We start from the raw sequence: 57,671 nt of genomic DNA, 5'->3' as shown, positions 1-57,671 counted from the left end.
GAATAACCTCGATAATTTCAGCAAGCTCCTCTCTGCCTGTTAGCCGTATATCCCAAAGATAAGACAGGGCTGTAGGACTACTGATTTTTTCTAACACCTCAGCAGCACCTTTACAGACAAAGCTATCTTGAGTTTCTAAGCAATTGAGTAATTTTTGAATTGTTTCTTCATTGTCTAACTTGCTTAAGGCTTCAACAACTTTCTTCCGAAAATCAGGATCGTGATGATCCAAGGCTTCAAGCAATTCTGAATTTCCTTCTTTCCTACCGAGTTGTCCTAGAGCAATAGCAGCAGCCCAACGAGTATGGTATCTTGAATACTGTAACGCCCCAAGTAATCCTTCAATTGCTTCTTTAGTGCTTATCTTCCCTAATGCTTCCGCAACCCTTATGTAGATATTAAGGTTGTCGAGTTCACAGAGCCATAATTCAATTGCATCTTCACTGCCTAATGTCTCTAATTCTTCATTACTTATCCCCGGAAAAATCACTGTTTGACCATTCAGATTTCTCACTGCTTGAACATCCGCAAAATTATCAGAAGGATAATAATGCCTTAATGCTTTGAGTAGCTCTGGAATTGCCTCCTTTCTTCCAAGGTGTCCTAAAGCAATAGCAGCACTTCTACGGACACAGTAGTATTGATCCTCTAATGTCTGAAGTAATTCTGGAATATGTTTCTGACTACATACTTGTTCCAACATTAAAGCAGCTGTTCTACGAACACCAAATATTTCGTTTTTCAATTCCTTAAGTAACTTTGGCAACGCTTCTTCTTTACCTAATTGTCCCAAAACTATGGTAGTCACCCAGCTAATATTCTCGTCTGGATGGTTCAAGAGTTCAAGCAAGTTTGGGTATGTTACTGGACTGTTTAGTTTTATCAGTATCTTAGCAGCTTGTTCACGGATATAATTGTCTGGCTCTACTAATTTTTTTAGTAATATTGGAATCGCAACTTTGCTGTCCAAGTTTACTAGCGCCTCCGTAGCACTGAGACGAACCATAGCATCTAGATCTTGCGATGATATCTTGAGCAACCCTGGAATGGCTGTTTTTTCGCCCATTTGTCCCAAGATGATAGCAGCATTTTTCCGGATATGCGATTTTGGATCTTCTAAAGCTTTCAGCAATTGTGGAAGCACTCCTTCACCGTCAAGTTGCCCTAAAAGTCTGGCTGCCCCAAGCATAACGAACATATTGAAAGGCTCATCTAAGACCAAAACCTTTTCATGTAATTCTGAAATAGCTTCTTGCCTAGAGAGTTTGCCTAGTGCCCGGACAATGCTCATCCAAAGCAAAACATCTTTATCTGAACAAGAATTACTTATAGATGAGTTTAGGTCTGCTAATTTTTTGCGTAATCCTGGAATGGCTGCCTGACAGTCAAGATATGCCAGCCATTCAGCTGCCCTCCGATACACATTGACATTCGGATTTTCTAATGCCTTGAGTAGTTCTGAAATAGCTGCTTCACTACCAATCTGACCTAATGCAAAAGTAGCACTGCTACTAACATCTGAATCTTTATCATTCCATGCTTTCCTTAAAGCATCAATTGCAACCTCAGAACGTGTAATACCTAATAGTCTATTCTTAAGTAATTGAGGGACGTTTAGCTCGATAATTAAAGTTACCGTTTTAACCTGAAAATTTTGCTTTACTGAGCCTGCCAGCCTTGCCCCCAACTGTAAATCCACATCTAGTGCTAACTTTACTATTCTTAACGCTTGCTTCTCATTGTCTACTAACGCCAACATCAACGCTAGTGGTTCTGTCCACTTTAAGTAATTGAGGTAATGCTGTTTCAGCAGGTTGTCATCATTTAAAGAAGGTAGCAGTTGCCATAGGTATTCTGCCGCATAATATTCTTGTAACATTTGGTGGCGAAACTCTATTTTTTTATTGCTGGTAACTTGGATTAAATGATGCTTGAGTAAATCCTCTAGCCATTCTTTCGCTCGACTAGAAGGATAATCAACTTTACATTCAAGAAACTTTGTCAAAATTTCTTCTGCTTCTTGCCTATCAATGACGACTCGCAATTCTTTTGGCGTTTCTCCCTGCATCATGGTGAAAGCTAAATGCTTCAATAACTCCTCCCACCACCGACGCGACTCCCCAGAAACTGGGACATCATCTTTGACGTTGCCGACATAACTTTGAGTAAAGCAGCGAAATACTAAACCTAAATTCGGCGGTAGATTGCCGCTTTGTTTAAATAAGTCACACAGCATCCACAGCAGCAACGGCGTTTGCCCAAACTCCCGCAACCTTCCACCTAACCGCCGCAGCATTTCCTCACCTTTTTCGGGCAAATAAGCGCGGATAAACTGCTGCATCTGTTCTTCTTTCAAGGGTTGCATTTCCAGCTTTTTCTCAATTCCCAAATCGCCACCAAAGCCCAAATCTCGTGTGGTGAAAATCATTGGTGTTTTGGGGTTATTCTGCCGAAAAGTTTTTAACTCTCGCCGTGCCTCTTCATTGGGTAACTCGTTCAGCCCATCCACAAGCAGCAAAAATTGACCCTTACGCAGCAACGTTTTAATTTCTACATCTAGATATAATTCATGCCTTCCCAAAAAATCTTCAATCAACTCCAGCATTGAAGTTTTGTATTGTCGCAACTCTACCAGCACAGGTATGCACCCCGAACCCCCTAGGGATTTTGTTTTCTCTGCCTCTTCCAGCAACAGCCTCGCTAACGCTGTAGATTTGCCTGAACCTGGTTTTCCTACAAGTAACACATGATTTTCAGCATATTTGCGTAACCCTTCTTGCACAGGCAAGCGTTCGGTTTCCTCCTGCGTGTCACCTCTGTTCTGCTGCTTTGGCGACACCGTTTCCACCATCAAGCCAAAATCAAACGGCGATGGTAAGTTTTGCCGCTGTGCTGTTTTACGCCCTTCAACATCTGTAATGATGTACAGATCCCACCAACGTTGGTAAGCATTACACACAGATTGTAGGTATTTTTGAAAATCAGGGATCATGCAGAAAGTTGACTGATTAAGGGCTGAAATTGTTTCTCATGCCCCTCGCTAATTAGTATAATCTCTTTACGTGTTTACACGCCAAACAAGGATTTAATCACAGTTATTCTTCCGTACTCAGCAGCGCTGACAACTCTGCCAATAAAGATTTCAACCTCTCCTGTTTGTCAGGATTCTCCCACACCTTAGACTTTTTGACCTTTTTGTAAGTACTTTCCAAAAGCTTTTGAATTTCCCCGCTTTCAGCAGGGGGCTGTAAAGCTTTGACCTTCTCGCGAATTTCATTCAATGAGAGAGAATAATCTACCGCAGTATCCAAAATTTCCTGACGGTCAGAATCTGAGGAAACCTTAGCGATCGCAAGCGCTTTAGTGTACTCAATGCGTCCAGTTCGCAAAGCTTCTAAAATGTTATCTGGCAATTTCAATAGTGGAAGTCGGGTGCGGACAAAAGATTGCCAATTCATGCGCCCCAACTCCGTAAAGACTTGTTCTACCGTTGACGCCGATTCATTACCCGAAACGTTTCGGGTAATTTTCCCTTTCGCTTCATTTTCCATTCTGTATAGTAAAGGCGGAACTTCTGAATAATTACATCCCAATCGCAGCGCCAAAAGTTGCAATATGCTTTCCGTTTCCTCCAACGGATTCAAATCCTCTCTTTGCAAGTTTTCAACCAAAGCATACTGTACTGCCTGAGATTCAGACATCTCCCGGATAGTTGCAGGCACTTCAGTCAAGCCGACTTCTTGTGCTGCTTTATATCGCCTCTCGCCTGCTACCAACTCATACTTATTACCCACAGGTCTTACCAAGAGGGGCATTAAGATGCCATCGCGCTTGACAGACTCAAAGAGCGCTTGCATAGCAGAAGGGTCAAAATAACGCCGGGGCTGACTGCTAGCCATGACAATCTTGCCCAAAGGAACCATCTTTGCAGCAGCCAAAGAATCTTCTTTCTTATCCAATGGCACTGTCGTAGTAGTCGCCAAATTGGTCGAATCTTCTTCCTTCTTTTGAGCAGCATTTTTTGCAGAGCCAACATTTCTAGGCTTTCTTGTTGTTGCTCTCGATCGTTGGGTAGTTTGTCTGGGACTCACGTTCAATCTCCGTAATTTGTGCTATAGAGAAGATTCTTAACAAATAATACTAAGGGACTTCCATAGCTACCGCTGCTGCCACCTGAAGTTTTAGCTAAATAAATGACACAAGTGCTCGCATAAAGGTGGATAAGACATGAACTACTCTGAGCGATAGACTTTATCCCCCCACTACCTAATATATATAGTATCGCTTATAGTAAAAGATTATCGCGTCAAGTACAACCTGCTATTTTCATCCAAAAAGGCAACAGTTCTGAGGACTGCGAGCGTAGAACTACAACTGATTACTGAAGAAAACCTTGCTAAAGTTGCAGATGGACAATCACCGCCATCAGAATCGCTTTTGTCAACAGTAGAAAAAATGCCACCTGCAATTGCAGATGGCGTAATTGTACCATTTCGTTCGCAACTTCAGACACCGAAAGGAAAGGTAAAGTTGTACTCCTCCAACCATTAGATACACCTTGTCGTGTTATTGCAAAAAAGGCGGTTTACTTCTGCTCTTTGGTTTCTAGAAAATCCAACTGAAGTCTCTTGCCCACCTTCAGGTCTAAAGTTTTACTACTACCTGCAGCTAGTTCAATAACCTGATTGACAGGGTAAACTGAATCGTACTTAGGACAGGTTTGGGTTTTGCAAGGGGGAACTGCCTCTACGATTGATTTAATAACTCCATCTTGGAGGAATATCATATCTAAGGGAACATAGGTATCCTTCATCCAAAGTTTAACTTTCTCAGGTTTGTTGAGTACAAATAACATCCCGCGATTCTTGGGAATCGAGTCACGAAATTTGAGTCCGGGGGCATATTCTTCTCTATCGTCTGCTAGTTCAAGTTGAACTATTTGATTGTTACTGGTGAAGGTTGCACCAATAGGTAGATACCGGGGCTGGCGAGTCCAAAAGTAGAGTGGTAGGGGTGAGAGAGCAGCAGTAAAACCGGCGATTGGTCCAACAACATTGAGAAGTTTGAAGAATAAACTTTTTTCTGGAGTTTTTGCTTGTTGAGTTTGAATGCCCTTTTGAGTGTTTTGTCTTGTAACTTCCATAATTTTAGATAAATAAAGTAGTAAAGTGGTCAAAAATGGAAAACTTTATGAACTGTTGGAATGTTTGCTGCTACCTAAACAAGTGGTCAGAATTCAGCAGTCAGAATTCAGGAGAAAGCTTGCGTAAGGCTTAAGAACTTTGTACGAATGACTCCTGGTGGTCTAAAGCCTCATTAGAATCTTTAATAGAAACAAAAAAGTTTTCAATCATTAGCGCGAAACTCCTGCCTTTATCGGTGGAGTTCTTCTGACTCCTGAATTCTGTATTCTGACTCCTTTCATTAGCTGAAAATATCAATGTTTCCAACAGCAAACTTGCTTTCATCAAGGGGGCTGCTAGGCAAAGCTTGTTGGTCGGCTTTATTCCGCATTGACTCAACGCGATCGGCTTCCCGAATTGCAAGCGGGTTAATCTGACGGCGTTCTTCAAGCAGTGCTTCGATAGTAAGTTCTAAAGGTGGGAGTTCTGACTCAGTGTATGTGTCTTCTGCTGTCATCGTGCAAAAAATACTAGCAGCAGCACGCTCGACAATCGTCTGAATTTCTGCCCCCACACAGCGGTTCGTTGCTTTCAGAATACGCCGCCACTCGTCCTCGCTCCAGGGGTCGTTACCATTGCGGAACCGCTTGTCAAATCGGGCAGCATGAAGCTTAAATATCGTGTATCTTTCCCCGTTGTTGGGCAGGTCTACCTTAAATATGTAGTCAAACCGTCCGGCGCGGGTCAGTTCGGGTGGTAACCATTCCATCCGGTTTACTGACGCGATGACTACTACGTCAGACGTGCGCTCCTGCATCCACGTCAATAGCTGACCTGCAAGCCGTTTGGCAAGGTCATCATCTCCGGCGAAACCTTTATCAAAGTCATCAAAATACAAAATGACTTGGTTGAGCCGATCTGCCAGTCTCAGTAGGCGTTTGAGTTTAATTTCTGCAAGAGAGCCAAAACTTCTAAAGTTACCCCAATCCACCATGATGAGGGGAATGCCCATATTCTGGGAGCACGCTTTCGCCGAGTGAGATTTTCCCGTTCCTGGTGGTCCTACAAGCATAATCCCCTTGGGTACTCGCAAGTTGTATTGTTTGGCACGGGGATTCAGCAATCGCTTAAACTTTTTGAACGACTGCTGCATGAGTTCCAACCCCCCAAGTTGGATTTTTGGAGGCGGTAAGAACTCGATATCGTACAACCGATTGAGCAGCGAGATTTTTCTTGATAGTAGCAGTTTGGCTGTGTCGCTGGAATTATCTAAAGTGTGTTTTTTGCTAATATCTTTTAAGCAAAAAATAATATCAGAAATATATAAACCAGTCCCACTATATGCAACTGATAACCAGTCTTGGTCTATATACGTTTCAGGAAGAATCTTGCTATTGATTAAATTGTCGATAATTTCTTGTATGTCTGGCAGTTCTTGCGTCCACAGAGGAATAAGAGCCGCCATCTCGCTTGTTATTTCTGCGAGCGCTCCCAACAGCATAGCGGTTTTACCACTACCTTGGTTATGAAGCTTGAGGTTAATGAGTGACGATTTAATCCACTCCGCTACCAAGAAGAAATCAGTCTCTTTCGGAGTAATTTCCTTTAACCAGGGATAAATATTCTCAACAATCAGTATTCCTTCTCCTGAGTAATCTTTCCAGAAATTGAGTACCTGAAAATAATCAACATAATTTTGTTTTACCTTGGGTTTGTACTCCTCAAATTCTCCCAAAACGAGATTGTTTTCCGAATCGATACTGAGTTCCTTAATACTGGACTCATTCAAATTCCAAACGTAAGCTTTTTTACCTGAATCTTGGCAGTATCTAGCAATATGTGTCAGGAGGCGTTTTCGTTCCTGGAAGGGAGATTCGCAGGCGATAACGGGGTGGTTGTTGCTTAGAAGGTCTTCTAGATCGCTGAAACTAGATTTCATGTATGCTCTTGGAATGCAACTGTCTCAAATGCATCCTATCCAACGCTTATATGATTTGACAGCTGATAATTTTCCGATTTTCTTGCTCAAAAACTGGAAAAAAGTTGATTGACTTTTAGTATTTTGTTGATTGTCTTTCAGTGTAGCGAAAGCAGATAATTGTGGAGAGTTCTTGTTTTCCAAACTCGGTATGAGGAAGTAGTGCAAGTATGGTAAAGACACCAGAATATCCGATTGTTTGTATTCCAGAGTTAGTGAAAGAGAAAAAACAATTTACTCCTTTGGTCTTTCCGAATGGACAAGGAGATGCACCAATTGGGGTAAGTGAGGGGTTGTTTGAAAATGTTCTCAAGCATTATTTCGGTGACATTGTTTTTCCCCAGCAGGTGATGCTTCCTCCAGGACATCGATTACCATTTACGGCTGATTTTCTGATTGTTGAACCCAATACTGGCTTACATATAGATTTGGAGGTTGATGAGCCTATCTCATTTGCAACTGGGAAACCAACTCACTGCATCGGAGAAGATGACTACCGCAATAAGTGTTTTGTTGACGCCAACTGGCTAGTTATCCGGTTTGCAGAAGAACAAGTCTCGTCTCAACCAGAACGCTGCGCTCGGTTTATTGCGGGTGCGATCGCACAACTGACGGGTAACAATACTTATCGTCATCAGCTACTTCATGTTGAGAAAGTTACTCCTATGAAACAGTGGTCTGCACGTCTAGCTTCCAAATTAAAGAAGAGTGATTACCGCCAAGGCTATCTTGTCCAGAGGAAGAACTAAGGATGTGAAAAAATATTCGATAGCTGGCATCTTGCACCAAGAAAAATTGATGCTTTAGGTCGCGCAATTGTTCCATTTTTTCAGATAACCTCTATCTCTGCTTCTTGTCAAGGGGTTAAGCAATTACAAAATCTTGATAGAAAACTCGCCAGTTATCTTGAGCGTGTAGCTGTTCCCACACTTGTTCTAAATGCTTACCTTGCCATTCCAGAACAGGATTCTCTGGGTCGGGATTCAGCCAAGGTAAATTTAAAGCTTTATCGATTACAATCCCGACATATTCTTCTTTCCCAACGGCATCAAACTGGATATCGTCGCACATGGCATCCTGTAGAGGTATCAAGGTGCTTTTCTCTACTAGTTGATAGCTAGGAGCAAAAGCTTGAGAAGGTGTAACTAAGTATTTAGTTGTATTGCCTTGGGCATCTAACCCCCGATTGAACAACAGTAGATAACTTCCTAGACTATCGAGATTTATTTTCAAGCTCAACGGAGTATTAATAGGAATAATCTCTTTAGGCAAGGCTTGGGGAATTTTCATTCCTTTAGAAGAATATTCAAGAGAGCGATCGCAAAACTGTATCCACTCTACATTAGTTTGCGCTCTTTGTTTCCAATTGTCCCAAATATAGTCTTGTAGCCAACGATAATATTTTATCTGCCACAACCATTCATAAGCAATCTGCCAAGGACTTTTTGTGTCGGATGTCTTTCTACCTGGATCTTGATTCCCTAACCCAAGTTGTTGTTCGGTAATACCATCTTGAGCTAGTTCATCTCGAAATCTGCGATATATTTTTTTTATTACTTCTTTAATATGCTGATTAATTCCTGATACATAATCTTTACCTTGCATTTGGGTTAATCCTTCAGCTATTTCAATACTTCTGATAGAGTAATTATTAGGATTAAAACGTTCGATAAAAGTCCAATACTGGAGATCGGGACGTACATTGCCAGGAAAAATTTGTTCGCTTATGTACTCTAAGTATTCTCTTTCTAAGAATGGCATTTTTAGAACCCAAAAGCATTTGATTGTTATTGTAAAGTAACTCTGGAAAATATTCGGCGTTTATTTAAATTTATTTTTATTTATGTGATTTTATTTATTTTTATATTTTTTGATTAAAAAATATAAAAGTTATAGTATTTTTAGTTAGTAGTTAAGTGAAAAACTTAATTTGCTTACAAAAAATAATATTTTTACATTTTGTGAGGCGTAACTCACCTAAGTGAAAAAGGCTATAGAAATATTTTGTGTAGGTATAATTTTAACACCTGAAACTGGTTTGATTTGGGAAATCGAACCAATACCTAAAAATCTTGTCAGGAAATTTTGGTTTTTAAATATTTAACTTAAGGATTGAAGGTTATAGATGTCAGCTATAGTAAGTAATCCTAGCACACAACAGTTAGAACGAGATCGGGTTAAACTCTGGATGGTTTTAGTCGGAGTAAACCATTATCAAGATAGTCAAATTCCCGACCTGAGATACTGCGCTAATGATTGTAAAGAATTAGCAGAAGCTTTAACCATAGCTACTCAACAGTTTCAGAAAACAGAAATCATTCCTCTTTACGATGGTGGGGAGAAACCTCCTAATTTATCAGAAATCATTACCAGTATCCAACAGTTTCGTTTGGCTAAACCAGAAGATACGGTTTTATTCTACTTTTCAGGACATGGTTATCTAGACTTTAATAATCGACCAATTTTATGTGTGGCAGATACGAATTTAGAAGATTTAGCAGGAACGGGATTAAAGTTAGATATTCTGTTAAATGAACTCAGACAATCTAAAGCCCAACGTCAACTTGTTTGGTTAGATGCTTGTCAAGAAGGAGAACAACACCAAGATGACAGAATTGGACAAAATCCGACTGGTCAACTGTTAGCCGTTTTGGAACAGCAAGCAGAACAAAGTCAGGACTTTTATGCTATGCTTTCCTGCAATAAGACAGAACGTTCTTGGGAAATTCCGGAATTAAGACATGGCTTATTTACCTACTGTCTGATTGAAGGTTTAGGGGGAAAAGCAGCTAACACTGAAGGTAAGATTGATGCGGATAGATTGTTTAAGTATGTTGAACGTAGTAGTAAGAAATTTATTGAATGTAAGAAAAAACTTGTAGACAGAGACGATATTTTTAAGGGGATGGGGGGAACTTTAAGAGAATCATCTACTAAATTAAAAGTTAATCGATTTCCTTTAAATGCTTCTCAAACTCCCCAACGAATTGCTAGAGGTAGTGGGGAATTAATTATTGGCTTGGCTACTACTTTTACTCAGAGAAAAGCTTTGATTGTCGATAAGTTATCTTGTTCAGAAGCCGCTCTTAGGCTATGTAGAATACTACAAGCTAGAGGAAGTTTTGCAGTTGATTATTATTATTGCTCTGTTCGGGATAAGCAGAGGCGAAATCTTCAGCAGGTTATTACTAGTTATTTACAGGAAGAAAGTAAGACAACTCTTCTGTTGTATTTAGCAGGAACAATTGAATCTACTAATCCAGAAACATACGATTTGGTTTGCAATCAGGACATCAGAATCAATCTTAATTGGCTCGGTCAACAGTTACAAAATTCCCCTGTTAAGGAAATTATTATTATTGCTGATATTTTAGACATAAGCGCAACTACTAAAAGTTTAGTTGACATCTTGCAGCCCAGTCAGGATAAATCTCTGTGTTTGATTACCGCAACTACTTCTATACCTAATAGTAAAAAATTCCTCCATCAATTAGTAACTGTATTAGAAACCGCAGCAGAATCCGAAAGAGAATTTTGGGTTTCGGAATTAATTCCCCAATTACAAAAATGGCGCGACTCCCAACCCGATATTAATTTAAAACTGTGGTTATCGGGTTCTACTGAAGTGATGGAAATTTTATCAGTAGAAGTACAACGTTCCTACAATGAGATATTTGAAATCGAAGTTTGTCCTTATAAGAGTTTAAAAGCTTTTACCCAAGATGATGCTTACTTTTTTCACGGTCGAGAAGAATTAATTGCAGAAATTATCGAGAAATTACAATCTACCTCTTTCTTAGCCGTAGTAGGGGCTTCGGGTAGTGGTAAATCTTCTGTAGTTAGGGCGGGAGTTATACCCCAGTTAGTAACGGAAGGGTTGTTTGATTTTGAATTAGAAGAGTATAAATCTTGTCAATCTTGGGTCATGCTTCCTGGGGATAATCCTTTATCTGCTTTATCAAAGAGTTTAGCACCAGATAACGCAGATTTTTTAAAAGGGGTATTACATTTAGGAGTTGATTCTTTAGTGGAATGGTTGCGCCAACAACCCAAAGAAATATCGGTGTTAGTAATTGATCAGTTTGAAGAGTTATTTACCCTGACAGCAGAAACAGACCGTATGAATTTTCTCAGTTTGATTTTAGGTGCAATCAAAAAAGCTGGTAACTATTTTAAAGTAATTATCACTCTCAGAAGTGATTTTCTCGATGAATGCTTGGGGATGAGTGAATTAGCCCCTTTAATTACAAAATATCAAGTATTAGTCCCATCTTGTCGTCTCGAAGACGAACAATATCGGCAAATTATTGCCAAACCCGCACAAAAAGTTGGTTTAGAAGTAGAAGATGGTTTAATTGCACTGTTGCTGGAAGAATTAAAAGAGGGAAGTTTACCTTTATTACAGTATGCCTTAGAAGAATTATGGCACAAACGCAGCCGAGGAAAATTAACTGTTAAGGATTATCAGCAATATATTGGTAAATTGGGTAAATTTCTCAGCAATAAAGCCCAGCAAACCTATGATAACCTGAGTGAGGCTCAACAGGAATGCGCCCAGTCAATTTTTCTCTTGTGGGTTCATGCGCTTATACGTACTGAGTAATTTCCATTATTTAATGTATCTAACGTATCAGTATACTTGCACTTTGATACGTTATGTAGTATTTATGTAGTATTGCTATGGAAGCTATGTAAACTACATAATGAAAGTCGAAATGGTTGTCAATTCATCAACTGGCTCTAAGAGTTGGATGGTGCTGGATAATAACTATTTACCTATCAGCGCCACCCTTGAGCTTTATTCGATATATGGAGACTCTTGAGCGCTCCCCTAACACAATCAAAAATTATGGGCATTTTCTTTACAACAACAACAAATAACAACAACGAACACGACAAACTGCTTAACATATCTTATTCACTCGATGTGGACAAATAATAATAGAATAACAACAACAACAAACAACGATGAAAGTACAAAAAGGTAAACTACCCAGTACAGGTCAGGTAGTTTGGTTTTTATTGGATAGAGACTACAAGCCGATAAAACCCATACAAAGTTATATTTCATATCTTGCCAGCTTGAGGCGTTCATCCAAGACTCTTCGGACTTATGCTTACAATTTAAAGCTTTATTGGGAGTATTTAGATAAATACTCGATAGACTGGAAAGAGATTACTTTAGAACAGTTATCAGGATTCATTAATTGGTTACGCCGTCCTGAATACAAACCTAATGTTATCTACCTAGAAACTAAGGTAGCTAAGCGCAGAGAATCAACCATCAACAATATAATCAGTGCTGTCTGTCAATTTATTGATTATCACCAAAGGTTGAATAATATAAATGTTGATGTTAATATTACTGTTGAAAAACCTTCTGCCGCTAGAAAGTACAAAGGATTACTTCATCACATCAACAAATCCAAACCTTTTGAAGGAAGATATTTAAGATCAAAAGAACCGAAAGTTTTCCCTGGCTGTTTTTCTAAAGAACAAATAAAAAAAATTATAAGTGCTTGTAAGAATCGCCGGGATAAGCTATTAGTTTGTTTACTTTATGAAAGTGGCATAAGAGTTGGTGAAGCTTTAGGACTAAGGCATGAGGATTTTATTTGCGATGGTCAGCGTAATCAAATTAAAATTATAGCTCGTGCTGATAATCATGAAGATGCTAATATCAAGAATGAATCCGAGAGAATTGTAGATATACCAGTTAGCGTTACTAAGCTTTACTACGATTATTTTATATATGATTATCCCGAGGATGTCGATTGTGACTATGTATTTATAAATTTATATTCGTCCAATGTGGAAATAGGAACACCAATGACTTACAACGGGGTGAATAGTTTATTCCGTAGTTTAGAATCAAGAACAGAAATAGAAAAAATCACACCACATTTATTTAGACATACGCATGCCACAGAATTAATACAAGCTGGATGGGACATGGCTTATGTTCAAAAAAGATTAGTTTAAATACATTTTCGGATTTTTTACAAAAATCTTATCCACAAATAGCTAGTGTTGAAGAAATAGAGAGAGAATTAATAATAGATTATGTGAATTACTTAAACAAACTAGATTATACAAATACTACCAAAAATAATAAAATAGGTTCTCTACAAACCTTTATACAGATGGGCAATATAAATAAATGGTTTGTCACCAATAATTATTTATTTTTAGAAGACGCTCGACTCAAACAAACTGAAGTACAACCCCGTTATATTCCAGAATATGTTTTAAAACAATTTGATGAACATAAACAGAAATTACCGACTCCAGTCAAAACAATGGTATCAGTCATGCGTGAGACTGGAGTGAGATACAGCACTTTAGCTACTATACCTTTTAATTGTTTAGAACTTGATAGTAATAATAAATGGTGGCTGAAAGTTTTCCGAGTAAAAATCCCCAAAGAGTCGAGATTGCCTATTACTGAACAATTAGCATCAGAAATTCAATCACAGCAAAAGTTTTTGAAGAAATATTATCCTCAGAATAAATATTTATTTACAGCTAGAACGATGGGGTCATCGGGAAAAGATTTTGTTCCTCAACATAATAAAGTCATGTTGCTCGGAAGTTTTTTTCTTTATCTTAATAAACTCTGTAGAGAGTGTAACATCACTGATGAGAATGGAGAGCTATATATTATTACATCTCATCAATTCAGGCATAGTTTCGGAACTGAAGCAATTAATAATGGTGTTCCTCAGCATATAGTACAAAAATTACTTGGACATGAATCGCCTGTAATGACTTCACGTTACGCACATATTCATGATGAAACTTTAAGAAAAGAACTTGAAAAGTTTCATCAACATAGAACTATTGATATTACAGGGCAAATAGTTGAGCTGGAATTGGAAATTGATTTACAAGATATAGAATGGTTTACAAAAGAAATATCTGCAATAGCTTTACCAAATGGATATTGTGGTAGACCAAAAATTTTGGGTGATTGCGACATTGCTGGAGATATCGGATGTTATATTTGTCCTCATTTTCGGACTAATAAAACTTTTCTCGCTATCCATAAAGACCAATTGACGAGGCTCAATAAAATCTTAGATAAAGCGCAGAAATATAATTGGCAGTTACCAATCAAAAAGAATGAGCCTATTAAACAAAATCTCATACTTATTATTTCTAAGTTGGAGGCAAATAATCATGAGTAAACAGAATAAAGAACAAAGAATAGCTAGATTGTCTGCTGCCACCGAACAAAAAAAACAAGAGGCCTTAGTAGCTACAGAAAAAGCGATTAACAAATTACAAAAAGAAGGGAAAGTAATTTCTTTTAAAGCTGTTGCCCGTGAAGCACAAGTATCTACCAGCTACCTTTATAAATATCCGGAATTAAAAGCAAAAATTCTCCAGCTTAGAGAAGAGCAAAGATACAGTGGCAAGAGAGTAATACCTGTTGCTTCCGAACGCTCTAAAAACCGGATTATCAGTTATTTAAAAAACCGAATTAAAGATTTAGAAGAAGAAGTAGCTCAACTAAGATATGCTAACGAATCCCTTGCAGGTAAAGCCTTTGAATTATCAGAATATGAAAACACTGTCGTCAGATTCAGGCAACATAATGAAAAACTTAACGCCGAGTTAGAAAGATTAGCTGAAGAAAATACCGAATTAAAAAATAAATTGGCTTGTTACAATTTAACTCCTCAAAGCAAAGTGACATCAATTCATAGTAAGAATAGACAGAGAACACCTTACATTCCGGTTCCCGATTCGGTAAAAGATGAGTTAAAAAATTTGAAAATAAAAATTAATAGCACTCTCAGAACTTTAATTCGTCAGAATCCAGAAGAGGTAGTGTTAGAAGCTATCGAAGCCTTAAAATACGCCCTGAATAATCAGGAGGTTTCCAATCCTAGTGGTTGGTTAAATAAAGCTATTAAAAACAGATGGAAAAAACCAGAAGATGTCTTACAACCTATTCAAAATAATGTCCAAGATGAATCCCTTGAATTAGTATTTCCCGAAGGATTTGAAGAATGGTATATTCAGGCAATAGATTCAGGTTTCATTGTTAACGAGTCTCCAATCGAGTTGCCTAAAAATATTAAAGGAGAACTACTGGTTAAAGTAAATCGACCCAATGCTTCAGGGCTACCTCATAGTCTAATGTCTTGGATTGAAGCGAAAAAAATGATGGATGCCGAGTCAAAATAATACTAAATTAATTTCTCTTGTTGTGAATATATCAACATCAATAAAATCCTTGTGAATCAAGCGTTGTAGACGTTAAGCACGAGAAAATGCCCATCACCTAAAGCTATATTGGGAGTTTCTAGGTGATAGAGGTCTGGAGTGGGCTGAGGTAAAATTTGGAGATTTGCAACGATTTGTAGCATGGTTAAGAAGACCCGCAGGTGCAGTTGAATTTATTGTGCCTGAACAACCAAAACGTTCTTGTAGAACAGTTAATACCATTTTGTCAGCAGTCTATGTTTTTTATGAATATCAGATGTGCCTAGGAAAGGTAGCAGAACTACCGATTTATAAATATGTAAAAGATCGTCGTACTTATAAACCATTTCTCTATGGGATTGGTAAGAGTAAAAAAATTAGAAAAGCTAGATTAAAACTAAAAGAAGGAAAAGAAAATATTAAAACCCTGACTTCAGAACAAGTCAAGCAAGTAACTAATGCTTGCAATTGCTACAGAGATAAATTATTAATTCAGCTTTTATATCAAACTGGTATCCGGATAGGAGGAGCATTGGGATTGAGACATAGCGATATTAATACTATCTTTAAGAAGCTGGAAATAGTTCCTAGAGAGGACAATGTAAATGATGCTAGAGCGAAGTTTGATGAACCTCATTGTATTACAGGTCTTTCTCAAGGATTAATAGGACTTTATATAGAATATGTCAGTCAAGAACTGATAGGAATTGATAGTGATTATGTTTTTGTTAACCTGTATAATGGCGCGATTGGCGAACCGATGACTTACAACTGTGTGCTATCCCTGTTCAAGCGACTGAGTCATCAAGTTGGTTTTTATATTAGACCTCATATGTTGAGACATACACATGTCACAGAATTACTTAAAGATGGATTGTCCATGGATTGGGTACAGGTGAGACTTAAACATAAAAGTGTGCAGACCACAATTGATATATATGGGCATCTAACAACTGAAGATCTGACTGAAAAAATAGACGCTTTTAACAAAAAATATGAAAGGTAAACCCGAAAAAGTTTCATCTTTAAAATTAGCTAATCCGATTATTCATCAAGCTGTAGAACAAATTATAGATAAAGATGAATGGTCTCGAGATATTATTAATTTTCGCTTCGGTGGGACTAAAACCACCAACTTCTGCAAGAAAGCTCAACTTTACAGCGATATCTCAAACCTGGTTGAAAACAGCGATTAAGAGTCACTGTAAACTAGCATTGAATACAGAACAAATTAAACCATCAACAGCTTGCAATCGCGTGAAAGCCGTCAAATATTTTTCGGAATATTTAGCATTAAACTATCCGGAAATCATTGAAGCTCAAATCGACCGCTCAGTTATCATCAACTACTTGCAATATCTGAAACAAAAAATTCCCAATCCAGCAACCAGAAATAATTTTATTTCTCAATTAGAACAATTTTTTTTAGCGAATGAGCTAAGTGCAGAATTTAATAGTTCAAGGTGGCTAGATATTCCCGTCAGACTCATTTATCCAAGTGATTATCCCAAATATACTAGAGAATCGCCTCCAGATTCAGTCATTTCAGATTTTGTTATGCAGCAATTATTAGAGCATATAAATGAATTGCCACCATATCAGAGACGGATGCTAATTGTATTAGCTAATCGAGGGCTACGAGCAGGTGAGCTAGTTGAACTTCCGTTTGATTGTTTAATCCAGAATGGCTCTGGAGGCTGGCTGTTAAGGTATCGTCAGGAAAAAGTAGATGAATTTATAATTAAACCCTTTGCTGCTATTTTCCATAAAGTTGAGGAGGTAATAGAAGCCATACATTCTCAACAGCAATGGGTCAGAGAACAGTGGGGAGAAGACTGTCCATATTTGTTTCCTTCTCCACGAAGTCGTAATGGAGAATTTAAGCCAGTAGTTCCTCATGGAATTAAGCAGAATCTTAAGAAGTTAGTTTGCCGCCATAATATTCGAGATGAACAAGGAAAGATTCCTAATATTCATCTTCATAAATACCGCCATACTGTCATCAGTAAATTAGCTAATTCAGATGAAGTTGGGTTATTTGGTGCCCAAGCTTTCATTGGCCATAAATCAATTCAAATGACACTTCGTTATTGGAAACAAGATGCATTCAAGCTGCAAAAGAAAATTGAAGAGTTTAATGCTAATAATCAAGTGATTACCAGTTTCGGTGAAGTCATCGATTTAATCAAGGATAGTAGATTCCAAATCTACTGGCAATACATAGTGGAAGGAAATTTGCTGGAAGCCCAATTGACAGATAGTGGAGGAATCTGTACTTTACCGCGAACTTTATCCCCTTGCGTCAAGAACCATATGTGTCTTGATTGCTATCACCACATTCTTATTCCTGAATTTCTACCAATTCACATAGACCATTACAAAACAGCTTTGATACGTCGCAAGTTTGCTGAAGGTAAAGCTAGTTCACGAGTTCTGGAGCAATACGACTATGAGGTGAGGAAATACGAAACTATTATTACTAAATTGGGTGGAGATATTGCAAAGATTCAATCGGAAATTGATACATCTTCTCAAGGAGTAGCTTTTCTTCTTGTTCAAATTAAACAGCTAATGCTGAAAATAGGTATCCCTACTTTTGATGACTTTAAGAAGATTATTAATGCTCTACAGGATGTACCCGATGCCGCCGAAGTGGAAACGTAATATAAATGGTTTAGTGAAGAGTGCCAAGCGCAAGCGTGAGGATTGTTTTCAACGTACTGAACAAGCCATTAAGCTGTTGATTAAAGAAAACAAGGAAATCAACTTTAATATAGTCTCTCAAACTGCCAAAGTAACTTTAGGATGGCTTTATAAACAACCGGAATTAGTAGAACGTATTCGGTCTTTGATGAAGCAACAAGAAAAGGCTGTAGAATTACCACAATTGCAACGCCCTAGTAGTGCCTCTCAGAGTCAGCTACTCGACAATTTAAAACAGCGAATTAGAGAGCAAGATTCAGAAATTAAACAACTAAAAAAACAACTAGCAGTTTGGGGTGGATTGATCCGCCAGCAAGCAGAAACGATTGAACAATTGAACGGTAGGCTAGGTGAGAAAACATGAAAAATTTGATTCGGAATGTTTCAGGATTAACAGATACTGCTAAGTTAAAGCACTTAAATGCTTTCGCCAAAGTGGAGAATGGCATCAAAAAATTACTACGTCAAAAGACTCCTATTACTTTTGAAGCTGTTGCCAAAGCATCAGGAGTATCAAGAGCATTTTTGTACAAATACCCTCAGTTAAGAGAGCGAATTAATAGCTTAAAAACTCGCAATCAACCGAAAAATTCTCCACCAATTAACCAAAAAGCTTCTGAGGCTTCACGAATAGCAATTATTGATGCACTCCGCTATCAAATCCAGCAACAACAAAAAGAAATTAATATTCTTGCCAATTTAGTAGGAGGTAGTAGTTTGACACCTCAGCAGATAGAAAAGTATGACTTTATAGCAGAGAATAAACGGCTAAATGAGGCATTAGAGATGAGTCAAAATCAACTGAATGAATCGATTATGATTAATCAAAATCTGACTGAATCACTTAAAAACTTAAAATATCAAAATCAGGAATTAAAGAAAAAATCTGCTAATTACCAAGACTTGCAATCCGAACAATCAGAATTTCATCAACAGAATAGTAATATTCACGTTTTATTACAACAAACCATATCTGAATCACGTCAATCAAATATAAAAAGGTTTGCTCAAGCTTTCAAACAAGAGGATAAATCTACAGATTTCTTAGAGACAGATACTAACTGTTGAAAACATAGTTGTTTCTTTTTATTGATAAAGTTAGGGAGTCAACGATGTCAAATTATTACGTTTTTGTTAAAGAACATTACTTCAGACCTGTCAAGGTTGAAGCAGATAGTATTGAAGATGCTGTTGATAAAGTTGCATCTGAAAAAGGAGAAAGCCTGACAATAGAACATCACTCAACTGGGCATTGGACTGAATGGTTAGTAGAAGATGAAACAGGAATTAGGCACTATCATTGTGTTGGTATTGGTTATGTGAAATTCTAACTATTTTAGAAATTTAACCTATAGCGGATTTCAGGTAAATGTGAGCCACCATTTTTTTAGACATTCTCTTAATTATCTATGGTCTTATTTCATTTACCTACAAAGCCTTGTGCCGCCCATCTTTTTATTTACACATAATTTTTTATCAAAGGTCATCGTACAGTATTTTATTTGATTATCATATTCTTATAAATTATTAATAACCAACATTCTAAGCAACATTAAATTATCCAGCGTGCTAACTTTCGGTTTCAAAATTCGGTCGGAGAGACGCGCTTTTGTCGCAAACAGTTTTTGTGGCGTTGCCCCAACGACCATCTAGTCCCAACGAAATGTTTTATTGGAGCAACGCTGGCAAAAATTGGAAGAACGTAGCAGCGACGACTAGTACATCGCGGCGGAAATAAACCAACCATTTCAAACCGACGAAAGCCTTAATTTATAATACTTTTGACTTTTGACTTTTGACGAACGCGCAGAGGTACTAGCGCGTCCTTGCTTAAAAATTAAGTTTTGTGGTGTCGTGTATTTTTTCACTATTTCATCAAAGGAGTTTATTGAATGTACGCTGAAATTTGATCCTTTTGGCAAGTTGTAATTTTAGCACAAGCTGCCAGAGTATTTACTACTATGCCCAAAACCTAACTTCATAGGGTTTCTAGTTCGTGCTTGAATTATTAAATGCTCCTAACTATTCACATTGTAGACACTGTCTACAATGTGAAATCAACTTGTGGCTGGACTTTCAGCCATTTCAACAGGTGAGAGTACATATAAGCGCATGAACCCACATGGCGTATGGAGGTTAATCTATCCAAGTAACTTATAATTAGTTTCCTGTTAGGGTAGGCATTGTTTTTTAAGCTAATAGGCATTTAAAGGTGTTCTAGTGCTGCATAACCAATTACTCTTCAGTTTGTTAGCCCAAGAGTGGAAAGAGAACTAAATGCGATCGTCAAAGCATTGGCTTAATCGTTTCCAAAGTCTCCTTTGACCCCACGACAGGAATAATCTCGAATTCACCCAGATCCTGCCACTGCAAAACCCATTGCTGCAACAGCCGCAAATCGTCACACTCCATGAGTTGAAAGCAGCGATTGAAGTTTGCTTCAACCCAACTGTCTACATACTTCAACCCTTCGGGCATCATTCGCCCCTTCTGTTGGTATCGGCGATAAATTTCTTTCGCCTTACCGTCTTTGAAGCGCTCAATCACCATAAACAGCATCTTCGTCCTTCACCTGTCTTTGAGATTTAACCAAATAACTAAATAATTGATACAATCAGTTTTGCACGGATTCCCGTCTTGGGACGCTTCCAACCATGAGCGATCTGGTCTTTACTCCCGCCTATCAGCTTGCACGAATGATTCGCGATCGCCAAGTCTCTGCTGTCGAGGTTCTCGATGCTCACCTAACTCAGATCGCCAAACACAACTCGAAGCTGAATGCCATTTGCACGTTGGATGAAGACAATGCCCGTGCTAGAGCCAAGCTTGCTGATGAAGCTTTAGCCAAGGGAGAAAACTGGGGTGCTTTACATGGTGTCCCCATCACGATTAAAGACATTTTTGAAACAGCAGGGCTACGTACCACGGCAGGCTACATCCCCCTGAAAGACTACATTCCTCAACAAGATGCAACCGTCGTTGCCAGACTCAAAGCAGCAGGAGCAGTCATTCTCGGAAAAACAAACATGGCGGAATTGGCTGGCGATTACCAGAGCACGAATTCCCTCTTCCCACGGGTGAATAATCCTTGGAATATTGACTACACTGCTGGTGGTAGTTCTGGGGGTAGTGCTGCTGCTGTCGCCGCAGGGCTATCGCCGCTGGATTTAGGCAACGATTTTGGGGGTTCAGTACGTCAGCCTGCTCACTTCTGCGGTGTATATGGTTTAAAGCCTACAGATCGCCGCATTTCTACAGCAGGGCAGATTCCTGAAGTGCCTGGAATGCCATTGTGTATTCGACAAATGATGACAGTGGGTTGTTTTGCACGCTCGCTCGAAGATATCCGGCTCTGCTTTTCGTTAATCGCAGGCACTGATCCTCGCCGCCCTGATGTTCCGCCTATTGAACTCGATACCCCCTCTGGTAAGTTTTTGCAGAATCTCAAAATTGCTATGCTCGATGAATGGGCGGAGGTTCCTGTTGCTTCCTCCATTCGAGATGCAATGGTTGCAATCGCACAAACCCTTTCTCAAGCCGGTGCTCAAATCGAACGTTGGCTTCCCAAAAATTTTGACTTATCAAAAACACTGAACCTCTACGGGCGGATGGCAGCATACCTCAACATCTACGCTCAACCCATAGATCGCTATAACGTGCGTCGCAGTTTGGAGCTAATTTTCCGCACCGCCACCCAAGGCGACAAGAAACTCCGACGATTGGGGAATTTCAGCCGCTTACTACCTGAGTTGTTAAATCCCAGCCTGAAAGGATATTTTGAGGCACTCACCCTTCGAGATCGCTTCACTACCCAAATGGATGAGGCATTAGAACCGTGGGATGTTTGGCTTTGCCCAGTTGCTGCAACTCCTGCCTTTACCCATCGTCCGCCGTGGAGTACTGTTGACATTGATGGCAGACTCTATCCCTATGGAGTAGCAAATGGGGCTTACACCATGCCATTTAATCTTAGCGGACATCCTGCTGTGGTGATTCCTATTGGGCAAACTCAGAATGGTTTACCGATTGGAATGCAAATCGTTGGCAAGCGGTGGCGTGAGATGGAGTTGTTAGCGATCGCGACTGAGTTAGATCGAGTCATTGGTGCTTTCTCTTACCCATCTGGTTACTAAGCTTGTTTGTGGTGACATCACACGGATGTAACGCCTGTCAACTTAGCGAACGCAGCTTTCACCCAAAGCCAGGTTCTAACTTTGAAGAAAAAGGATTATCGTCAGGGTTATCTGCAAGAGAGAAAGAATTAGGAGATTTGTCAAGATGAGTAAGTGTTCTACATATTACATTCAAACCCAGCAAATAGACCAACTTGTCGAGTGTTTTGGCACAACACTAGAAAAACTTACCCCAGTTGATAAGCTGGCATTGCAGGCAACATTGGCATATTGTAGAAACACAATGTAAACGGCTGGAAACCTCGAATGGGGAGAAAACATGAGGGTAGAGGGTATTTACGAACCTGAGATAATCGAAGATTTTCAACTTGCTGGTTTTTCTGCGGAGACGGTTGCCGCAGGAGAAACAGCAAAGGTTGTCCAGAAAATATTTATAACCTCACTGGAGAAGGACTTTCACCTAATTGCGACAAATCTTTTGTCTCTGATTGTACTGATCGATCCTGGTGCATCTCTAAATTCTTTGTTAGTCATTATAAAACCAGATAATAAAGGTTATGTTTACTACAAATTTCCTTTTGGTGTGCAAGCAATTGTAAAGAGAGATTTGGAAGCATATCGAGCCGTATTTAGAAAAGACATAGTAGATATCACCTCAGTTTTCTTCAAAGATATGGTTATCGATCTGAATCCTGAAGACGGAGACAGAGTTATATGGCTATTTCGTCAAAATTGGAATTTTGGATTATTTTTTGATTTAAGCGGCAAACTAAAATCAAACTCAGTTTTAGAAGAGATGGGTGTTTACTATCGCAGGCTTGCTTACTTAAGCGAGTATCTATTTTTAGAAAAAAGCAGCAACTTTACTCAAATGATACAAGATGGTTGGTTTCCTTTTGTTGCTTTGATTGGTGAGGGTATAGATGATATCCTTACTTATTATGAAGAGGGTGAAAAACATCCATCAATTATGGAGAAATTAATATCATCTTTTAATGAGCCTAGATTGACAGATATTACATCACGATGGTGGGCTAACTCTTTATTCAATGCCAAGAAAAAGATTTTGCAAGCAGGTGTTAATAGTTATTTAACCAACACTCAAGAGGGATATATTAACGCTGTCAAAAATCTTTCAACTGAACTAGAAGGCATTATTCGAGTTTCCTATCATAAAGATTACGGCAAGAATCCTGGCTCGATAAGAGAGTTGAAAGAATATATCACAAACAAAGGGAGAAATAAGTTCAGTAGTATAGGTTCATTATGTTTCCCAGATAATTTTCTAGACTACCTTAGCGGTTACATATTTAGACAGTTTGATGTGCAGGCAGGACAAATACCTGAAAGCAGACATTCTGTAGCACATGGTGTAGCTCAAGATGATGTATACAATCAAGAGTTCGCACTCAAACTTATTCTCACTTTAGATAATATATACTTTTTTCTAGGAAGCGGTTAGCACCACTCATATGTATACTCTGGAAGCATTAAAGGTAATGTTTAATCATCCACTTTTCAGCATCCTGGCTGAGACAATTAAAGGATGACTGGAAGCAGAATAGCTCACGCATTGGAATGCAAGTTGTTGGCAAGCGCTGGCGTGAGATGGATTTGCCGATCGCCAAGGTCAAGATGGCTTTCGCTATCTCTACTGGTGGCAAATCTTTGGTCTATCGCGTCCGTTTGTTGATTTACTTGAACTTGAGGAGTTTTATCGGCATCGGCTAAAAATTGCTTCGTCGCGTAATGATGATGAAGTTGCTTTGCTAACTCTTGCGTATGTTGAGGGTTGTGCATTCTTTGAACAACGCTTAAAAATTGCACTCATATGAAATGCTGCTTAAAGTCTGGGACAAGTTTCTTGAAGTTTCAAGCACTGCATCGCGTGCGATACTCGAACAATTCGTGTCGCATATTGACATCGTAGGCGAAGAATTGCTTGTCACAACGACTGCACAACCAAAGATGTATCAAAATCTGATATTGCCCAAGATTGAAGCGTCAAAGCCAAGATTGCAAAATCTTGTGTCGCAGTATGGGTACTGGGTTGATGCTGTGAGCTGCAATACTAAATTGGGTATGTTGAAATAAAGACAATTTGTACAATGTTAGATACCCCCAGTGTGGGAGCATCTAATTTTCAAACTGCAATATTTATTTGATTTGTGGAAAGTGCAGCCTCCATTTCTGTAATAGTCATGTGTCTTTTACGATTGGTTTTAGGATTAACACTTGTGTAATACCAGTCTATACCTGCCTTATCGCATAGTTTTCGCAATTGTACATTTTTGGATTTTGGTAAGGGTTTGACTGGTTGTAGGTTGCTTTCTGGTAGTAGATTTGGTTGAAATTCGGACTTGTTTTCTGACTTGATTTCTAGTTCGACTGTTGATTTTTGAGGTTGCAAATGACCCGACACATGATTGATAAATGCCACTTGCATTTCTAACACGAACGCCAGGATGAATAAACACGAAAATCCGTAGATAAGAATGTAGAGTAAAGCGTCGATAACTTTGAATGTAGTTTCCATATTTTTGTTGCTCTAGTGAAGCGAATTGAGCAATTATTTCTATGGTTTTTTTGCGTAGCTAGTGCGGTTGTTTATATAATGAACGAGATTTTTCAGATCGCAGTGTTAGCAATCTTTCTCAATGTTACTGGTTTGAAATAGGATATTTTATAAAAATTTGACTACAGTTTTTATATTATCGACTAACTGTACAATTTCATCCCAAATGGCTTTCCAGCCTAAGACTACACCCCAGAAGCCGCTTACAAATAGACCAAATACAGACTTGAGAAATATGGCTCCCCTGTAGTTTATCTCTACTTTTGATTCGACTCGCGTGTAGATAATTCCTTCTCCAAGTTGGTTTCTCAATTTTTTGAGTTCTCGTGACTCGGCTTTTTCTTTCTGATTAGCTTGTACCTTCCAACCCCAAGGAGAAAAACCTAATAAAATAGCAATTGGTAGGTAAAGGGGCCAGCTATAAACGTAGCCAAGCGAAGCGTAGATGATGAAGAAGGTTAACCCCAAAACAGTACGCCAAATTAGGCTCCAGAGAATAAACAAACTGTCGATAATTGCATGACGGATTACTAGATTTCGGTTCTGACGATATGACATTTGATATTGACTCACGATTGTTTATTGCTAAGTTTTCATCAAGGGTGAATACGTAAATGCTTTTGGCTTGAATTTTCACTACCGAAACTGTTTTTGAACGTTTATTGATTTACCATATTAATTGTATTTTCAACAAAGTACGGCTTCTGAATCGTAATTGTCTATCTCTTCATGCGGAATTAGATTAAACACACCAGCTATTGTGACGAAATTTTTACCCAGGCTGGCGGAATTAATCCTGCTTTCATTAGTATTTTGGGTTTCGTTCATGATATCCTTTGTAAGCAGGAAAATGGGTTAAGTTTTGATGAATTTAATTTGATGATTTATCTGGAAAAAAGATAAAGAGAGGATATCCCCTCTCTTTTCAATATTTACTTTTTACTCCTCTTGGTGGATTTTACCTTGAATCTAACCTGCTTCCCAACTGTGATTTCAGCAATATTGCTAACATCCTTTCCCGCCTTATAAGCCTCCAAAATCGCTTTATTATCGGCTTTGTACTGGATACTTCTAAACTCTGAAGGAAAATCTTCATCATTTACCTCAACCAGCAATCCAGCTACCTTGGGTGGATTATCCCTAATTTCGATTTCTCTCTCTTTCCCAACATTTCTTTCTGGGATTAACCCAACTTCATACTGATGAATAAGACTGCGCTTAATTTGTTCGAGTTGAGTTTTGCGTCGAGAGATTATCTTATCGTAAAGTTCAACTGTCCGTGCCTTTCTGTCCTCCCAATTTTCCAAATCGAGGTTTAATTGGTCAAACACCCATGCGATCGCATCAATTTTAGCTTCAATTCCATCTTGGATGGAGACTAGCTGCTGTAGAAGTTCTTCTACCTTACCCTCTTCCCCTGACTCTGTTGCTTCCTCAATTTGAGACCAGAGTTTAGCAGCATCGAGGGATAGTTCCCTGAGAGTGAGTTCGTTTATTTGGCTGTGAAGTGCTTGAGTCATAATTTTCCTGTAGACGAAAACCAGTAGCAGTTACCCACCACTGGTTGTTGATGTAGAAAGTTGATTTTTTTGTCCCTTGAGATTGAACTTAGTAGTTGTATCGCAAGTGGTAGTAGTTAGACATTTCCTCTGCCAACTCAGCCTCCAAGTCGTAGTACTCATCCTCAGTTAAAATTGCGGCATATTGCTCAACATTTGGCATTTCTTTTACTTGAGAAAGGTTGGCTTTTGGTAAGATGGTAGTAGCAGTTTTCATGAGAACACAACTTCAATTCGATTGGTCTTGAATTGATGCGTTAGCAAATGTTGTCATCTCAAATTTGAAGGGGAAGGTAAATGTTATATCTTCCCCTTTATGTTACTGTTGAGAAGAATCAAAAAGCTAGAATTCAGAATAATGCCTCCCTTCCGCTGCGCGAACAGGGACTTCAAAAAAGTATAAATTATTACGCTTTTTACGGTAAAATCCGGGGCTTTCAACCCTTCTCGCCATTCAGTCGCACAAAATTCTGACTCCTGAATTCTGACTCCTGAATTCTGGCTCCTGAATTCTGACTACTTTCTTGAAATATTTCAAACGAGCTTTACTCCCACAGTGACAGTTGCCCAGGCGAGACATTCCCCTTTCTTCTTGTGTGATACAGGAGATGGCAAGCACTGCAAACGGCGCGTAAATTCTCCAATCGATTGTCTTCGGGAACAAAGTTTTGGTGGTGAACTGTCAGTGTTTTCGCCATTCTTTGAGAGCGAGAAAGACCCTTTGTACTATCACGCCCGACGAATGCATTGCAAACCGCATTTGCTGCATTTCCACTCAACAGAGTGTTTCACAGCATTAGCAATATCTTTCCAATTCTCACCGATAGCGCTTATAATATCTCTTTGGCATATCCACCCCCACTGTATCCCCTTCAAAACGCTTTACAACAAAACCCCAGCACACATTTTATATCAAGTCCGGTTAAAGACTTATCATAAAGACGGCAGCTTTGCTGGGGACACCTTTGCTCTGAGAAAGAGGATTTCAAACTTTTGCACCGCCAACCTTTTTTATAACTAATTAGGCGGACATGATATTATCTGAGGTTTGAAGCAAGAGGCGAACTGCATCCATCTACTCTATCAAATAGCGATGGCGCGATGGCGCTTTCATACCCCCTGGTGCGATAACTTCGCTGCTGCCTTTAGGCGATCGCCCTGAGTGAGTCTCCCTCTGGGAGTATCGCTCCCTGGCGGGCGATGAAAGCTGCTTGGCTTCTACACCTGAAAGAATCTATATCTCAGCCGAACCTTTCTTGATACACTAGGAACTAACCCGCAGACAACCAACAGTATCAAGTATGTCGCCAAGAGATGTGGTTAAACTATGGGGTGAATCAAGACGGAGCGCTCGTTTTCATCGATGACGTGCCAAAGGGCAAGACCCAACTGCACTGTCCGTACTGCTCTGGTAGGCTCACTGCCAAAAAAGGCACTCGAAAAGAACACCACTTCGCCCACACAGAAGACACCTGCCGGGAAGTCTCGCGCTCAACTGATATCCCCACACTACCATTATTCGACAAATTTCACCTAGAACTCACAGGCAAGGAACTCGAGCAGTTAGAGAAGTTCTGGAGGAAAGGTCACTGCTCAATGGTTCGCACTTTAGAAAGCCAAAAATTGTTGCAGTGGAACGAGTATAAGGGTAGGGTTGGTAGGTACGAGTTAACCAAGCTAGGGAAGATTCCCTTGGGCCAATTGTCGCTGCAACTGTTCAATGAAATCCAAGAGCCGTTGATTGAAAAAAAACTCCGTGACTTGCAGAGGTCGGTACTTGATGCCTATGATACCGATTCCCCACTGCTCGTTGAAAAACTAACCGACCTCAAAATCTACAGGGCACAGCTTCAACGCATACTCGCCAATACCCTCTACTTTCTCTTGATACAAGCCTCGGGAGAAACCTTCTACAAAATAGGTGTGACCCGCCGTCCGGTTCAAGAGCGCTTTACAGAGATACAAAACCAGTTGTGCTCTCAATTTCAACAAGTCACTATCAAAACCTTGGGGACTTGGGAGCACAGGGGTAATGTGGAACTCTATTTCAAACACAGATACCGAGATTTCAACTATATGCACGGCACGTCAACTGAGTACTACAAGTTTGATGATGCAACGAGTGTGCTTCTAGACTTGCGGCGGATGAAACCCAAAGTCTTGACTGAAGTGGAGACGGGCATTCTTAACGGCTTCCCGGACCAAGTGGAAGTCGGAATCCAAGCCGACCAGAAAGCAACCCAACGTTCCCAGGCAATCAAGACCGGGATGAGCAGGGCGAAACTTTGGGGAACTCATGTCGGTCGCCCAACTGAGACAGATGAAGGCTTCTTGCAAAAACCCTCTTCTCAAAAAGTCATCTCTGCACTTTATGAGGGATTGTCTTTGAGGAAAGCAGCCGAGAGAGCAGGTGTAGCTGTAAATACCGTTCGCAAGGTTCAGGCGTTACTCCATAATAAAAGCACAACGTAACGTATTTTCTGGGCGTCACAGTCCCATTTCTAGACATACCACAAGCCAGAACGTCTGTGCGGGTTCTGTCATCAACTATAAATGTCGGAGTGGTTTTTTAGAAGTCAAACAAACTGACACCAACAACCAGCTTGACTCCTTACTGAAAATTTAGCTTCCCTAACAAAAACTCCAAACCAATTTCTTCATCAGATTTAGCCAAAAATTTTTCAATGGTCTGCTCTTTGAGTTGGTCAATTAAAGCCAGTATGGTAGTATTTAACTCTCGAAACTTCACCAGTTGCTGCTCCAATCTCTCAATTTCTTGTTTCTGAGCTGCAGATAATTTCTCAGATTTCCATCTTGTCAGTTGTTCTGCATAAATATGAAGAAACTCTTTTTGTTCGTTAGCAAACTTAATAACTCTCCCAACAGTATAATCGTCTAAAGCATAAGGGCGTCCCTGTGCTTGTTGTAACGTCTGGTATTGTTCTTGGGTATCTGACAATCCCCCATCAATCAGCTGTGCAATGACAGGTAGCATTGCAATGGGTTGCCAGTTAGGTGTTTGGTGAAAGCGATCTGACATTCAACGTGTCCAAAGTGCAATTGCCTGACCATACCAAAAAGCAGTGACACCGCACAATCAAGTCATAATTGTTCATAATTGTTCACAGCACTGCCTTAATCTATTGACAGATTAGATGATATAATCCATCCTTATCCTGCCAGTCGGTGCCTGCTTGTATCCCGACTTCAATACCACTTTTCTCTCCTTGGCTTCGCTCAAACTTTTTCGTAGAATCCGGAGTATCAGATACCAAAGCAGCGTGAAAATTTGAGCACACATCTTAATTGTCAAGTTATGCCCCTTGATTTTTCAGGTCAAAACTGTCGTGGGCGCTTCTTCCAAAGTAAGTTCGTCGGTAAATGCCTAATATGTTGCTTGCAAACGACTCAAAAGGTATTCTCCTGCCTTAATTGGGGGATAAATAGGCAATAATTCCCTTCGACAGCTTTCTAAACAAGCAATTTCTGTATCGTCGTTTGGATGACAGAAAAACGCGATCGAGTACCTTGACAGCTTCGTGAATCAAAAAAGCGAATTTACGAATTCTGGTTTTGGTTTCACATTTTGGGCATTTAGTAAATGCACAGTCATCATAAGGATTTAGAAAAAATCTATGTCGTTCTTGAGGACTCTTGCTCTGAAATTTAGTTGAACTCTTCTTAGGCATTTTAGTAGACCTATATTTTAGAAAACAGCCAATATTATTTTTTGTTTGGTTAATTTTTTCGCCGAGAGTCTTTCTACAGGTTAACCGGGTTCTACCGTAACGATGTGCGTACAAGAACTGAGAACTTACCACCAACCCACTCAACAGTGGAAATCGCATAGTAACAATTACTTACCTCCACAACAGAAATCCCTTGCCTTCTTTTATTGACTAATTGATGAGCGATACTGACAATTTCAAAGAAAAAGTTCATCTGTCAGCTGCTGCTTCATGGAACTCGTACCAAATTGTATCTTGAAACCGATGTGCCTCAGTCGCTCACAAAGGTGCCATCTCGTAGGACAGCAACCACTCCTTACTGACCCGTCAGAAAAAGTTAGTTTCCGTCAGTAACCGTAATAAATAGTATTTAATTTATACAAATACATTCAATAATTACGTAATCGTCTCTGGCAAGTTGAATCCTAAATCATCAGACAACAACAAAAGGGATAAAACAATGGACGCTAACATGATTCTTGAACAATGCCAACTGATTAACAGCCAATCCCAGAAGAAGCACATTACAATTTTAGGAGCAGGAATTGCAGGTTTGGTTGCTGCTTACGAACTAGAACGCTTGGGTCACACTGTTGAGATATTAGAAGGTAGCCCACGTATCGGTGGACGGGTATGGACACACCGTTTCGGGAATGAACCCGATGCACCTTATGCCGAACTCGGAGCCATGCGTATTCCTAGCGACCATGAACTGACATTGCATTATGTCCAAGAAATGGGACTCAGTGATAAGCTGTGTAAGTTTATGACCGTGTTCGAGGAAAGCAATGCCAAAATGAACATTAACGGTCAAGTGTTGAAGATGAAAGATGCACCTCGTACACTACAACAAACAGAAGGCGGTTTGTTGACTGACACTCGTTACAGCGAACAAACTCGCAATTTTGCGGCTTGGCTTAAAACTATCATTAATACTATTGCTCCTGGCAATCTTCGTTCTGATTTTGAGCGCGACTTGCAATCTCACCTGATGGATGAGTTGGAGCGCTTGGATTTAGATCCCTACTTCAGCGAAGATGGTGAAACGATAGATTTGCACTCCTTCTTAACTCAAAACCCCAGCTTCCGCGCCAAGTGTTCTCAAGGGTTAGACATTTTCCTTGGCGACATCATGACCGAAACCAGCCATGACTTGTTGCAACTTAAAGGTGGAATGGATCAAATCATATCAAGATTGGCAGCATCAATCAAAGCGGACATCAAGTGTAATGCTGAAGTAGTTGCCTTGCTCTTAGAAAAAGATTATACCCAGATCGCTTGGAAGCAAAACGGTCAAATCCACATCAAGAAATGCGACTACGTGTTATGCACAATTCCATTCTCCGTACTTCGCAAAATGGAGTTGAGTGGTTTCGACGAGCAAAAGTTAGACTCCATCCACAACACCGTTTACTGTCCCGGTACTAAAGTAGCGTTTCATACCAAGGAAGCTTTCTGGACAAAAGAAGGTATCAAAGGTGGAGCTTCCTTCAGTGGTGAAGGCGTGCGTCAAACCTACTACCCCTCAGTTAAGTTCAATCCAGAGCGTGGAAGCGTGATGTTAGCAAGCTACACTATCGGTGATGATGCCGATCGCATGGGCAAAATGTCCGAAATTGAACGCTTTGACTACGTGCAGAACACAGTCAGCAAACTTCACCCAGAATTGAACGTACCCGGTACAATTGTGGACAAAGCATCCATTGCTTGGGGTGAGTATAAGTGGAGTGCAGGCGGATGCACCATTCATTGGGATGATAGCGAATCCAATTACTTGGCAGCACAAAGACCGCAAAACACCTTGTTCTTTGCAGGCGAACACTGCTCTCGATTCCCTGCTTGGCTGCAAGGTTCTATCGAGTCCTCTCTGGAAGCTGTTCGCGACATTGTGAAGCACAAGCCAGTTACAAAGTCCACTGCTGTCAACACTATTTCTCGCACCAATCGTCAGCTGGTAACAGTTTGAACAGTGACTACCTGAGCGATTAAGAAAATTTAACAGTAAGTCGATTGTTTTATACCCTTTAATTTGTACCCGCCACGAGCGGGTTTTTTGATATGGGGTGAAAAAAGTAGCGATCGCATTAGTTGCAACCTGGGGGAACAGTTAAAGCGATCGCTGCAAGTCGGCTCCCCTCATAACCCAAACAGTCACTGGTGTTCTATGACTGTGTTATCACTTACTTTTTTTGTTAACCATTACACAAAATTCCTGCCAAAATTGGTAAACGAGCGGGTTAACCCGGATTGACCATGCCAAAATTTTACACTTATGGGGTTTCTTCCACCTCCATCATATAGTGCGACAATGACTCTTTTCGCACTACTTAGAATGTAAAATACATACAAGGGGCGCGTTCGCCTCCCAACCAAACCTGCACCCAATAGTTCCCATATGAGTTCCATTCACCCAGAAAATATCAGTGTTTTAGAAAGTTCATTTGCCCTCAGTATCGGGTCAAACTTTTCTTTAGAAAATGACCCGGATGTGGTAGAGCAGTTAATTGGGGATAAGCGAAGTCTCAACACCAAGCGCGAGTACCAAAAAGATTTACGGGACTTCTTTTTGTACATAGCGAAAACTGAACTCTGTCGGGATTTGGTTTTGGAGTTTCTGCACCTGGAGCAAAAACACGCGGTGGCTTTAGTTTTCAAGTACAAAGCACACTTGATGAAGAAGAAATTAGCAGAAGCAACAGTGAATCGTCGTCTGAGTGCAATCAAATCTATGGTAGAGATGGGGCGACGGTTGGGAGTGTGCAATTTTTCGTTAGATGATGTCAAAGGTGAGAAAGTTGAAACTTATCGCGATACCAAAGGCATTCCACCAGGTGACTATGCCCGAGTTATTGGTAGGTGCGATCGCACGACTCTAAAAGGAAAACGAGACTATGCCATACTGCGGTTACTTTGGGATAATGCTTTGCGTCGGAATGAAATAGTTAATTTAAATGTTTGTGACTTTAACCTTAAGGAAAAAACTTTATCTATCCTGGGTAAAGGTAAGGGGACTCAGAAGCAAGTTGTCTCACTGTCAGAAAAGACAGTTGATGCGATAGCGAGTTGGTTGAAAGCGAGTCAGAAGAAACGTAACGATGACCCCATGTTTACGGTACTTGCCTATCATAATTATGGAGAAAGATTAACTGGAGAAGCAATCAGGCGACTGGTGGATGGGTTATGCAAGCAAGCTGGAATTACCAAGAAGATGTCACCACACCGCGTCCGCCACAGTGCAATTACAACTGTACTGGATCAAAACAATGGTAACTACCGTGCTACTCAACGTTTTAGCCGTCACGCCCAAGTGCAGACGGTTCTCAAGTATGATGATAACCGTCAAAATTTACAAAAAGCGATGAGCGATAAGATATCGGATCTGATTTAGAAAACAGGAGTGGAGGTTGACTGCATCCAAAAAAGCAAATCTTACCGGAGAAAAAGGCAGTGAGTCTGGGTGCATCCCCTTAGAGAGGATAAGTTAACTTTGTTCAAAAAGCCCAACGTCCGGTTTTAAGTAACCCCAAAGGTTCTTGCGTTTGCATAATGGATAGCGAGTAGCAGACGAACAAAACCCTTATAAATGGGTAGAATTGGCAATTTTTGGCAAGCTGTTCTTCGGTAAATGGTTGCAATTCCATAGCACCCTCAGGTTCCCAGCCAGTGTGCGATCGCCAATAGCAGATGTCCCGCGTTGCACAAGAACGATCGCACCACGGCGGATGACATTAAGTTAGAAGTGCCCCTGGGTAGAAAAAACGGACATCACCAAGCAGATTTTTTTAATGGCAGACGGGCATTGCAAACGGCAGTTCTAAAGACTCTCATTTCACCGGATGATACAAACCGTCATCTTTGTATTGCCATGCTATACGACCGGGATCGCGTGACTTCACCCACGACTCAAATTCCAATTGAGTCATAGTTGTGCGTTGCTGTGTTAAATTGGCTACATTGGTCAGCAATCTTTTTGCCAGTTTTTCTTCAGTCAATGGCTGTAATTCCATAGGTGGTTGCTTGTAATGGGAATACGCACTTTGTTTGCGTCCCCTATAACTTCCTCCTGGGTTTTGTTGCAGTTGCACGATCGCATTTTCTATAAGAGAAAGTCGGTTAGCTAGTGCCTTCACCTCTTGCTCTATCCCTTGAGTTTCTGTACTGTTATCTGTACGATTTTCTGTATTTTTTGAGAACCGCTTTAACTCGGCTTCTATTTTCTGCAGACGATTTTCTGTACTGCTATCTGTACCGTCCCCGTCTAAAACGTGTTCCAACCCTTGGATGACCAAATCGGTGGCTGTGGTGTTCAGCTTCCTTGCTTTGGCTCTCAGTGCTGCTGTCAGTGTTTTGGGCAGTTTAAAGTTAATGGACTCGCGTTCAATTTTTGCCATATCTGTACTTGCATCTACACCATAGTACAGAGTTTATCAAGAGAGGGGGGTGACCGAAGAATTCGTAATTCTTAATGTAAAGGTTCATTTACTGCCACAGGACGTGGAGGTCTACCACCATCTCCCACAGAACCGTTGACGGGTGATTCAGTACTTGCAACTTGGGTGACACCTCCATCTGAGGTTGGGAGAATTGGAGGTGGGGATAGGACAAGTTTGGGAGAAAACAAGACTACCACTCCAAATTCCCCAACTCAAATTGTGGAAGCTCAAAGCTGGGTGATGGATGGCAATGGCGACATTGTCTTAGTTGCCCTAGCAGCTACCGCGACACCTGACAATCCCACCTACAAAAATGCATCTTGCCCAGCTTCATAGAGAAATGTCATAAAATGGGTGCCCGCAGTCAGTTGGCTTATCGCAGCTTTTACCTCTCTTGAGTAACGGGGTATCTCACTTATATGGAGATACGTTGACTTGTAAGAAAATAATAAATTAGGAGCGATAAGCGCTCTTTCAGCTTGCGCTGCGCGATCGCTTAATCACGTGCTCTAGCAAAAGCCAATCGCAAGCCTAAAGCAATCAAGACTGCACCTGCGACACGTTCTAACCAGTGAGAAATAGACTCAAGAGTGTTTTTGACTATCCGTTGTGAAATGAGCAAAGCGACAAGATTGTACCAAACCAGCGCTATAGTAACAATGGTTGCACCATAAAATGCTTGTGTAACTAAAGGTGTTGCTGGGTGGATAATTTGAGTAAACAGTGCTAGGAAAAATAAGGTAGCTTTGGGATTGAGCAAGTCTCCTAATAAACCAATCCGAAACGCCATCCAGCGACTGATATCTTTCGATCTTTGTTTGCTATCAACCGAGTAGGAATGTTTTTTAGCTCGTAGCGATTTTAACCCGATATAAATGAGGTAAGCAGCACCTACCCACTTTAGGGTATTAAATAACAGAATTGACCGCGAAATAATAGCGCCAATGCCAACTAGACAATAAGTGGCATGAACGACGTGTCCGGCAGTGACACCCATAGCAGTGTAGATACCTGTTTGCCTGGAATAAAACAAGCTGTTGCGGAGTGTCAACGCAAAATCCGGACCTGGACTTATCACTGCAGCAAGTCCAATCACAAAAACTGTCAACCAGTCATTTAGAAATGACATTAATCAACAACCTCAATATCTTTCCTATTACTTTTACCGCAACTCGGGACTCTATTAACCAGAAATTGAGCCAAGCTCACAAAGAGCGATCGCTTAGCTGTTGCGACAAAGATGCACCCCACAACTAAAACGCCCGCACCAACCGTTGCTGCAACTGAGTATAGCGCTGTTGCTTTTCAGTAGAGCGCAAAGCCAAACCTATGGCTTTTTTAGAACCAATAACAATTGCTAACTTCTTCGCCCGCGTCAATCCCGTATAAAATAGATTGCGTGTTAGCATGACATAGTGTTGCATATACAGGGGCAGAATCACCACTTACTTGATTTCCATTTTCGGAAACAACACCTAGTTTATAACGCTTTGAGGCTTAACTGAACCGTATTGTATTATATGCGATTCTTTAGTTGAAGTTCAATGTAGAACAGCGATACAGCTGTACTCCGTTAAGCCAGAGGCTTATCGCCATTTGGTTCTGAGAAATATCGCACTTCCTTTTCTCAAAGCGATAGTCAATAATAATAGCGCTACCCTAACTTGAGAGTAGCGCCATTTTTTTATTAAATTCACCGGATAATATATCAAAATTGGCTCCGGTGATGTTTACTAGAAATTGAGCGTGCTTTAATGGATTACACTGCACGACGGGTGACTAAATTCCATACAAAAATAGCGACAAGCGCACCAACAACTGCTAACGCGATACCGGGAATACTGAGGGCAGAAGCGGCCAAACTAAACTGTCCCGTGCTAAAGAATACGCCCAAGCTACCACCGACAAAAGCACCGATAATTCCTAACAAGATTGTTCCCAAAATTCCACCACCTTGGTGTCCGGGGTAAATAGCTTTAGCTATAGCACCAGCAATCAAACCTAAAACAATCCAAGCAATAATGTTCATTGTTCTGTTAGGGGATAAACTTTTTCATCTGACAATGACAGAATAACAATTCAAACTCGCCTGAACAATCTGCCATCAGAACTAATTATTCATAGGTCTTAAGTATGAGTTAATTTGGTTTATTTCTTAAGACATAGATAGCTCTTAAAACAAATTAAAAAACTCCTAGTTAGTCCCAAACTAGGAGATGGAAAAGTTATTGCTTGGTAATTGCATTCTAGGAATTTTTCCAAATTTATCTGTTCTCCCAAAGGAGTAAAACTTGAGAACGAATTTGCTTTGAGTATCCGCGTTATGCACTTCTTATCATCAAGCTGATGGATTGGCTCTCGTTCATGTAACAATTAATCCCATCCGCGTAACTTTTGGTGTACGGTAGCTAAGTGCCACATATAATCGTCAATTTGATGACTGACTGCTTGAGTCATGTATTGCCGTGCTAGTTCTAGTTGACTCTCCACTTCAAAATACAACCCAAGATAAAGATAGCTATAGAACGATTCACGCTTATCGTTTGAAGAGCCAGCAGCCAGTACAACATCATCAACAGAGCAATTACCAGCATATAGATCGTAAACCCGCCGCATGACTTGCCGAGGATCGTTTCTGACTTCTAACAAAGACTGTTGTGCTTGAGCGGGACTGTAAAGGCGAGCAATGCAAAGATAGCGCCAAACTGTTTCTTCCACATCTTGAGAGTTAATGGTTAAGTCTATTTCAAATTGTTTTGCCCCAAGAGCAAATCGCTCGGCATAGTAGTACGACAATCCTCGTTGCCATAGGTAGGGTGTTAAGCGTGGGTCTAGTTTTTCAGCTGCATCAAAGTCAGCGATGGATTCATTAATGTTAGCTAACTTGAAATGAACCATGCCCCTATGTACGTAGGCTTTAGGCTCATGAGGATGACTGAAGATAACATTGTGACAACGAATTAGCTCTTGTTCTATAGGATTGCTTGAGTTCATTTTTTCTTTTTCTTCTTACTGCTTTTCAGATGACTATTGCGAACAGATGAAGGAATTGTGCGATCGCATATCCAGGTTACGAGACCAAGGGAATTTGGAAGATGCAGCACTTCATATCTTAGAATAATTGGGGGAAATTAAGCGCCCTTACCTGACGCCATTGGAAGAAAAGCTGTTGAGTCTTTTGGAGAGGGAGTTTGGAGTTGGGTAGTGCTTTGATTCAGTACTTGTTAGTTTAGCATAACAAGTACTGAAGAACCAAAACTATAAGCAAGAATACAAAAAATCTTACAGTACCATGCTGCCCGAAGATTTGGAATCTGACGATTTAGAAGATGATTAAATAAGTAGAGTTATTTATGTAATATATAGAACCTCAAGTTTGTGAATTAATTGTTAGTCAGCACAAATATTTAAATATATTTGTTAGCCCTGAAGAATATCAGTTAATAAAAGACTTAAAGGAAGTAGCTAATCTATAAAAAAAGGTCAATCATTATGAATTTACAAGAAACTCAATTGCAAATTTACCAGCTAAAGCAACAAATGACTTTAACCCTAGATAATCCTAAATCCGTGAAATTACAGGTGAAAAATATCAACTGACTTCAAAAGCAATTGAGAGCTATTAAAAAAGAGATAAACTTAGCTATTAAAGAAATTAATCAACAAGCCACGCAAACTACTCCTGATAGTATTATCTCAGTAGGACTAGATTTATTTGGTAAACGCAAGTTAGCTGGTCAAGTGAGACAAAGCACAAGGAGAGGAATTCAATCAGATAAAATTAATGCGAGACAACCTTATATGGATATTAAAGACTACATTGACCAATTGATACTGGAGGGCGATAAACTTAAATTAAAAGCAGAACAATATTTAGCTTAATGGTTTATATCCAATTCTCGCGGCTATGCCTTCAGCAACACCATTAATTAAAAAGCAGAGTACTGTAGTGTGAAAGTGTTTATTGGGTTTTTTATCTGGGCGATCGCATAAATATCAAAACCCACTTTTGGATTCTTTCTTTATCGCCCGCCATGGTGCGCTCGGACAGTCATTGCACTGAAATATTTGCTCTTATTGCCTCATCTTGCGGCTTATCGCTCTAGAAGATACGTATTAAAGTTACTTAACAGAATGACTGTAGTCGGAATTTCCAAGCAGAATCCGGAATAATACCAGACAGCAATGTAGTTACTGAGAAATTCAACTTGTGACCCGTACAATGCAGCCTATATCTTAAGCTTTTTTTACATTAAATTGACCGGGAAAGACGTAGATTAGAGAAACGAGCGGGACATTTCTGTGATACCACTTAACCTTGACGCTATTATTAATGCGATTTCTGGCATCGCCAGTCCATTGATTAAAGATAAGTTGCAGCGCAATGAAACTGTTATCAAATTACTAAAACAATTTAACCTTGCTCCCGAACACCCGCCTGCGGATTTTAGTGGGGTTTACGCCTACGCCCTGGTAGAGTATGGTGTAGGCAAACCAAAACCCTTTCTCGAACTTTTCCGCCACGAACAAATAAAACTTGCCTTTCGCAAAGCCTTAGACCACAATAACCCCTCAATCCTCCTATCTGAAGTCGATACATTTGTAGGTGCTTATGCTTTGGGGGATGAAATCAAAACCCTGGGGCTTGATATTAGACGCGAAGTAGCAGCATTTGCCACTGTCTTTATTGAAGTTGCCAAGCGTAGCCGCACCCCAGGAGATGCACTGATGAGCCAGCAAATTGGTTCTTTGCACAAAAAAATCGCAGCTATTACCGAACAATTAGACAGGCTGCCAACTCTCGAAGGAATTCGTACCGAGATGGCAAGGTTGGCTTCCCAAAATTACCCAGCACTGCCAACTGCTAGTACTGCAGTTGAAAACAACTGTAAGGCTGTTGCACTTGCCCAACAAATGCGCGGTTGGTTTGAAACCCTGGGCTATCGTTTCGAGAAACATGAAGTTTGGGCAGAATATTTTGAGTGGATTATTAACATTCAGGGAAGGCGGGGATACGATCGCATTTTAGTACGTGGCATAGAGGGTGAAGCAGGAGTTAAGGACGTTGCAGCTTTGCGTGAAGAAATACAAAAGCAACGGACGGATGAAGGATGGCTCGTTTCAGCGCGTCGAATTTCACGCGCTGCACGGGAACAAGTTAAAAATGAGGATTACAGCAAAGTTTTTTGCTACACCTTTGACGAACTCTTAGACCAAGATGCTGATTTTAGCGGTTACCTGAACTGGTTGGAAACTGAGGTAAAACGTCGGGGCATTGATACTAAGTATGTCCCCCTTGCTTGCACCAAAGAAGAAATTGACTCTGTAACTAAACGCCAAATAGCTGTAAGTCGTTACGATGAGGAAGATGGCTGGATTGATGGCTACATCGACCTTTGGTTGGACGATCCAGCTAAAGAACATATCTCAGTTTTGGGAGAATTTGGCACGGGAAAGACTTGGTTTGCTTTTCATTACGCTTGGGTGGCATTACAACGATACCGGGATGCTCAAAAACGCGGCGTGGAACGTCCCCGCCTCCCGTTAGTCATTACCCTCCGGGATTTTGCTAAAGCACTCAATGTTGAAAACGTGCTGGCTGGTTTCTTTTTCACCCAACACAATATTCGCTTAAATAGTGACGTTTTTGACCAACTCAACCGCATGGGCAAACTGCTGTTGATTTTTGATGGCTTTGATGAGATGGCAGCTCGTGTTGACCGCCAGGAGATGATTAACAACTTCTGGGAGTTGGCGAAAGTGGTCGTTCCTGGTTCTAAGGTCATCCTCACCTGTCGCACCGAACATTTTCCAGAAGCGAAGGAAGGGAGAGCACTGCTTAATGCCGAACTTCAAGCATCAACTGCTAATTTAACAGGAGAAACACCACAGTTTGAAGTCTTGGAACTGGAGAAGTTTAACGACGACCAAATAAGACTTGTCCTATCGTTTCAAGCTTCCTCTACTACAGTAGAAAGTGTGATGGGCAATCCTCAACTGTTGGATTTAGCACGTCGCCCGGTGATGACTGAGTTAATTCTAGAAGCACTACCGGACATTGAAGCCGGGTTACCTGTGGATATATCGCGGGTTTACTTATATGCCGTGCGTCATAAGATGGAACGGGATATTAAAGCAGAGCGCACCTTTACGAATTTAGCAGACAAACTTTACTTCTTATGCGAACTATCCTGGGAGATGCTCTCAACCGACCACATGAGTTTGAACTATCGGTTGTTCCCAGACCGCATTCGTCGTCTCTTTGGTTCTGTGGTGCAAGAAGAGAAAGATTTAGACCACTGGCACTATGACATGATGGGGCAAACAATGCTGATTCGGGACGCGGATGGCGACTATACTCCTGCCCATCGTTCCTTATTAGAGTTCTTTGTTGCTTATAAGTTTGCCGCAGAATTGGGAGCATTAGCTGAAGATTTTACTGAGTTGGCAAGATCGCGATCGCGTTTGAATAACAGTGCAGCACCAATTGACTATACCTGGTCTGGTTACTTTGCTCCTCGTGATGCGGTCGCGCTTAGCGGCGGCAACAGCCTTGCGCTATTAAAAGGGTTTATACGTGAGCCATTAGAGAAGTTGAGGGAAACCGTTGGGCGATCGCAACTGACGAAAGCTGTAATGGATCTGCTCGTGCCAATGTTGGATAATAACGAGTCGCTGGTTAAAGTTATTGAGGCAACGCGAAGGAAAAGTGAATTGGAGGTAGGTTATGTTGGGGGGAATGCAGCAACGTTACTAGTGAAAATTGACAAGAAGGCACTAGACAACAAAGATCTCTCGCGTGCTGTGATTATCGGGGCTAATTTTTCCGATGCTAGTCTGCGCGGTGTTAATTTTGCAGTGGCGAATTTGGCGAATACTGTTTTTCCCAAAGCCTTTGGTGCAATTTTCGCAGTGACATTTAGTCCTGATGGTAAATTGTTTGCTACAAGTGATGCTAGCTGTAAGATTCTTATTTGGAGATGTGAGGATAGTCAACCAATTGCACTCTGTGAAGGACATAAAGATTGGATACGGTCAATTGCCTTTAGTCCGAACGGTAAAGTCGTAGCTAGTGCTAGTTATGACCGAACAATTAAATTATGGAATATCCTCACTGGAGAATGCCTAAAAACTTTACAAGGGCACGGAGGTCGGGTAAATTCTGTTACTATCTCTTCTAACAGTAAAATCCTAGCTAGTGGCAGTAGCGATCACACAATCAAAATTTGGAATATGCATACTGGAGAATGCTTTAAAACCTTGCAAGGTCATACCAGTAGAATTCATTCAGTTACAATTAGTCCTGACAGTTTAATCCTAGCTAGTAGTAGCAGAGACAAGACAATTAAAATCTGGAATATTTATACAGGAGAATGTCAAAAAACCTTGCTGAGCCATAGCGATTCTGTAAATTCAGTAACAATTAGTTCTGACGGTACAACCCTAGCTAGCTCTAGCGCTGATACAACAATAAAATTATGGAGTATACATACAGGAGAATGCCAAAAAACCTTACAGGGACACACTAATGAAGTGCGAACAATAGCTTTTAGCTCTAACAACAAAACTCTTATCAGTGGTAGTTACGATAAAACCATCAAGTTATGGGATATTGGCACTGGGGAATGTTTGAACACTTTACAAGCACACACTGATTGGGTTAGATCAGTAGCAATTAATCCTAATGCAACTACTTTAATTAGTGGAGGCAACGACCAAACAATCCGTCAATGGGATCTCCTGACTGGAGAATGTATAAAGATTTTACAGGGTTATAGTGGCGCAATACGATCAGTAGCAATCAGTCCCAGTGATGCAACTCTAGCTAGCAGTAGTGAAGAACCAACAGTGAAGCTATGGAACATACGTACTGGAGAATGCCTAAAAAATTTACTTGGACACACAAGTAGGGTAAATTCAGTAGCTTTCAGTCCTAACAGGAAAACTCTAGCAACTGGTAGTTATGACCGAACAATCAAACTATGGGATGCTTGTACTGGAGAATGCCTAAAAACTTTCAATGGTCATAGTGGTGGAGTCAATTCAGTAGTTTTTAGTCTTAGTGGTAACATTTTAATCAGTGTTGGTGGTGACAAAACAGTGAAACTATGGGACATTGAAACGGGAGAGTGTCTCAAAACCTTGCAAGGACATACCAATTGGTTATGGTCAGTAGCCGTTAGTCCTGACGGTACAACTATAGCTAGTGGTGGCGATGACAAAGTAGTGAAGTTATGGAATATTTCTACAGGAATATGTTTGAATACCTTAGAAGGGCACCAAGAATCTATATGGTCATTAGCAATGAGTTCTGACGGTAAAACCCTAGCTAGTTGTAGTGATGATAATACAGTAAAATTATGGGATATTAGCACGGGACAATGTCTTAAAACTTTACAAGGGCATATAAGCAGGATAGAGGCAGTAGCTATTAGCACTAATGGTCAAATTTTAGTGAGTGGTAGTTTTGATCGAACAATAAAACTTTGGGACATAAATACAGGAGAATGTTTGAGAACTTTGCATGGTCATACTCAACGAGTACAGTCAGTAGCTATCAGTTTCGACGGTACGCTTATATTTAGTGGTAGCTATGATGAAACAATCAAGATTTGGAATGCTAATACAGGTCAATGCCTAAATACTTTCATTAACAAGCCGTATGCAGGAATGAATATTACAGGCATTACTGGTTTGACAAAATCTGAAAAATCTACGCTCAAAGCTTTAGGAGCAGTGGAGGATGAGTAAATTCTGCTCAAAATGAGATGTGATGGGATGCGATCGCGCTTCAACTCTTTTTTATAAAGAGTATTCACAAATATGGATGTTATATTCAACTATAGTGATTATATTGCTGGCTATTATAAGAATAGCTTAAGTTTACTGACTCTTCATTGCTTTGCACAGTCGTGCTGGTAAGCGATCCAATACTTCACCTGGGCAATTGGAGTTGCCAGTTTTTTGATATATTAAATTCTACTTGTTACTAGAAAGTGTTTCCTCAAAGCTAGAACTCGTCTCCCTGGCGCTGCTCCAAATTTGGGCTATATCCCCAGTTTCAATCCTCAATCACCTTAATAAGGTGATACGATAATTGTCCTCGCTGCTGTTGATTTCTGAGTCTTAATACGAAAGGGTTACAAAAATAAAATTACTCTTTTACATGAAATTATCAGAAAAACTTTTAAACATAAAAAAGAAACATTTCTCACTCCCTTTTTCAAACTAGTCCTCCATATCCTCGGTCATGCCAGCATTTATAAGTGTAATATTGTACTCAGCATTATCGGTTTGTCCTGTAGCCCTCATGGTATCCCGGACTACGTAGTAGATAGCACGTACCTGTGGACCAAAGACAATTTCATCCTCATTCTTCAAATTACGTGCCAAGATTTTTCGTCCGTTAATCATTAAGCCGTTAGAGCTAGCTTTGCCCTTGGCATCACCATCGACAATTCGATAATAGTAAATATGTTTTTTATCATCGCATGGTAGCCTAACCAAGGTAGCATGGCGACGTGAAACAAACTGTGAAATCAAACGAATATCACACTCGCGATCTCTACCAATAGAGTAAATAGGACGATCCAAAGAAAACTCTTTACGCCCTTGGTCATCTTCTATTATCAGTAAATGGCTTTCATTCGATTCTGCTGTTACTGATGGTATTTCTTCAGCAACAACAGCAATTTCTTCTTCAACGGCAGGTGCTGCAGCTTGACCTTGTTGTTTAGCTAACAATTGTTTGCGATACAACGCTGCCATTTCCTCTGCCTTATCATAAACAAGTTGACGGTTTCTAATGATGTCACCCGGTTCGGGTTCCAATTTTTTAGTAGATAAGGAGATACGACCTCTTTGTGCATCTATGTCAATAACCATCACCACGATTTCATCGTTGACGCTAAATGCCAATGAAATTGCGTTACAACCAAATTCATAAGCAGTCTCAACGGAACACCCAGATCCCAAAGCATCATAAAAACCAACAGCAAATTCAACAGCCGCACGGTCGCCAATTTCTCTATTCATTCCAATGACAAAATTAATATGATGAGCAATAGCTTGAGCTTGGATTTCTGAGTAGCAAGCATTCAACAGTACGCACTCTACAGACTCTGAAAAAAGTTTGAACAACCCAGCAAGTGCTTCAGGAGACACTAATTGTATATTCCCCAGTTCGTTCTCAAATGCTAAACCACCATCCTCTGCTCCATGCCCAGAAAAATGAACGATATGGGGCAAAAAGTTTAAAAGTGCTCGTCGAACATCTCTCGGTCGAACTGCCCATTCAGAGTGAAGGACGAATCGGTCTCGCTCGCTTGCTTGTCGCAAACCTTCTTTAATATCGCGGGCTTCTTCATCCAAACGCAGTTTATCCGTACCTAAAGGATGTGCAGCTAGAATCAGAATTTTTCTAATTGAATTATCATCACTCATTACTGCCAACAAGCTGAATATTGCTTCAATCTTAGCTTATGCTCGTTGCACGCGATGGCAACAGGCGATCGCGTGGAGTTTTTCACTTAATATTGCTGCAATGTTGTTAGCCTAGAAACAACTGAATTGCAGACCGAAGCACTTCACTGTCGTTCAAAAACAAAAATGATTGAGACAGGTTTGTTGGTTACCGGATGATAGATTTCTCGTAAATTCAGCAATCGGTAATTGCGATCGCAAAATCCTTCAATCCACGATTCCATAGTACGATAGTACCAAGGAGCGGGATGAAATGGTTCATTGCCAATTTCTTGCCACAAAGTTTCCCGCCAACCATCTGCTGTTTCAGTTCCACCGCCAGCTGTTAATGGGTGGAGTGTTTGAACGATGATGTGACCGCGAGGCTCTAAAAGATGATGACCGACATCAGCGATATCAGTTAAGTCTCGTTGTCCGAGAATTGAGAAGTTACAAATAAAGCAAGAAAAACGTTCAATGTTACCGAATTTTTGTACTCCCAATTCGGAGTATGAACTCACAAGAAAGCGAGAATCGCCACATTCCCGTGCTGCTTCAATCAGAGCATAAGAAGCATCGACTCCCCACCCATCAATTCCCTTGGCAAAAAGTTCGCGACACAACCATCCTTCACCACATCCAACGTCTAAAAAAGTTGTTGGATTTAGCTCAGTAACAGTTTCTAGTATTGCTGAATTGGTAACTTGAACACGGCTTTTAATTTGATGGGAACGAATCACCCGCGTCCAAGACAAAGCATTCTTGTTCCAAGAATTCAGGATTCGTTCTTCATTCTCATGCATATTTTTTCTATTTCTCTGCTACTGGAAGAGCACTATTAATATACAAGCTCGATAGTATTCATATCGTCACTGTTAGAGGTTGAGCCTCTAACAGTGACGATTACATACACTGTCTTTACGTTATCTGTACCTCAACTCATACATATTTAGTAAGGTGGTTGATGTCTGTGCTATTTACTCATCAAAATCAAAGTTCTCCTCATCTTCCTCATCCGGTACAAGTTCTCCAAGCCTTCCAAGCATTGTCGCAATTCCATTTAACTTTGTGGCGAAATCATCGATTTGTAGCTCTAAGTCTTGAGCGACTTCCCAAATACACGTCCCCGTAGGTGCATTAATTGTTGAATCCCCATTGATAATTGTGTGAGCCATTGAATGGAGATTTAGCAATTCAAGTCTTATCCCATCTAGATCGCAAATGCTCGAGCAAATCTCATCAATAGTGTCCACAGCTGCTAAAATTTTAGTAGTATCAAAGTTTTGTTGCAATTCATCCAACTTTTTGCTGCTCACAGTCGGTGTAAATCGTCTTGTGGTTCTTCTTGCTCATGGCGACAAATACCTGTTGATATATCAAACTTATTTTCCATGAGTTAGAGCGTTAACGTACACGATATGAAACCGCTCGCAAACCAATGGCATATCGAGTACTGGAGACTTGCCTATCTTTGGTAGTACACGTGAAAAGAACCGCCAGTGCGCTTCTCTCCAATATGCAAGCGAACAATCTCCTTCACCTTCATCCGCAGCGAACCGTGCATCAACTTTATCATATGGGCAGATTGTGACTTCTGTTGTTTCAATAATGCATAACGGCTGATTGTGACTATCAAGTACGATGCTTTTCTGTCCAACTTTAGGAATTGGCTGACCCTCGGCTTCCCACTCCCATAATGCAGAACTTGTAGCGGTCTTTTTTCTTGACACAATTAATTTACCTAGAGAATTGGCGAGGTCAGGGTTGTCACCAAACTGTTCGGCTACGTATTGCTCGTTACGCACGGGTGAATCTGGTGGGAGTGTTGTTAAATAAGCTTGCCAGTACTGTTTAATTTGTTCCATGTTATTATTTATGCCACTTTTCACAAGCGGAGTAAAAACCGTTTTCTCCCATGCTTCAGTGTAAATCCTTTATTGGCGATCGCCACGTTAGAGCGTTAATACAAGCACGCAGTTAAAGCGAGTGGGCGTGAATATGTTTGACTGCACTTCTATTGTCGTAACGATGCGAGATTTGGGCTATATTTTACAAGCTCATTGGTAGTTAGCGCATCATGGTAGTTATTTAGATATTTCAATAGATGAATATTTTCGATGGATGGAGGAAAATGTACCATCCTCAACTGAATCATTGGCGCAAGCACACGGTGCGGAAAACTGGTTTGGAATTGATTGAAGAATCATAAACTTTTAGTAGCAAGCAGACGTGACCTGCTTTTTCATACTTGAATTGCACTATCGTTAGTGAATGCGGACAAACACATAAGTAAAATTGAAGGTTTTTAAGTCTTGTTTACCGAACTAAAATATTCGGTTAGTCCCACTTATTTACAGTTAGAAATTATTATACGGTTATTCTCAATTCCGAAGTAGTTAAAGCCGAATCACTCAAGATTATGCAAGCCATATTATAAAAACATAAAGCAAACAAACAAGAGCACACTTTCTACTTATTCATAATAGCTATGACACTCATTCGTTACAATCCTTGGAAAGAAATAAACGCAATCCAACGCCTGTTTGAAGATACAAGAGTTCCGTTTGAAAGAGATTTCGTGAAAGTTCCTGCTGCCGAACTAACCCAAACAGATGACGCGGTCCACCTCAAGCTAGAACTTCCAGGTATGGACGCTAAAGACCTGGATATTCAAGTCACAGAAAATGCTGTTTCCATTAGTGGAGAGCGTAAATCTGAAACTAAGACCGAAGAAAAAGGCACGACACGGACTGAGTTTCACTATGGTAAGTTTCAGCGCGTTATTCCATTGCCTCTTTTAGTTCAAAATACCAACGTTACTGCTGAATACAAAGATGGTATCTTGAATCTGACTTTGCCCAAAAAAGAGGAAGAAAAGAACAAAGTTGTCAAAGTGAATTTAGAACAGCCTGCTGCATAGTTGACTGTTTAAGAGATAAATTTCCTTGCACACAAATAATTATCGAGCAACCCCGGTTTCGTCAGAGTTACCGGGGTTTTTTCTCAGGAGTGCGAGCTTGCAAGGGATAACGGCTATACTACCGTATCGCAACAATCTACAGATTAGCTCTTCTTATGGATACTATTTATTTTTCTACGTCAAGCACTCTTGATGTTTTGTAACAAAATCGTTATATTTATTTACATAAGATAACAAACAAGGAAAAGACCTATGTATACTACTGTTAATGAAGACGGCGTCCTCAACAACTATCCCACCGAGCCAAAGATGCAGTTTGCTGAATACCCCGCTATTTGGGAGCAACGTCAATATGTTATCCAAGGCGTGTTTGCTACATTACTTGTCACTACTTTAGTTCTGGTTGCTTTTACAGTTGGTTAAGACGAGTAGACTTTGCTATTAAAAACTCTTATCGACATTTGAGCTTCCCATTTTCACCCTGGCTAAAGGCTAGGGTTTTTCCATTGAAAAGAATAAGACTGACATTGATATATCCGCCTCCATCAAAACATAACCGATTCCGAAAAATAGTTGAAGAAGGTGTGTAGTTTAGGGAAGTACTCTCTCAAATTCTTTTACATCCCCAATTTATTGGATAAATTGGGGAGATTTTTCTAGAACGCCAACATGCATCATGCGAGCGCTCATCTAAATTGAATAAATTATTATCCTAGTGTCAATACACCTGATGGCATATCAATAACAAGTCTTCTAGTTGTAAGCCATTGGCGACCAAGTAAAACTTCTGTTAAATAAGAGCCAACATGCACGGGAATCTGAAATTCTTGACCAACAAGCACGTACTTCACCTAAATATAAGTCAAACTCGGTTTCTCCTCTGGCTGTAAACATTGGCTGCTGTTTTATATATGTCCAGCCAAATCCATCTATGTCTTGACCGTTTATAGCCAAGTAGCCAGAAAAGCCTGTATCGAACATTGCATTAACTGGCAAATCAAAACTAGATGAGACTATCAAATCAATTTCAAAAAACAAAGCATCCTACTCACACCAAAAAAGCCGGATATCATACAGTTCCGCACACCCCAGTTTCGTTGATACGGAAAGTATACAACTTTGCACCTGGATATTTTTCATGTGCTAAGAAAGCGCCTTCCATCTCATCCTGATTAAGAAAATATTCTCCACTATCAGGTTCAATTGTGATGTACCAGTTATAATGGGTTTGCATTAATTCTGGTTTTACACGGTCAAAAATTACTTGACTGCGCGCAGCGTTATTCCTGGCGTTCAGCTTCCCATTGTGCGTGCTGTTCTGGAGTCCATTGAATTTCGCTTAATATCCGTCCCCGTCTAGCTGTAGGATTCGGTTTAGTTTCTGTCATATTTCCCACTGGCAAGTAATATCTATATTTTACTTGGTAGTTTACACGCTTGGTGATACTCGAAAGCTGTTGTCTTGTAAAAAATTCTTGTGCTGCATCAGGAGTAAGTATCATTTCTCCCGAACCGTTCGTTTCTATAAATCTGATTTTTCTATAGAATGGGCGAGCACTGGGTATTGTTATTGCTTTGACGATACTATTGAATCTAAAAAAACATTTTAAAAGGAGACTCGACAATGCCGTTTAATAAATTAAATGACAGTGCAATACGCGACGTGTTGACCAGTGCAAAAGTCATTGCTGTTGTCGGACACTCCGATAAACCAAATCGTACTAGTTACCAAATTGCCCAATTTGTACGGAAGGTTGGTTATATTGTTTACCCCGTCAACCCACAATTTCAAGAAATTGATGGTCAACCCAGTTATCCTTCTTTGAAAGAAGTGCCATCACGTATAGATATTGTTAACGTTTTTCGCCGCTCTGAGTACTTAAGTGAAATTGTAACCGAGGCAATCGCTATTAATGCCAACACAATCTGGGCGCAACTCGGTATATCAGATGAAGCCGCCGTACAAAAAGCATTGGATGCGGGAATGAACGTAGTGATGGATGCGTGTATCTTGATTGAATATTTACGCTTGGTTCGTGTCTAGTTTTATATAAGATACATTTATAACTGCCGAGCACTGTTTTTCTCCAAAATGAGATTTCAAAATGAAAGTTCAATCCGTTCAACTAAAGTATTTTAAGAAATTTCGGGATTATGTATTTGATTTTACTGAGCCAGAAACTGGGTTAGCACGAGATACGATTGTCCTGGTTGGAATGAATGGTTCTGGGAAAACAAGTTTGTTGCAAGCTATTGCAGCAACTTTAGGTACGGCGACTGGACGCTTAGAGAACATCTCCGATCTGGAATGGGTGGGATTTAACTATGAATTGCTCGCGAATAACTGGGGAGGTATGACGCCTGAGGTAGCCGTACAGGTACAATTCTCGTCTGGCGAACTCCAAGCCTTTAGAGATTTCCAGCAGAAGTTACGAGAAATGGGGCGAGATTTGCATTCTCTAAGTGAAGAGCACAATGTAACTCTTAGATGGAACTTATTATTACAACCCACTCTGATTATGTGGAGCAATTAGTACCTGATGCATATATTATTCGGTTAGAGGTGTAGGTGTGAGTGTTGTTAATTGTTGGTTGTTATCTCCTTGTATTGCCTGCACACTACCATGAACAGTACTATCGTTGATATTTTGTATAATTCCATAGTTTACTAAAGGCTGTACCTCTTTACGGTACTGACTTTTTGCTAGTTCAATTATTAATGATGGTTGTGGTGGATTCCAAGTATTACGACGAGTTAAAGCCTCAGCTTCTAATAAAAATCGCTTCAATTTATCCTTTTGCTCTGGTAATTCACGCATGATTCGCCGAATTGCCTCACAGGCTTTAGGTGTACCACGGTTTTTTAGACGTTGTGGAATGTAATTTATCCAACGTAGGATATAATCATTTGATGTCATTACATTTGCTTTTCTCCCTTGAAGTTCTTCAAATGAAGGATCGTTTTCTGTTATTGTTTTAATGAAAGGATATTGCTTGACAAGAAAAATATATAAATCTGCTATATATTCTTCTTTTAATCTTTTTTCTAAACTTCCTTCATGTGAGAGAAGAAAGGAGAACGATCCAATAACCTCTCGACAAAATTCTAAGTCTTGTTGAATTGCAGGCCAAACAACTGACCAGCCTGCATCATCCGCATAATTTATCAAGGCTTTTGCTGCGGCAATTGCTTTGACTCTTTCCTCTCCATCTTTAGGAAGTGGTAAAGGAATTAGCGATTCTGCAAAAATTTTAGCACTATTAGCTTTGTGTTTTATAAGCTCCTCAAGGAGAGTATTAAAACTTTGATGTTTTAAATTTTCATCTTGCACTTTCTCAAAAATAGCACTTGCTAATTTTTCGTTCCAACATTTTTCTAGTGTACGATGAATAAAAATACATCCATGTTTTTGATTTTCTTGGTCAATCAAAAGCATCAACGTATTAATTATTTCGTCTGGGGCATTTTGATATGTAATGCTTAAAACTTCTTGGTGAATATTTTGGCTTTTCTCATCACCTTCTTTAGGATAGTCAAGTATGAGTGATGCCCATTTTTGCCAAATATAAGCAGGGATAGTAAATATATGCTCTGGAGCTTCTTCTAGAATTAATCGTATGGCTTTGTAACCAGCTAGTGCAGACTCATAAAAAGTATTTGTTCCCAGCCATTTATGAGTTTCTGGATTTCCTTTATCTATATATACTTTTGCTGCTTCTACGATTCTTGCTTTTATTGATGACTCAGCTTCTTTCCAACCAGAAAGGGTTGTTAAATCGGATTTACGCAAAAGCACATCGTCATAGTATTGACTATCTGGCATCAGTGTCATTTCTTGACATAGAAGCCACCATGAATCGATATTCCCAGATTCAAATTGGTCTAAAAGTTGAATAATTCTTTCTTTTGGAAGTGGGTCTAAAAGCTGTTGATTATTACTTTCCTGCCATTTCAAGTTTTCTAAGTAATCTGCCTTTGCTTTTTCTGCTTGTGATGAACCCAATTCAACGGGGTCAATTAGTCCTGCAAATTGTGTTTTTAGTAAGGGACTATCTTGACAAGCTGTCAGTATTAAATTTACTTGCTCTGGGTCATATCTTTTGAACATCTGCCATATTATTTTCGCCCAAATTTCTTTAATTTTATCATTTGGAGATTCTCTAAGTTTTCTCAAAACCCATACAAAATCTTTATCTATTCCAGGAAATCCATAGCTTAAAGCCCATATATTTTCTTCTGCTTCTGATTCAGAGATAATTTTAACTATTGTTTCTAGTATTTTGCGACGTTTATCTTCATTTTGTATCAAAATATTTTCAAAGGTTGGTGCTTCAGCGTTATAGAAATGGCTCTTTATTAATTTTTCATGATTTTTTAGCTTCAAATCAACTACTTTTGCAAAAAGTTTGAGTATATTTGGATTGTCAACGTATTTCCAAGCTTGAAGTATTATGGCATCTGAAAGCTTATCAAATGGATAATCCTGATTGTACCTACTAGGTTGCTGCTCAACCCATTTTAAACCTATGGATAAATCTTCCAATTTAATATGTTGTTCAATTTCTTTGGCTATAAAATCTTGATATGTTCCGCCCCTAACATTTTTATTCGACTGCGTAATTATATTAAACAATTCTACTGTAGTTAAATGATTGGGATAAACAGCACGAAGACCATAACCCCTAAGCTCGTCTTCAGTATCATCCCCAACTTCGCCAAATGCTAATGGTTTTAATTTTGCCTTCGTTTCTTCGTCACCAATTCGACAGATAGTATCTGCTGCATTGACTCTAAGCCAATAAGGTTGTTCGGGGGCTAGGGCAACATTTGCTAGGTCGTCTTGAATAGATTTAACCTCACATTGTTGTGCTATTTCTATTGCTACATATCGTGCCGTTTCATTCTTAGTTACATCACAAATATAGGCTTGAAGTTGTGCCGCTAGGTTTTGATGTTTGAGATAGGTATAAGCTCCGAATCTAGATTCATAAACTAATTTGTCTTCATGATACAGTTTTAGCAACGACTCAACCAAATTTGCTTTTACTGTATCATCAGCAGTAGCTACACTGCTGTTTAATAAAATATCTGGATTTGTCTTAATTACCTCTTGAAAAACTTGTTGATTCATACTCGATAACCAAGCGGCTGTTTCATGAAGTTGAGGAACTAATTTACCATCAGAATCGCCTGGATGAACGATTAAGCTCATCATTTGCTTTAAAGTTAATTGACACTGTTGCAAATACCAAGCAGCAAGAAACTCAGCATAAGTTTGGTGTGCCCATCCCATGCGGTGAGAACCGCGAGAAGAAAATAATGCTGTAGATAATGCTTCTCTAACAGCTGCTTCTGTGACAGAAAATTCGTCTCCCAGAGCAAATTCTGTTCCACTAACTAGCTCGCGTATTACAACATCTTCTTCTGGAACATCGCCCTGATCTATGTTCATCCAAACAGCATATCGATTGCAGAAAACTGTTACGGCTGCAATACGAGCCGCAATAACCATTCTCTGGTCAGCAGTTAAGTTACCAGTGAGTCCGACATCGCGCCGTTGTTCGGTTTCTTCGCAAAGTAATTGGCAACCTTGTAAATATAGTTCCGTCGGCTGGGTAGGGAAACTACCATTTTTGCGATATATGTTTAGCAAAAATTTGAGTGTAATTGGTTTAATCGCTAGTGGTGCAACTTCTTGTTGTTCAATGGCTTGAAGAAAGGTATTCTCGTCTAAACCTTCTGCTTGTGCAGCCGAAGCAATATCTACCCGACGCAAGGGAGCTAACTCGTAAACTCCTACAGTTTCTTTTCCCCAAAGTTTTTTCAAACCTTGTTCGAGGCTATTACGCCAGTCAGCAGTTCTGCAAGCAATACGAAAGTATAAGCGTTCTAATTGATCTGAGTAATTCGACAGTTCATCTACTAAAAGTGCTGCTAAAGTATTAATCCTTAATAGACACTCATCTAAACTGTCAAGAAAAACATAAAGCCGATAATCGCTCTGTGTCCAAGCATGGAAAGTTGGGCTCTCAAACAGCTTGTGAATCAATCTTTCTTCACTACCGTAAGTGCGAAGGTCTAACCAAAGTAGCTTGGAACCTTCCTTTTGGATTTTCACTGTAATTTTTTCTTTCTCTGCGTTAATGGCAGAACTCTTACCAATTCCTGGTTCTCCTAGTAACGCTAAGCAGGGTACATCCGCGATCGCATCGAATGTAACTAAATCTGGATTGAGGTAACGCCCAAAGTCTGTATCCGGGTCATATAAATAACCAAATCCTGCCAGATTAATCTTACCTGACCTTGGACACCAAAACCTTTTCCAGTCGTAAGCTTGGGACATTACTGGGAGTTAACAGCTTGATACACTAGTCATTTTAATAACTATTTTGTCTTTATGGTAAAAAGCATCAACAAAAACTCGGGAAGTCAAGCTTTCGTGTTAACTATAATTTCAATCAAGATTATTACAACAGATTCAAGGCTATATTATTTTATAAGTAATCTCCCCAGGATAAGTTGTAAATTTCACAAAGTATTCATCAAAAAATAGTATTTTAATTTACTTAACTGGGTACAGGTAGTCGTATTAGGGTGCGGCTAAACAAAATGTGTGCTGGATAACCATTCGTTTGCATACTCTAATGAGCGAGCATCCAAATCCTGACCTTGAGCCGAAATTACCTACTCCTCAGCAAAGCATTCACCAGCAAGCCAACGATTCAACTGTTGATACTGGAATGCAGGCTGTAATAGGTAATGATAATGTTCTGATTCAAGGAGACAATAATGTTGTAACTTTTCAAAAAACTCTACAAATATCTGTTGATGAAATTAAAACTCGTGAATTTCTACAAATTTCTCCTTATAAAGGTTTGAAAAAATTCGATTTAGAAGACAAAGACCGCTTTTTTGGTCGTGACCAATTTCTTAAAAGCTTAATCCAGGAACTTGAACAAACAAACCTAATTTTACTTTTGGGAGCTAGTGGCAGTGGCAAGTCTTCAGTAGTCAGAGCCGGTCTAATTCCTTGGCTACTGCAAAAATATGGGTCACAGTTAGTGAGTCTGACATTTACTCCCGATGTTAACCCATTTGAATCTTTATACGCAACTTTATTAAGTAAATATGCACAAAAAACAGTCCAGTTTGTTCGTGAAGCTAAAGTTGAGACTTTGACTCTGATGGTAAGAAAGTTAAAGCAAACTGATGATTATTGGTTAATTTTCATTGACCAGTTTGAGGAATTGTTTACTACTAGTCAACCAGATAAACGCAATAACTTTATCGCTACTTTGATACAACTAACAAAAGCAAAGGAGCCAAGAGTTAAAGTTATTGCAACGATGCGGGCAGATTTTCTCGACAGGTTAAGTCCTTATCCACAATTAGTAAAAGTGACAGATAAACATCGTCCCATAATTGCTCAAATGCAATCAGATGAATTACGATTAGCAATTGAACAGCCTGCAGCTTATCACGGTGTAGTATTTGAACCTGGACTGGTAGAAGAAATCATCAAGGATGTGCAGAGACAGGCAGGATATTTGCCTTTACTGCAGTACACCTTGAATCTGCTTTGGGAAACAGAAGTGAAAAATGGTAGTATCAATAACCGTACTTTGAATATCTCTACTTACCGTCAGTTAGGTGGTGTTCGAGGTGCGCTTCAGCAACGGGTGGATAAAATTTATGATGATTTATCCGGGCGAGAAAAAATAGCAACTCAGAGAATTTTTCTTAAACTAGTTGATATTGGTGGGAATAAAGCTTTTGGTAATGAATGTCAGCCAGTTCGCAGAAGAGCTTTGCGTTCTGAGTTTAATGATGTACTTGAAAATAGCGTGCTGATAAAATTGATTAATGAAAATTTATTGGTTAGTAACTACCCATTGGAATCTCAACAACCTACAGTAGAAATTGCCCACGAAACGTTACTTATTTCTTGGGAAACTCTCAATAATTGGATGATGGAAAGTCGGAATCACATTGCCTTAAAAAATCGCTTAAATGATGATGTGTATCTTTGGTTTAACAATCACAAATCTGAGAAAGATCTGTGGAGAGGTTCTCGGTTAGAGAAGGTAAAGGAACTCAGAAAAGATTTAACGTTTAATCAAGTTTTTGGGGGCTTCAACGAGGATGCAAACCAGTTTATCGATGCCAGTATTAAGTTGAACGAGCGCCAACGACACAGAACAATTATTGGACTTACTTGTTTTTTAATAATTGTGATGGTTCTAGCTGGATTTATAGAAATACAAAGACGAAAAGCCATAGATTGGGCACAAAGGGCTGAGGAGCAAAGAAAAAGAGCAGATATCAGCGAAATCCAAGCTCTTAATACTTCTTCTGAGGTACTTCTTGGGTCGGGAAGATTATTTGATGCCCTAGTACAAAGTTTAAAGGCTGGAGAAAAGCTACAAGATGAGAATTTGGCTACATCTGATGCTAAAAATCAGATCTTGGCAATTTTGCGACAAGCAGTTTACAGCGTCAGAGAGCGTAATAGGTTAAAGGGACATAACCGGGCTGTAAACAACATTAGTATTAATCGTAATGGTAACTTAGTTGCCTCCGCAAGTGATGATGGGACAGTCAAACTTTGGGATATTTCAGGTAGACAATTAAAAACCCTTACAGGACATAATAGTGCTGTAAAATGTGTTAGTTTTAGCCCAGATGAATCAATTATTGTTACTGGTAGTGAAGATAAAACAGTTAAGCTCTGGAATATGGAAGGCAAATTACTCAAAACCTTCACAGGGTATAAAGATAGTGTAACCAGCGTTAGTTTCAGCCCTGATGGGTCAACTATTGCTACAGGTAGTAACGACGGCACTGTTAAACTTTGGAATACACAAGGCGAACTAATGAGAAATATTACCGGGCATGGCGCTCCTGTGTATAGCGTTAGTTTTAGCCCTGGTGGCACAAAAATCGCTTCTGCGGGAGGGAATACCAGCGTCAAAATCTGGAATACACAAGGCAATTTACTCCAAAGTTATAAAGGGCATAGTGATAATATCACTAGCGTTAGCTTCAGCCCAGATGGTAAAAAAATTGCTTCTGCTAGTTTTGATAACACTGTCGTACTTTGGAACCTTCAAGGCGAGAAACTGACAACCCTGAGAGGACATCGTGAAGCTGTAACTAGCGTTAGTTTCAGTTCTGATGGTAAGAACCTTGTCACTAGTAGTTATGATGACACTATTAAACTCTGGAGTTTACAAGGCAAAGAACCTCAAGAATTGCAAACATTGATTGGACACGATGATAATGTTACTCGTGTTGTTTTCGGTTCCGATAGTAAAGTAATTGCTTCTGCTAGTTGGGACAACACAATCAGAATTTGGGAAAATAATCCCCAAGATAAAAAACTTCAAATCTTGACTGGGCATAATCGTCGTGTTACTAGTATCGTTTTTAGCCCTGATAACAAAATGATTGCCTCTGCTAGTTACGACAACACAGTCAGATTTTGGAATAGATTAGGTGAACTACTTCCTCTAAATTTTATACGCGATGCCCATCCTATAACCAGCATAAGCTTTAGCCGCGATGGCCAAAAAATTGTCTCAGCTACATGGCTTCGACAGTTTCATCTTTGGGATATTTCTGGTAAACAAATCAAAACTTTTACTGGGCATAGTAGTGCTGTTAACAGCGTCAGTATCAGTCCTAACAGCAAAACAATAGCCTCTGCTGGCGAAGACAACACAGTTAAACTTTGGAGTTCAGAAGGTAGACTATTACATACCCTTAACAAGCACAGTAGTCCTGTCATAAATGTTGGTTTCAGTCCCGATGGCAAAACTATCGCGTCTACAAGTGACGACAACACTG

At 39.9% G+C, this 57,671-nt stretch carries 53 protein-coding genes and 2 pseudogenes (2 of these 55 cut by a window edge); 26 read left to right on the top strand and 29 right to left on the bottom strand.

The features are described from left to right. From WA1_RS51395 to WA1_RS51380, 4 genes are all read right to left on the bottom strand, one after another. Window positions 1-2,992, bottom strand: partial view of a HEAT repeat domain-containing protein gene (locus WA1_RS51395; RefSeq protein WP_017740884.1) — the 5' portion only. It extends 1,136 nt beyond the left edge of the window; 2,992 of the gene's 4,128 nt are visible here — the first part of the coding sequence; it begins with the start codon at window positions 2,990-2,992; its stop codon lies beyond the left edge, outside the window. 103 nt (window positions 2,993-3,095) lie between these two features. Beyond that, on the bottom strand, window positions 3,096-4,091 hold the full coding sequence (locus WA1_RS51390; protein WP_017740883.1) for a ParB/RepB/Spo0J family partition protein: 996 nt from the start codon (window positions 4,089-4,091) through the stop codon (window positions 3,096-3,098). 494 nt (window positions 4,092-4,585) lie between these two features. After that, window positions 4,586-5,143, bottom strand: coding sequence for a DUF192 domain-containing protein (locus tag WA1_RS51385; protein ID WP_026134397.1), 558 nt, complete (start codon window positions 5,141-5,143; stop codon window positions 4,586-4,588). A 281-nt stretch (window positions 5,144-5,424) separates the two neighbouring features. Beyond that, on the bottom strand, window positions 5,425-7,062 hold the full coding sequence (locus tag WA1_RS51380; RefSeq protein ID WP_017740881.1) for an AAA family ATPase: 1,638 nt from the start codon (window positions 7,060-7,062) through the stop codon (window positions 5,425-5,427). A 209-nt stretch (window positions 7,063-7,271) separates the two neighbouring features. Between WA1_RS51380 and WA1_RS51375 the strand changes: the two genes are divergently transcribed. Further along, window positions 7,272-7,850, top strand: coding sequence for a hypothetical protein (locus WA1_RS51375; protein ID WP_017740879.1), 579 nt, complete (start codon window positions 7,272-7,274; stop codon window positions 7,848-7,850). Between the two features lie 115 nt (window positions 7,851-7,965). Here the strand turns inward: WA1_RS51375 and WA1_RS51370 are convergent, their stop codons facing one another. Continuing rightward, window positions 7,966-8,862 (bottom strand): hypothetical protein, encoded by an 897-nt coding sequence (locus WA1_RS51370; protein ID WP_017740878.1) that lies wholly within the window; start codon window positions 8,860-8,862, stop codon window positions 7,966-7,968. Window positions 8,863-9,226: 364 nt separating this feature from the next. On the opposite strand from WA1_RS51370, the gene WA1_RS51365 reads away from it, so the two are divergent. The 4 genes from WA1_RS51365 (at window position 9,227) to WA1_RS51350 (ending at window position 15,294) form a co-directional block, all read left to right on the top strand. Then, complete coding sequence (locus WA1_RS51365) at window positions 9,227-11,704, top strand: nSTAND1 domain-containing NTPase (RefSeq protein WP_017740877.1); 2,478 nt, start codon at window positions 9,227-9,229, stop codon at window positions 11,702-11,704. A 365-nt stretch (window positions 11,705-12,069) separates the two neighbouring features. After that, entirely contained in the window at window positions 12,070-13,083 is a 1,014-nt protein-coding gene (locus tag WA1_RS51360) for a tyrosine-type recombinase/integrase (protein WP_017740876.1), read from the top strand. Then, on the top strand, window positions 13,047-14,288 hold the full coding sequence (locus tag WA1_RS51355; RefSeq protein WP_017740875.1) for a tyrosine-type recombinase/integrase: 1,242 nt from the start codon (window positions 13,047-13,049) through the stop codon (window positions 14,286-14,288). Before WA1_RS51360 ends, WA1_RS51355 begins: the two co-directional genes overlap by 37 nt. Beyond that, the gene (locus tag WA1_RS51350) at window positions 14,281-15,294 is read left to right on the top strand and encodes a DUF6262 family protein (RefSeq protein WP_017740874.1); all 1,014 of its coding nucleotides are present in this window, start codon (window positions 14,281-14,283) and stop codon (window positions 15,292-15,294) included. Before WA1_RS51355 ends, WA1_RS51350 begins: the two co-directional genes overlap by 8 nt. A gap of 56 nt (window positions 15,295-15,350) precedes the next feature. On the opposite strand, the gene WA1_RS61215 is transcribed toward WA1_RS51350, so the two are convergent. Continuing rightward, the gene (locus WA1_RS61215; protein ID WP_272819495.1) at window positions 15,351-15,476 is read right to left on the bottom strand and encodes a hypothetical protein; all 126 of its coding nucleotides are present in this window, start codon (window positions 15,474-15,476) and stop codon (window positions 15,351-15,353) included. A 35-nt stretch (window positions 15,477-15,511) separates the two neighbouring features. Here WA1_RS61215 and WA1_RS51345 point away from each other — a divergent pair, with 35 nt between their 5' ends. Genes WA1_RS51345 through WA1_RS51320 form a run of 6 tightly spaced genes read left to right on the top strand, consistent with a single transcriptional unit; the run spans window position 15,512 to window position 19,346 of the window. Then, window positions 15,512-16,318 (top strand): tyrosine-type recombinase/integrase, encoded by an 807-nt coding sequence (locus WA1_RS51345; RefSeq protein WP_148663100.1) that lies wholly within the window; start codon window positions 15,512-15,514, stop codon window positions 16,316-16,318. Further along, window positions 16,308-16,508, top strand: coding sequence for a hypothetical protein (locus tag WA1_RS57975; RefSeq protein WP_017740872.1), 201 nt, complete (start codon window positions 16,308-16,310; stop codon window positions 16,506-16,508). The genes WA1_RS51345 and WA1_RS57975 overlap by 11 nt, the downstream gene beginning before the upstream one ends. A 19-nt stretch (window positions 16,509-16,527) precedes the next feature. Then, complete coding sequence (locus tag WA1_RS51335; RefSeq protein ID WP_158516809.1) at window positions 16,528-17,976, top strand: tyrosine-type recombinase/integrase; 1,449 nt, start codon at window positions 16,528-16,530, stop codon at window positions 17,974-17,976. Next, the gene (locus WA1_RS51330) at window positions 17,954-18,379 is read left to right on the top strand and encodes a DUF6262 family protein (RefSeq protein WP_017740870.1); all 426 of its coding nucleotides are present in this window, start codon (window positions 17,954-17,956) and stop codon (window positions 18,377-18,379) included. The genes WA1_RS51335 and WA1_RS51330 overlap by 23 nt, the downstream gene beginning before the upstream one ends. Beyond that, window positions 18,376-19,083 carry a DUF6262 family protein gene (locus tag WA1_RS51325; RefSeq protein ID WP_017740869.1) on the top strand — a complete coding sequence of 236 codons (708 nt, stop codon included), beginning with the start codon at window positions 18,376-18,378 and terminating at the stop codon, window positions 19,081-19,083. The genes WA1_RS51330 and WA1_RS51325 overlap by 4 nt, the downstream gene beginning before the upstream one ends. A 44-nt stretch (window positions 19,084-19,127) precedes the next feature. Beyond that, the gene (locus WA1_RS51320; RefSeq protein ID WP_017740868.1) at window positions 19,128-19,346 is read left to right on the top strand and encodes a hypothetical protein; all 219 of its coding nucleotides are present in this window, start codon (window positions 19,128-19,130) and stop codon (window positions 19,344-19,346) included. A gap of 955 nt (window positions 19,347-20,301) precedes the next feature. Here WA1_RS51320 and WA1_RS51315 read toward each other — a convergent pair. After that, window positions 20,302-20,574 (bottom strand): DUF3303 domain-containing protein, encoded by a 273-nt coding sequence (locus tag WA1_RS51315; RefSeq protein ID WP_017740867.1) that lies wholly within the window; start codon window positions 20,572-20,574, stop codon window positions 20,302-20,304. A gap of 95 nt (window positions 20,575-20,669) precedes the next feature. Here WA1_RS51315 and WA1_RS51310 point away from each other — a divergent pair, with 95 nt between their 5' ends. From WA1_RS51310 to WA1_RS51305, 3 genes are all read left to right on the top strand, one after another. Then, window positions 20,670-22,148, top strand: coding sequence for an amidase (locus tag WA1_RS51310; RefSeq protein ID WP_017740866.1), 1,479 nt, complete (start codon window positions 20,670-20,672; stop codon window positions 22,146-22,148). A 145-nt stretch (window positions 22,149-22,293) separates the two neighbouring features. Continuing rightward, a complete protein-coding gene (locus WA1_RS57970; RefSeq protein ID WP_158516808.1) occupies window positions 22,294-22,437 on the top strand; it encodes a hypothetical protein in 144 nt (47 codons plus the stop codon). A gap of 30 nt (window positions 22,438-22,467) precedes the next feature. Continuing rightward, complete coding sequence (locus WA1_RS51305; protein ID WP_017740865.1) at window positions 22,468-23,610, top strand: hypothetical protein; 1,143 nt, start codon at window positions 22,468-22,470, stop codon at window positions 23,608-23,610. A gap of 104 nt (window positions 23,611-23,714) precedes the next feature. Here WA1_RS51305 and WA1_RS51300 read toward each other — a convergent pair whose 3' ends face one another. After that, window positions 23,715-23,948: a hypothetical protein gene (locus tag WA1_RS51300; RefSeq protein WP_148663099.1), complete on the bottom strand. Its 234-nt coding sequence runs from the start codon at window positions 23,946-23,948 to the stop codon at window positions 23,715-23,717. A 36-nt stretch (window positions 23,949-23,984) separates the two neighbouring features. Between WA1_RS51300 and WA1_RS51295 the strand changes: the two genes are divergently transcribed. Further along, window positions 23,985-24,242 carry a hypothetical protein gene (locus WA1_RS51295; RefSeq protein ID WP_017740863.1) on the top strand — a complete coding sequence of 86 codons (258 nt, stop codon included), beginning with the start codon at window positions 23,985-23,987 and terminating at the stop codon, window positions 24,240-24,242. Window positions 24,243-24,291: 49 nt separating this feature from the next. Here WA1_RS51295 and WA1_RS51290 read toward each other — a convergent pair whose 3' ends face one another. From WA1_RS51290 to WA1_RS58440, 4 genes are all read right to left on the bottom strand, one after another. Then, complete coding sequence (locus WA1_RS51290; RefSeq protein WP_017740862.1) at window positions 24,292-24,684, bottom strand: hypothetical protein; 393 nt, start codon at window positions 24,682-24,684, stop codon at window positions 24,292-24,294. A 147-nt stretch (window positions 24,685-24,831) separates the two neighbouring features. Beyond that, window positions 24,832-25,296 carry a hypothetical protein gene (locus WA1_RS51285; protein ID WP_272819494.1) on the bottom strand — a complete coding sequence of 155 codons (465 nt, stop codon included), beginning with the start codon at window positions 25,294-25,296 and terminating at the stop codon, window positions 24,832-24,834. Between the two features lie 359 nt (window positions 25,297-25,655). Beyond that, a complete protein-coding gene (locus tag WA1_RS51280; RefSeq protein WP_017740860.1) occupies window positions 25,656-26,243 on the bottom strand; it encodes a siphovirus Gp157 family protein in 588 nt (195 codons plus the stop codon). Between the two features lie 88 nt (window positions 26,244-26,331). Further along, a complete protein-coding gene (locus tag WA1_RS58440) occupies window positions 26,332-26,499 on the bottom strand; it encodes a hypothetical protein (protein WP_017740859.1) in 168 nt (55 codons plus the stop codon). Window positions 26,500-27,596: 1,097 nt separating this feature from the next. Between WA1_RS58440 and WA1_RS51275 the strand changes: the two genes are divergently transcribed. Further along, on the top strand, window positions 27,597-28,754 hold the full coding sequence (locus tag WA1_RS51275) for a competence protein CoiA family protein (protein ID WP_017740857.1): 1,158 nt from the start codon (window positions 27,597-27,599) through the stop codon (window positions 28,752-28,754). Between the two features lie 139 nt (window positions 28,755-28,893). On the opposite strand, the gene WA1_RS51270 is transcribed toward WA1_RS51275, so the two are convergent. Next, window positions 28,894-29,322, bottom strand: a complete 429-nt coding sequence (locus WA1_RS51270) for a tubulin gamma complex associated family protein (protein WP_017740856.1) — start codon at window positions 29,320-29,322, stop codon at window positions 28,894-28,896. Window positions 29,323-30,062: 740 nt separating this feature from the next. Next, window positions 30,063-30,224, bottom strand: coding sequence for a hypothetical protein (locus WA1_RS57965; protein WP_158516807.1), 162 nt, complete (start codon window positions 30,222-30,224; stop codon window positions 30,063-30,065). A 159-nt stretch (window positions 30,225-30,383) separates the two neighbouring features. Here WA1_RS57965 and WA1_RS51265 point away from each other — a divergent pair, with 159 nt between their 5' ends. Together WA1_RS51265 and WA1_RS51260 are read left to right on the top strand one after the other, a co-directional pair. Next, window positions 30,384-31,976: a flavin monoamine oxidase family protein gene (locus WA1_RS51265; protein ID WP_336389865.1), complete on the top strand. Its 1,593-nt coding sequence runs from the start codon at window positions 30,384-30,386 to the stop codon at window positions 31,974-31,976. A 429-nt stretch (window positions 31,977-32,405) separates the two neighbouring features. Beyond that, window positions 32,406-33,398: a tyrosine-type recombinase/integrase gene (locus WA1_RS51260; protein WP_017740854.1), complete on the top strand. Its 993-nt coding sequence runs from the start codon at window positions 32,406-32,408 to the stop codon at window positions 33,396-33,398. 436 nt (window positions 33,399-33,834) lie between these two features. Here the strand turns inward: WA1_RS51260 and WA1_RS51255 are convergent, their stop codons facing one another. From WA1_RS51255 to WA1_RS51245, 3 genes are all read right to left on the bottom strand, one after another. Next, a complete protein-coding gene (locus WA1_RS51255) occupies window positions 33,835-34,401 on the bottom strand; it encodes a hypothetical protein (RefSeq protein WP_017740853.1) in 567 nt (188 codons plus the stop codon). 71 nt (window positions 34,402-34,472) lie between these two features. Next, the gene (locus WA1_RS61200) at window positions 34,473-34,640 is read right to left on the bottom strand and encodes a hypothetical protein (protein WP_272819493.1); all 168 of its coding nucleotides are present in this window, start codon (window positions 34,638-34,640) and stop codon (window positions 34,473-34,475) included. A gap of 299 nt (window positions 34,641-34,939) precedes the next feature. Beyond that, complete coding sequence (locus tag WA1_RS51245; protein WP_017740851.1) at window positions 34,940-35,572, bottom strand: homoserine/threonine efflux transporter; 633 nt, start codon at window positions 35,570-35,572, stop codon at window positions 34,940-34,942. Between WA1_RS51245 and WA1_RS61195 the strand changes: the two genes are divergently transcribed. After that, window positions 35,566-35,700 carry a hypothetical protein gene (locus WA1_RS61195; protein ID WP_272819492.1) on the top strand — a complete coding sequence of 45 codons (135 nt, stop codon included), beginning with the start codon at window positions 35,566-35,568 and terminating at the stop codon, window positions 35,698-35,700. The genes WA1_RS51245 and WA1_RS61195 overlap by 7 nt on opposite strands. Here the strand turns inward: WA1_RS61195 and WA1_RS54400 are convergent. The 3 genes and pseudogenes from WA1_RS54400 to WA1_RS51235 all read right to left on the bottom strand — a co-directional run. Further along, window positions 35,697-35,888, bottom strand: a pseudogene (locus tag WA1_RS54400) (ATP-binding domain-containing protein); the annotation flags it as partial. The gene WA1_RS61195 and the pseudogene WA1_RS54400 overlap by 4 nt on opposite strands. Before the next feature lie 314 nt (window positions 35,889-36,202). Beyond that, a complete protein-coding gene (locus tag WA1_RS51240) occupies window positions 36,203-36,472 on the bottom strand; it encodes a GlsB/YeaQ/YmgE family stress response membrane protein (RefSeq protein ID WP_017740849.1) in 270 nt (89 codons plus the stop codon). Window positions 36,473-36,816: 344 nt separating this feature from the next. Then, window positions 36,817-37,437, bottom strand: a complete 621-nt coding sequence (locus tag WA1_RS51235; protein WP_017740848.1) for a tetratricopeptide repeat protein — start codon at window positions 37,435-37,437, stop codon at window positions 36,817-36,819. A 618-nt stretch (window positions 37,438-38,055) separates the two neighbouring features. On the opposite strand from WA1_RS51235, the gene WA1_RS51230 reads away from it, so the two are divergent. Together WA1_RS51230 and WA1_RS51225 are read left to right on the top strand one after the other, a co-directional pair. After that, a complete protein-coding gene (locus WA1_RS51230) occupies window positions 38,056-38,325 on the top strand; it encodes a hypothetical protein (RefSeq protein WP_017740846.1) in 270 nt (89 codons plus the stop codon). A 420-nt stretch (window positions 38,326-38,745) separates the two neighbouring features. Then, on the top strand, window positions 38,746-43,194 hold the full coding sequence (locus WA1_RS51225; RefSeq protein ID WP_017740845.1) for an NACHT and WD40 repeat domain-containing protein: 4,449 nt from the start codon (window positions 38,746-38,748) through the stop codon (window positions 43,192-43,194). A 477-nt stretch (window positions 43,195-43,671) separates the two neighbouring features. On the opposite strand, the gene WA1_RS51220 is transcribed toward WA1_RS51225, so the two are convergent. From WA1_RS51220 to WA1_RS51205, 5 genes and pseudogenes are all read right to left on the bottom strand, one after another. Next, window positions 43,672-44,136, bottom strand: a complete 465-nt coding sequence (locus WA1_RS51220) for an FHA domain-containing protein (RefSeq protein WP_051077005.1) — start codon at window positions 44,134-44,136, stop codon at window positions 43,672-43,674. 276 nt (window positions 44,137-44,412) lie between these two features. Continuing rightward, window positions 44,413-44,886: pseudogene (locus WA1_RS56460) on the bottom strand (CHAT domain-containing protein); the annotation flags it as partial. Window positions 44,887-45,029: 143 nt separating this feature from the next. Continuing rightward, window positions 45,030-45,707 (bottom strand): class I SAM-dependent methyltransferase, encoded by a 678-nt coding sequence (locus tag WA1_RS51215; RefSeq protein ID WP_017740843.1) that lies wholly within the window; start codon window positions 45,705-45,707, stop codon window positions 45,030-45,032. Window positions 45,708-45,881: 174 nt separating this feature from the next. Further along, window positions 45,882-46,220 (bottom strand): hypothetical protein, encoded by a 339-nt coding sequence (locus WA1_RS51210; RefSeq protein ID WP_017740842.1) that lies wholly within the window; start codon window positions 46,218-46,220, stop codon window positions 45,882-45,884. Window positions 46,221-46,286: 66 nt separating this feature from the next. After that, window positions 46,287-46,769, bottom strand: a complete 483-nt coding sequence (locus WA1_RS51205; RefSeq protein WP_017740841.1) for an ASCH domain-containing protein — start codon at window positions 46,767-46,769, stop codon at window positions 46,287-46,289. 623 nt (window positions 46,770-47,392) lie between these two features. Between WA1_RS51205 and WA1_RS51200 the strand changes: the two genes are divergently transcribed. Both WA1_RS51200 and psb34 read left to right on the top strand, forming a co-directional pair. After that, entirely contained in the window at window positions 47,393-47,824 is a 432-nt protein-coding gene (locus tag WA1_RS51200) for an Hsp20/alpha crystallin family protein (protein ID WP_017740840.1), read from the top strand. Window positions 47,825-48,076: 252 nt separating this feature from the next. Continuing rightward, the gene (gene psb34, locus WA1_RS56455) at window positions 48,077-48,247 is read left to right on the top strand and encodes a photosystem II assembly protein Psb34 (RefSeq protein ID WP_017740839.1); all 171 of its coding nucleotides are present in this window, start codon (window positions 48,077-48,079) and stop codon (window positions 48,245-48,247) included. A 330-nt stretch (window positions 48,248-48,577) separates the two neighbouring features. Here psb34 and WA1_RS51195 read toward each other — a convergent pair whose 3' ends face one another. Genes WA1_RS51195 through WA1_RS61510 form a run of 3 tightly spaced genes read right to left on the bottom strand, consistent with a single transcriptional unit; the run spans window position 48,578 to window position 49,326 of the window. Continuing rightward, window positions 48,578-48,862, bottom strand: a complete 285-nt coding sequence (locus WA1_RS51195) for a hypothetical protein (protein WP_336389862.1) — start codon at window positions 48,860-48,862, stop codon at window positions 48,578-48,580. A 31-nt stretch (window positions 48,863-48,893) separates the two neighbouring features. Next, window positions 48,894-49,058, bottom strand: a complete 165-nt coding sequence (locus WA1_RS61515; protein ID WP_336389861.1) for a hypothetical protein — start codon at window positions 49,056-49,058, stop codon at window positions 48,894-48,896. A gap of 46 nt (window positions 49,059-49,104) precedes the next feature. After that, window positions 49,105-49,326, bottom strand: coding sequence for a hypothetical protein (locus tag WA1_RS61510; RefSeq protein WP_336389860.1), 222 nt, complete (start codon window positions 49,324-49,326; stop codon window positions 49,105-49,107). A gap of 122 nt (window positions 49,327-49,448) precedes the next feature. Between WA1_RS61510 and WA1_RS51185 the strand changes: the two genes are divergently transcribed. Both WA1_RS51185 and WA1_RS51180 read left to right on the top strand, forming a co-directional pair. After that, window positions 49,449-49,868: a CoA-binding protein gene (locus tag WA1_RS51185; protein WP_017740838.1), complete on the top strand. Its 420-nt coding sequence runs from the start codon at window positions 49,449-49,451 to the stop codon at window positions 49,866-49,868. Window positions 49,869-49,929: 61 nt separating this feature from the next. After that, window positions 49,930-50,358, top strand: coding sequence for an ATP-binding protein (locus WA1_RS51180; RefSeq protein WP_017740837.1), 429 nt, complete (start codon window positions 49,930-49,932; stop codon window positions 50,356-50,358). 15 nt (window positions 50,359-50,373) lie between these two features. Here the strand turns inward: WA1_RS51180 and WA1_RS51175 are convergent, their stop codons facing one another. Then, window positions 50,374-54,168 carry an NACHT domain-containing protein gene (locus WA1_RS51175; protein WP_017740836.1) on the bottom strand — a complete coding sequence of 1,265 codons (3,795 nt, stop codon included), beginning with the start codon at window positions 54,166-54,168 and terminating at the stop codon, window positions 50,374-50,376. Between the two features lie 301 nt (window positions 54,169-54,469). Between WA1_RS51175 and WA1_RS51170 the strand changes: the two genes are divergently transcribed. Then, window positions 54,470-57,671: the 5' portion of an nSTAND1 domain-containing NTPase gene (locus WA1_RS51170; RefSeq protein WP_017740835.1), read on the top strand. Its footprint extends 530 nt past the window's final position; only the first 3,202 of its 3,732 coding nucleotides appear in the window; it begins with the start codon at window positions 54,470-54,472; its stop codon lies beyond the right edge, outside the window.

Origin of the sequence: Scytonema hofmannii PCC 7110, assembly GCF_000346485.2 — a bacterium.
GTDB classification, from domain to species: domain Bacteria; phylum Cyanobacteriota; class Cyanobacteriia; order Cyanobacteriales; family Nostocaceae; genus Scytonema; species Scytonema hofmannii.
Note: the sequence above shows the minus strand (reverse complement) of the source record. Positions and strands in the feature narration are given on the sequence as shown.

Coding starts and splice junctions, on each gene's coding strand:
- WA1_RS51385 (WP_026134397.1), bottom strand. CDS start 5,143: ATGGAAGTTACAAGACAAAACACTCAAAAGGGCATTCAAACTCAACAA.
- WA1_RS51380 (WP_017740881.1), bottom strand. CDS start 7,062: ATGAAATCTAGTTTCAGCGATCTAGAAGACCTTCTAAGCAACAACCAC.
- WA1_RS51375 (WP_017740879.1), top strand. CDS start 7,272: ATGGTAAAGACACCAGAATATCCGATTGTTTGTATTCCAGAGTTAGTG.
- WA1_RS51370 (WP_017740878.1), bottom strand. CDS start 8,862: ATGCCATTCTTAGAAAGAGAATACTTAGAGTACATAAGCGAACAAATT.
- WA1_RS51365 (WP_017740877.1), top strand. CDS start 9,227: ATGTCAGCTATAGTAAGTAATCCTAGCACACAACAGTTAGAACGAGAT.
- WA1_RS51360 (WP_017740876.1), top strand. CDS start 12,070: ATGAAAGTACAAAAAGGTAAACTACCCAGTACAGGTCAGGTAGTTTGG.
- WA1_RS51355 (WP_017740875.1), top strand. CDS start 13,047: ATGGGACATGGCTTATGTTCAAAAAAGATTAGTTTAAATACATTTTCG.
- WA1_RS51350 (WP_017740874.1), top strand. CDS start 14,281: ATGAGTAAACAGAATAAAGAACAAAGAATAGCTAGATTGTCTGCTGCC.
- WA1_RS61215 (WP_272819495.1), bottom strand. CDS start 15,476: ATGCTACAAATCGTTGCAAATCTCCAAATTTTACCTCAGCCCACTCCA.
- WA1_RS57975 (WP_017740872.1), top strand. CDS start 16,308: ATGAAAGGTAAACCCGAAAAAGTTTCATCTTTAAAATTAGCTAATCCG.
- WA1_RS51330 (WP_017740870.1), top strand. CDS start 17,954: ATGCCGCCGAAGTGGAAACGTAATATAAATGGTTTAGTGAAGAGTGCC.
- WA1_RS51325 (WP_017740869.1), top strand. CDS start 18,376: ATGAAAAATTTGATTCGGAATGTTTCAGGATTAACAGATACTGCTAAG.
- WA1_RS51320 (WP_017740868.1), top strand. CDS start 19,128: ATGTCAAATTATTACGTTTTTGTTAAAGAACATTACTTCAGACCTGTC.
- WA1_RS51315 (WP_017740867.1), bottom strand. CDS start 20,574: ATGCTGTTTATGGTGATTGAGCGCTTCAAAGACGGTAAGGCGAAAGAA.
- WA1_RS51310 (WP_017740866.1), top strand. CDS start 20,670: ATGAGCGATCTGGTCTTTACTCCCGCCTATCAGCTTGCACGAATGATT.
- WA1_RS57970 (WP_158516808.1), top strand. CDS start 22,294: ATGAGTAAGTGTTCTACATATTACATTCAAACCCAGCAAATAGACCAA.
- WA1_RS51305 (WP_017740865.1), top strand. CDS start 22,468: ATGAGGGTAGAGGGTATTTACGAACCTGAGATAATCGAAGATTTTCAA.
- WA1_RS51300 (WP_148663099.1), bottom strand. CDS start 23,948: ATGCACAACCCTCAACATACGCAAGAGTTAGCAAAGCAACTTCATCAT.
- WA1_RS51295 (WP_017740863.1), top strand. CDS start 23,985: ATGCTGCTTAAAGTCTGGGACAAGTTTCTTGAAGTTTCAAGCACTGCA.
- WA1_RS51290 (WP_017740862.1), bottom strand. CDS start 24,684: ATGGAAACTACATTCAAAGTTATCGACGCTTTACTCTACATTCTTATC.
- WA1_RS51280 (WP_017740860.1), bottom strand. CDS start 26,243: ATGACTCAAGCACTTCACAGCCAAATAAACGAACTCACTCTCAGGGAA.
- WA1_RS58440 (WP_017740859.1), bottom strand. CDS start 26,499: ATGAAAACTGCTACTACCATCTTACCAAAAGCCAACCTTTCTCAAGTA.
- WA1_RS51275 (WP_017740857.1), top strand. CDS start 27,597: ATGTGGTTAAACTATGGGGTGAATCAAGACGGAGCGCTCGTTTTCATC.
- WA1_RS51270 (WP_017740856.1), bottom strand. CDS start 29,322: ATGTCAGATCGCTTTCACCAAACACCTAACTGGCAACCCATTGCAATG.
- WA1_RS57965 (WP_158516807.1), bottom strand. CDS start 30,224: ATGAACTTTTTCTTTGAAATTGTCAGTATCGCTCATCAATTAGTCAAT.
- WA1_RS51260 (WP_017740854.1), top strand. CDS start 32,406: ATGAGTTCCATTCACCCAGAAAATATCAGTGTTTTAGAAAGTTCATTT.
- WA1_RS51255 (WP_017740853.1), bottom strand. CDS start 34,401: ATGGCAAAAATTGAACGCGAGTCCATTAACTTTAAACTGCCCAAAACA.
- WA1_RS61195 (WP_272819492.1), top strand. CDS start 35,566: ATGACATTAATCAACAACCTCAATATCTTTCCTATTACTTTTACCGCA.
- WA1_RS51245 (WP_017740851.1), bottom strand. CDS start 35,572: ATGTCATTTCTAAATGACTGGTTGACAGTTTTTGTGATTGGACTTGCT.
- WA1_RS51240 (WP_017740849.1), bottom strand. CDS start 36,472: ATGAACATTATTGCTTGGATTGTTTTAGGTTTGATTGCTGGTGCTATA.
- WA1_RS51235 (WP_017740848.1), bottom strand. CDS start 37,437: ATGAACTCAAGCAATCCTATAGAACAAGAGCTAATTCGTTGTCACAAT.
- WA1_RS51215 (WP_017740843.1), bottom strand. CDS start 45,707: ATGCATGAGAATGAAGAACGAATCCTGAATTCTTGGAACAAGAATGCT.
- WA1_RS51205 (WP_017740841.1), bottom strand. CDS start 46,769: ATGGAACAAATTAAACAGTACTGGCAAGCTTATTTAACAACACTCCCA.
- WA1_RS51200 (WP_017740840.1), top strand. CDS start 47,393: ATGACACTCATTCGTTACAATCCTTGGAAAGAAATAAACGCAATCCAA.
- psb34 (WP_017740839.1), top strand. CDS start 48,077: ATGTATACTACTGTTAATGAAGACGGCGTCCTCAACAACTATCCCACC.
- WA1_RS61515 (WP_336389861.1), bottom strand. CDS start 49,058: ATGCAAACCCATTATAACTGGTACATCACAATTGAACCTGATAGTGGA.
- WA1_RS61510 (WP_336389860.1), bottom strand. CDS start 49,326: ATGATACTTACTCCTGATGCAGCACAAGAATTTTTTACAAGACAACAG.
- WA1_RS51185 (WP_017740838.1), top strand. CDS start 49,449: ATGCCGTTTAATAAATTAAATGACAGTGCAATACGCGACGTGTTGACC.
- WA1_RS51180 (WP_017740837.1), top strand. CDS start 49,930: ATGAAAGTTCAATCCGTTCAACTAAAGTATTTTAAGAAATTTCGGGAT.
- WA1_RS51175 (WP_017740836.1), bottom strand. CDS start 54,168: ATGTCCCAAGCTTACGACTGGAAAAGGTTTTGGTGTCCAAGGTCAGGT.